Genomic DNA, 50,020 nt, shown 5'->3' on the forward strand with positions numbered 1-50,020 from the left:
CGCGGGCCCTGCCCGCCGCGGGGCGCGCCGCCGGGGACGGTGCTCGGGCCCCGCGGCGGGGCGCGCGCGCCGACCGGGGCGGCGGGGCGCACGGGCGCGTGTTCGGCGCCGGCCCCGGGGGGCGGGCGCGCGGGCGGCGGCCCCCGACAGCAACGGTAACGGGTGGGGCTCGAACCGGTGTCCGAACCGTGTCCGAGCCGGTCGGCGCCGGACCGACCCGACCCGAGGAGTGCTCGGGGCGGGCCGGTACCGGACCTGCCGGGCGATACCGGCACAGCCGGGCGGTGCCGGCGAGGCCGGACCTAGACGGTGACCGACTCCTTGACCGGCGCCGGTTCGGGGGCGGCGGTGTGCAGCTTGCTGCCCTCGACGTCGACGTCGGGTATCAGGCGGTCGAGCCAGCGAGGCAGCCACCAGGCGCGGCGGCCGAGCAGGGCGAGGACCGCCGGGACGATCGTCATCCGGACCACGAAGGCGTCGAAGGCGACGGCCGCGGCAAGGCCCAGGCCCATCATCTTGATCATCGGCTCGCTCATCCCGATGAAGCCCGCGAAGACGGCGATCATGATGAAGGCGGCCGCGGTGACCACCCGGGCGTTGTGCCGGAAGCCGGTGACGATGGCCTCGCCCGGCTCCTCGCCGTGGACGAAGGCCTCACGGATCCGGGTGACCAGGAACACCTCGTAGTCCATGGCGAGGCCGAAGACCACGCCGATCATGAAGATCGGCATCATGCTCATCACCGGACCGGTCTGCTCCACGCCGATCAGGTCGGCCAGCCAGCCCCACTGGAAGACCGCGACGACGGCGCCGAGCGCGGCGGCCACCGAGAGCAGGAAGCCGAGCGCCGCCTTGACCGGGACGAGGATCGAGCGGAAGACCACCAGCAGCAGCAGGACGGCGAGGCCGACGACCACCGCGAGGTAGGGCACCAGGGCGTCGCTGAGCTTCTGCGAGACGTCGATGTTCATCGCCGTCGTACCGCTGACCAGGACGGTCGCCCCGGTGGAGGCCTTGAGCCCGGCCGCCTGCCCGCGGATGGTGTGGACCAGGTCCTTGGTCGCGGCCTCGGCCGGCCCGGTCGCCGGGATGGCGTTGACCAGGGCGGTGTCCCCCGCCTTGTTGAACATCGGCGGCGTCACGGTGACCACGCCGGGCACACCGGAGACGGCCTTGGCGACCGAGTCGGCGGCGGCCTTCGGGTCCGCGGTGCCCTTGACGTCCACCAGGACGGTCAGCGGCCCGTTGAAGCCGGGGCCGAAGCCCTCGGACAGCAGGTCGTAGGCGCGTCGCTGGGTGGTGGAGGTGGGCTTGGCCTCGTCCCCGGGCAGGCCGAGGCGCAGGTCGAGCGCGGGCGCGGCGAGCACGCCGAGGCCGACCACGCCGAGCAGCAGCACCCCGAGCGGGCGGCGCACGATGAACCGGGCCCAGCGGGCGCCGCCGTTCTCCTTGGCGCCGACCGGCCGCGCCGCGCCGTCGCCGCCGCCCTGGGCCTTGCGGACCTTGCGGGGCAGGGCCCGGCGGCCGATGAAGCCGAGCAGCGCGGGCACCAGGGTGAGCGCGACCAGCACGGCGATGACGACCGTGCCGGCGGCCGCCATGCCCATCTTGGCGAGGATCGGGATGCCCACCACGGAGAGCCCGGCGAGGGCGATCACCACGGTCAGGCCGGCGAAGACCACCGCGGAGCCGGCCGTGCCGATGGCCCGGCCGGCCGCCTCCTGCGGGGTGCGGCCCTCGGCGAGCTCGGCCCGGTAGCGGGAGACGATGAACAGGGCGTAGTCGATGCCGACCGCGAGGCCGAGCATCATGGCGAGCGTGCCGGTGGTCGAGGAGAGGCCGAGCGCACTGCCGAACGCGGTGATCAGCGACATGCCGAGGCCGACGCCGATCACGGCGGTGAGCAGCGGCAGGCCGGCGGCAACCAGCGAGCCGAAGGTGATCACCAGGACGACGGCGGACAGCGCCATGCCGATCGCCTCGCTGCTGCCGCCCGCGTCGGGCTTGGCCATCAGGGCGTTGCCGCCGATCTCGACCTTGAGCCCGGCGTCCCGGCCGTGCTGGGCGGCCTGCTGGAGGGCGTCGGTGGCGCCCTTGGACACCTCGCCCGCCTTGGCGGAGTAGTTGACCGTCGCGTAGGCCGTCGAGCCGTCCTTGGAGACCGCGCCCGGCATCTTGAACGGGTCCACCGCGGCCGTGACCTGCTCGCCGTGGGCGAGCTCGGCGACCGTCTTCTCGACGGCCTGCTGGTTCGGCCCGGCGGTGATCTTCTGCCCGGAGGGCGCGACGAACACCAGGCGGGCCGAGGCGCCGTCGGCGTGGCCGCCGGGGAAGCGCTCGTTCATCAGGTCGAAGGCCTTCTGCGCCTCCGTGCCGGGCATCGAGAATCCGTCGTCGGGTGCGGCGGGCGCCTTGGCCGCCAGGACTCCGGCGAGCGCCAGCACGGCGACCCAGAGCAGGGTCACCAGCCGGCGCCGGACGAAGGCCCATCGGCCAAGGCGGTACAGGAACGTTGCCACGGGAGAACGGGCTCCTTCGGATTCGGAAGCAGGTGCGCGGACGGGGACGGGTGCGGGAGCGGGCGCCCGGAGGCGGTCCGCTCGCAGCATGACCAATCCTTGATCGCCGGCCCCTGCTCCGTCGTCGTCCCTGCGCAGGCCGTTTGCGTACTGCGGACGCAGTACAGCCCTCCCCCGTACGGAGGAGCGCACGCCCTCCACCGGGAGCAGCCGGGAGCACCCCGTTGGCCTGCGGCGGGAGCAGCCCGGGGTCACCCGGCCGGCCGGTGACGACGGGCCGCGGCCGCCCCGGCCCAGTAGCGTGATGGGCCACTGGCCCGACCGTTTTGCCCCGGTCCGGGCTGACCCGTCCCGATCGGTGCTGATCCCAGCCCGCCGCCGGAGGTGCCCCATGGGCGTGCCCGCCGCCCGCATCGTGTTCGACGAGAACGACCGCGCGGCCGTCGCCGACGCCGTGACCGAGATGCTCACCACCGGTGCCCTCACCCTCGGCCCGTGGAACGAGCGGTTCGAGCAGGCCTTCGCCGCCGAGCACGGCGCCTCGCACGCCGTCGCGGTGAGCAGCGGCACGGCGGCCCTGGAGATCGTCCTGCGCGGCGTCGACGTGCGCGGCCGCGACGTGGTCGTCCCCGCCGTCACCTTCTACGCCACGGCCGGCGCCGTGGTGCACGCGGGCGGCCGCCCGGTGTTCGCGGACGTCGACCCGGCCACCCTGGCGCTCTCCCCCGAGACCCTGGCCGCCGCCCTCACCCCGGATACCGCGGCCGTCGTACTCGTCCACATCGGCGGGCTCGTCACGCCCGACGTGGACGCCCTGCGCGAGCTCTGCGACCGGCGCGGCATCCCGCTGGTCGAGGACGCCGCGCACGCCCACGGCAGCAGCCTGGGCGGCCGCGCCGCCGGGACCTTCGGCCTGGCCGGGGCCTTCTCCTTCTACCCGACCAAGGTCACCACCAGCGGCGAGGGCGGCATGATCCTCACCGAGTCCGCCGAGCTGCGCGACGAGGCCCGGATCTACCGCGACCAGGGCAAGGGCTCCTTCGGCACCAACCACCACGTCCGGCTCGGGTACTCCTGGCGGATGAGCGAACTGCACGCGGCCGTCGGCGCGGTGCACCTGCGCCGGCTCAAGGAGTTCATCGAGACCCGCCGGGCCGTCGCCCGCCGCTACGACGCGGCGCTGGCCGGCGTCGACGGGCTGCGACCGGTGCTCGAACCGCCCGGCAGCCGCGGCAACTACTACAAGTACGTGGCGCTGCTGGCGCCCGGCGTCGACCGCGCCGCGTTCAAGCGGGCGGTCGCCGAGGAGTACGGGGTGCGGATGTCCGGTGAAGTATACGACCTGCCGCTGCACCTCCAGCCGGTCCTCGCCCCCTACCGGGGCGGTCCGCTGCCGGTGGCCGAGGACGTCTGCGCGCGGCAGGTCTGCCTGCCGGTGCACTCCGACATGACCGAGGACGAGACGGAGCTGGTCATCGAGGCCGTCTCCACCGTGCACCGGCGGATGGCCGGCTAGTCGGCCGGCCGAGCAGCCGGACCGAAAGGAGCAAGACCGTGCGGATAGCCGTCACCGGAGGCTGCGGGTTCATCGGCTCACACGTCGTGGACCACCTGATCGCGGCCGGCCACGAGGTCCTCGCCGTGGACACCACCGACAAGTACCTCAACCCCGACGCCGAACACGCCCGCCTCGACGTCCTCGACCTGCCCGCGCTGACCTCGGCGCTGGCCGGCAGCGAGGTCGTCTACCACCTGGCCGCGATGGCCGACGTCGAGCAGGTGTCCGCCGACCCCGTCCGGGCGGTGCGGACCAACATCGACGGCACCGAGGCCGTCCTGGAGGCCGCCCGGCGCAGCGGACTGAGCCGCACCGTCCTGGCGAGCACCGTCTGGGTCTACGGAGCCGCCCTCACCGACGATCAACTCGACGGCGGGGAACAGGAGTTGGACGAGCACGTGCCGATCGAGCTGGAACACAGCGGGCACCTGTACGTGGCCACCAAGCTCGCCGCCGAGATGCTGGTGCACAGCTACCGCGAGCTCTACGGGCAGCACTTCACCATCCTGCGCTACGGCATCCCGTACGGTCCGCGGATGCGCGACGAACTGGTCGTCGCCCGGTTCGTCCAGGCCGCGCTGGAGGGGCGGCCGATCACCATCGCCGGGGACGGCCGGCAGAGCCGCAACTTCGTCTACGTCGAGGACCTCGCCGACGCCCACGTCCGCGCCCTCTCCCCCGCCGCCGAGGACCAGACCTTCGCGTTGGAGGGCTCCACTGCCGTCTCGGTGCGCGACATCGCCGACACCGTCGACCGGCTGCTCGGGCCGGTCACCATCGAGCACATCGACGGGCGCAAGGCCGACTACACCGGGCGGCGGATCTCCTCCGCCCAGGCCAAACGGCTGCTCGGCTGGTCGCCGAGGACCAACTTCGCCGACGGCGTGCACCGCTACGCCGACTGGTACCGGGCCGGCACCACCGCACCCGCCGCCGGCTGACCGGGACCGCCCGATGCCGCACGCCCTGCTGGTCTCCGGCTCGCTCGGCCAGGGCCACGACGTGATGGCCCAGGCCTGCGCCGACACCCTGCGGGAGCGCGGCTGGAGCACCAGCACCGTGGACGCGATGGCGCTGCTCGGGCAGCGGTCGGGCGCCGCCGGGGAAGCCGTCTTCCGGCGGCTGCTCGAACTGCCCGGGGTCTACGACGCGTTCCACTTCTCGGCGCTGCGCCCGGGCGCCCGGCTCGCCCTGCTCGCCGACGCGGCCGCGCGTAGCCGGCTCGTCCCGGCGCTCGGTGCGCTCGTCGAGGCCCAGCGGCCGCAGCTGGTGGTCTCGGTGTTCGCCACCGCCACCTCGGCGGTCAACCGGCTGCCGGGGCGGGGGTTCCGGCACTTCGTGTTCTGCACCGACGTCACCCCGCACCGGCTCTGGGTGCAGGACGGTACCGACCTGTTCCTGGTCACCTCCGAGGTCGCCGCCTGCGCAGTGCGCCGCTACCGGCCCGACGCCGAGGTCGCCGTGCTGCCCGCGCCGCTGCGGCAGCCGTTCTACCGGCCGCCCGACCGGGCCGAGGCCCGGGCCGACCTCGGCGTGCCGGCGGACGCCGGGTGCGTGCTGCTGATGTCCGGCTCCTGGGGGCTCGGGCCGATCGCCCGCACCGCCGCCGAACTGGCCGCCGCCGGACCGCACGTGCTCGCCGTGGCCGGGCGCAACCAGGAGCTCGAACTGCGGCTGCGGGCGGCCGCCCGCCGGGAGCCGCGCCTGCACGCCTTCGGCTACACCGACCGGATCCCGGCCCTGATGGCCGCCGCTGACCTGGTCGTCACCAGCTCCGGCGACACCTGCAGCGAGGCCCGGGCCCTCGGGCGCCGGCTGCTGCTGCTCGACGTCGTCCAGGGCCACGGGCGGGACAACCTCCAGCACGAACTGGAGCTCGGCCACGCCGACGTGGCCACCGCGCGCCCGGCCGAGGTGGTCCGCAACGCGCTGGCCGCGCTGGGCCGGCCGGAGCCCGACCCCTCGCCCGGCGCCACCCCGGACGCCTGGCGCAAGGGCTTCGGGGCGGCCCTGGAACGGGTGGGGCTGGAGTGAGCGGCCCTCAACCGCCGTGGGCCTCGGGGTTCACCGTGCGGAAGAAGACCCGGCTGTGCTCCCGGTCGAAGGAGAACGCCCCCGTGTACCGGCCGTGGGTGACCGAGCGGTCATAGTCCTCGCTGTTCGGCGCCGCCGCGGCCCGGCCCTCCGGGCGAAGGACGGGAGTCTGAGACGGGCCTTAGCTCGGGAGATAGGTCGGGCCCTGGGTGTCCTGGGCGGCGATGACGGAGAGGTAGCTCGGGCTGGTGCCGAGGACCCCGCTCGGGGCGGTGGCGGTGGCGGTGTCGTAGCGGTCCGGACCGGCCTGGGCCCGGGCGGTGTCGTCCGGCGCGGCGGCTCCGGTCAGGGCCGCCGTGACGATGCCGGCTGCCGCGATCGCGTGGGCCAGTCCGCCTGTCCAGTCGGGCATGGGTGCCTCCCCCGTCGTCGGCGCGCCCGCCCCCGTGGTGGACGCGACCCGCCGATCGTCCCAACTACCGTGCGCCATGGGCAAGGGGTGGGACGGCGTGGTCCCGCAGCGGGCCGAGGATGAGGGCGCGGGCGCGGCAGTGGGCGGCGATCAGCGGGAGGGCGGCCAGGGTGGCGCGCCAGGAGTCCGGGGCGGAGGTGCAGTCGGAGTCGTGCAGCAGCAGGGTGGCGCCGGCGGTGAGGCCGGGGCGGGCGGTGGCATAGACGGACTCGCCGGTGGCCTCGGCCGTCCAGTCCCGGCCCCAGGCCGTCCACAGCACGGTGCGCAGGCCCAGCCGGCGGGCGGCCAGCGCCGGACCGGCCGTCAGCACGCCGTACGGCGGGCGGTACCAGGCCGGGCGGGCGCCGCACAGGTGCGTCACCGCCTCGGCGGCGCGGCGCAGTTCGCGCAGGTCGCGGGCCGGGGCCGGGTACCACTGCTGCCGGTGGTGCCAGCCGTGCACGGCCACCTCGTGGCCGCGCAGCACCAGTTCGCGGCCGAGGTCCGGGGCCCGTTCCAGCATCCCGCCGAGCAGGAAGAAGGTGGCGCGGGCGCCGAGTTCGTCGAGGGCGTCCAGGACGTACGGGGTGCTGCGCGGGTCGGGGCCGTCGTCGAAGGTGAGGGCGAGGTGGCCGGGGGCGGTGCCGTACCCGGCGGTGCGGCGGGCCAGGGTGCGGCGCAGCGGCGGGAGGCGGACCGTGGCCGGGGCGAGGTGCAGGAACTCCAGGCCGGCCGCGAGCGCGAGGGCCGTGCCCGCCCGGGAGGTCCGGGAGGCCCGGGAGGCCCGGGGGCTCACCCGAAGCGGGCGGCCATCCGGCGGAACACGCCGGGCGCGACCCCGTGGATCCGGGCCGGGAAGCCGAGCCAGTGCGGGACGTAGAGGCGGTCCCGCTCGGTGGTGATGGTCGCGACCACGGTGTCCGCGACCCGCTCCGCCGAGACCGGGCGCGGGCGTTCGCGCTGGTACGGGGTGCCGCGGCGGTCGAAGAACGGGGTGTCCACCGCGCCGGGCAGGACGAGGCGGACGCCGACCCCGGTGCCGCGCAGCTCGTACCAGAGGCTCTCGGCGAACATCGCCAGCCCGCCCTTGGTGGCCGAGTAACCGGACTCGTCGCGCACGCCGACCTGGCCCGCCATCGAGCCGAGCAGCACGATCCGGCCGTGCCGGCGCTCCAGCATCCCGGGCAGCAGCAGCCGGATCAGGCGCAGCGGGGCGGCCAGGTTGACCTCGATCATCCGGTCGAGGGTGTCGGACGGGGTGTCGGCGAACGGGCCGCGCCAGCCGAGGCCGGCGCTGGCGACCAGGACGTCGACCCGCCCGGTGGCGGCGAGTGCGGCCTCGGCGAGGCGGGCGGCGCCGTCCGGCTTGCTCAGGTCCTCGGGGAGGGCGATGCCGCCGGTGCGCTCGGCGAGGGCGTCGAGGCGGGTGCGGTCGGTGCCGGAGAGCAGGGTGCGCCAGCCGGCGTCGGCCAGTCGGGTGGCGGTGGCCAGGCCGATGCCGGAGGACGCGCCGGTGATCAGGGCGACTGGGCGGTCGGTCTGCTCCGAGCGCCGGGGCCGGGCCTGGGCGTCCTCCGACGTCACGGCTTCCTCCGTCATCGCGCACCTGCCGGGTCCGTGGGCGTTCTGCCGTCCTTTTTGTCCGGCAAGTCACCTTCGCACGGCGGAGTCGTCCGGGCTACCGGGGCGAACCGCGGGCTGGGCCTCGGCGTCCGGGTGCGGGGCCGACAGTTCGGCCGCACCGCCCTCCAGTTCGCCGAAGCGGGACAGCAGGAACGTGCCGCCCACCGCGACCGCGAAGCCCGTCAGCGCGCACCAGGCGAACCCGGGGCGCGCGGAGTCCCCCAGCGAGACCACCCCGACCAGGGCCGGGCCGAAGGTCTCGGCCACCGTCCCGGCCGCCGTCGCCGCCGTCACCGTGCCGCGCTGCAGCGCCAGCGCGTACGCCAGGTAGCCGCCCAGCCCGCCGACCGCCAGGGCGTACGCGGCCGGATCGGTGAGCACGGCGGTCAGCGTGGAGGCGTCCAGGACCCGCACCGCCAGGCTGGTGATCCCGAAGCCGACGCCCGCCAGCAGGCCGAGGCCGGCCGCGGCCGCGGTGCCCTTCCGGCGGACCAGGACCAGGGTGGCCAGCAGCATCACGGCGGTGGTCGCCAGCAGCGCCCAGTGGAAGGCCGCCGGGGCGTACTCCCGGCCCTCCTTGCCGGAACCCAGCGCCAGCAGGCTGAGGCCCACCACCACGGCGGCGATGCCCGCCGCGTCGCTGCGGCGCAGCCGCGCGCCCAGCAGCCAGACGGCGGCCAGAGCGGTGACGGCGAGGCTCGCGTTGGTGACGGCCTGCACCAGGAACAGCGGGAGGCTGCGCAGGGCGACGATGCTCAGCACGAAGCCGAGGATGTCCAGGAGCGTCCCGAGGATGAACTGCCAGGACCGCAGCAGCGCGGCCAGCAGCCCCGCCCGCACCCGGTCCGCGCGCGGGGCCGACCGCGCCCCGCGCGCCTGGAACACCGCCCCGAAGCCGAAGCAGACGGTGGCGACCAGCGCGGTGGTGAGTCCCAGCAGCATGCGTCTCCCTCGCGGGGCGGCAGCGGTTCACCACCCAGTCTGGGCCCGGGGCGGCGGGGGTGCACGGGTGGACGGCCGGGGCCGTCGGAGCGGGGCCTGCTCGCCCGCTCCGACGGCCGGCGTGCCGATCAGTACCACTCCGAGTACCCCCAGCTGTTGTTGTACTGGAAGTAGGCCCGGGACTGGATGTCCTTGTCGTCGACCATCCGGGTGTAGATCGTGCCGTTGCCGTTGTACACGGCGGAGTACGAAGCACCCTGGTTGTTCTCGACCCGGATCGTGATCTGGATGCCGCCGTAGTCGCCGCCGGTCGCGCGCGCCCATGCGGCACGGCAGGTCGGGCTGTAGCGCAGCTCCGCGTCACCGTTGGGCGCCGTGTAGGCGACGGTCCGCGCGTCGTTCTGGCAGATGGTGGTGGCCGGGTCGAGGCCGGTGCAGCTCCTGGCGTAGCAGGAGGTGGCGGCCGAGGCCGTGCCGGTGGCGACCAGGGTGCCGGACGCGGCCAGCGCCAGGGTGGCGGCGGCGGACGCGAGTGTGCGCAGGGAAGGCTTCAAGGGGTCCCCCCGAGTGGGTGAAGGGTGCGGCGGTACGCCCCGGTGGCGTCGCCCGTTCACACCCTGGCACCGCGAGGGGGCGTCCCCGTCGTCCCGGGCCGTCCCCGGGTCATCCCCGGCCATCCCGGGACGGCGACGGGATCGGGCCGCCACCCGTGGACGGCCCCGCGGGGCGGACCGGGCGCGTCACGGTCAGGGCCGCAGCGCCACGCCCGCGTAGGCGGAGGCGTCGGAGGCCGAGACGGCCGGTTCGTCGGGCACCGGCCGCCAGTGCGGGGTGGGGACGACACCGGGTTCGAGGAGCGTCCAGCCGTCGAAGAAGCGGACGAACTCCGCGCGGGTGCGGGCCTGGGCGGCGGTGCCGGCGGCCTGGTAGATGCCGGTGATCCGGCGGATCTCCTCGGGGGCGAAGTCGGGCGTGACGTGGGTCATCACCAGGGCGCTGCCGGGGGCGAGCACGGACTTGAGGCGCTCGACCAGCTCATGGGCGCCGCGGGCGTCGGGGACGAAGTGGAGCAGGGCGTTGAGGGAGAGCGCGACCGGGCGGGCGAGGTCGATGGTCTCGCGCAGGCCGGGTGCGGCGAGCAGGCCGTCCGGGTCGGTGACGTCGGCCTCGACGTAGGCGGTCCGGCCCTCGGGGGTGCCGGTGAGCAGGGCCTGGGCGTGGGTGAGGACGATGGGGTCGTTGTCGGCGTAGACGATCCGGGCCGTGGGCCGCACGCTCTGGGCGATCTCGTGGAGGTTGGGCGAGGTGGGGATGCCGGTGCCGATGTCGAGGAACTGGTCGATGCCCGCCCGGGCGAGGGCGCGGGTGGAGCGGTGCATGAAGGAGCGGTTGGCGCGGGCGGTCTCGCGCAGCCAGGGGGCGATGGCGAGGGCGTGCCCGGCGGCCTCGCGGTCGGCGGCGAAGTTGGTGAAGCCGCCCAGGTAGTAGTCGTACATCCGGGCCGAGTGCGGCACGTTCAACCGCAGGTCGACCCCGTCGTAGAGGCTCATGGCCCCTCCCCTCGGCTCCGTGGACACCGTCCGATTGCTGCCCACCGCTTCCGGGGGGCAATCGTCCTCCTACCAGCCCGTTTTCGCAGGGAATCTGTTGGGCTGATCAGATGGGATGACAATCTGTATTCGCTGTGCGGCCTGGAGTGACGGGCCTGAGGGAATGAGGATGGGCGCGGACAGCCCGACCCTCGGGTGGCCCGGTGCGCAGCCGACGGCCACGGAAAGCAGGCTCGATGACGATCGACAGGGGTGCCCCCGCGCGCGGGTACCGGGGAGGGGCGACGGTGGAGCACGCCGGTGCCGCAGGGGCGGAGCGGATGGCGGCCGTGGACCCGGGCCTGCGGCTGGACCTCACCTACGGCGCCTTCTGCGAGACCCACGAACCCGCCTGGCACGCCCTCGCGTTGACCAGGATAGGCAGCCAGGCCGACGCCGCACTGGTGGTCGAGGCGGTCAAGGCCGACCTGGCCCGCTGCTGGCCCCAGGTGCTGCGGTTCGAGGAACCGGCCGCGTACGCCTGGCGGTTGGCGAACCGGCACGTCGGGGACTGGGTGTCGGCCGAGGAACCGGTCGAGGTGGAGGCGGTCACCTTCGCGGCGGTGATCGGGGCGTTCAAGCAGGTCGCCGACGGACTGCTGCACAGCGAGGCGGACGAGGTCCGGCTGTACGCGGCGATCCTCGAACTGCCGGACCGGCAGCGGGACGTGGTGATCCTGCGCTACCTGCTCGGCCTGCACACCAAGGTGATCGCCGCGTACCTGGGACGGCCGGTGGCCACGGTGCACTCCAACCTCCGGCACGCCCGGGAGCGGTTGGCGCGTCGGCTCGGGGTGGGTGAACTGCCGGACCGTGGCGGTGAAGTATGACCGGTAACGGGGCGGAGCGGCCCTTCGATGGGGAGCGTGCGGCGGGCGGGGGGCGGGCGGTGTTCCAGGTACCCCGGTCCGAACGCGCCCACGCCGAGCGGATCGCGGCCCTGCGGCAGGCCCGGCTCACCGCCGCCCCGGCCCACCTGCCCACCGAGCACGAGCAGGCCGCCTTCGAGCTCGGCCTGGTGGTCGCCCTGGTGCTGGGCGCGCCGTGCGCCTCCCGCGGACTGGACCTGCTGGTCAACGCCCGCCGGATCCAGCCCGAGGGGGCCGAGGTGTTCGGCGCCCTGCTGTACGCGACCGGCAAGGAGGAGGGCGCCGAGTTCTGGTGGCGCTTCGCGGCCGGCTCGGGCAGCGGGACGGCCGCGTACTGCCTCCACCTGCACCACTTGAAGCTCGGCGAGACCGATGACGCCGACTACTGGCGGGCCTGGTCCGAGCAGCTGTCGACGGCCGAACGCCCGCCCGGGCCGCGGCCGTTGCTGATGAGCCGACCACTGCTGCCGGAGGACGTCCGGCGGGACATCCTCGCCCGGGTGCACCGGGGCCTGGCCCCGCAACTGCCGCCCGCGCTGGTCGCGGTGATCGACCGGCTGCCGTTGCAGGACGGGGACGAGGAGGAGGTGCCGAACCCGTGGGGACTCACCTCCGGAGCGACCTCGGCGTGCTCCTGGGACCTCTCCTGGGTGTTCGGCGAGGAGGAACCGGAGGACCGGCGGGACCCGTTGGGGTGACGACCCCCGCCGGCCCCGCCGTCCCCACGTTCAGGTGAGTGCCGCGAACCGGGCGACGACCTCCGGGTCACGGCCGCTGCCTGCGGCGAGCCGCTCGCCGTCCGGGCCGAGGTGGCGGATCCGGTACTGCTGCGGCGCCATCGCGGTGTCCCGGCCGGGGAGCGCGGCGACCACCGCTCGGTGCACGTCGGAGGGTGTCAGGTGGGGGTCGGCGGTGGCCAGGTCGACGGTCAACCTGCCGTCCTCGACGGTGACTCGGCAGTCGGGGCGGGAGTCCGGGCCGAGCGCGGGGCCGTCGCCGAGTGCGGGGCCGTCGCCGAGTGCGGGGCCGTCGCCGGGTCCGGTGTCCAGGCCGGTGTCCTGGGCGGTGTCGAGTGCGGCACCGACCAGGCTGCGGACGGCCGCCAGGTCGATTCGGGCCCCGTCGACGAGCTGCCAGTCGCCGCCGCTCGCGTCGCCGCCGGCAGCCGGCGGCCCGGGGGCCGCGTGCAGGTCGGGGGTCCCGTGCAGGTCCGCGAGCGGGACGGGACCCTCAGCGGCCTTCGCGAGCAGGGCGAGCAGGGCCCGGGCGAAGCGCTCGGTCTCCTCGGGGTCGAGCACCTGGGGGCAGGAGATCAGGGCGAAGTCGAGGCTGCCGCTGATCCGCAGGATGGTGAACATCAGCCGGACCGGCAACGGCGGGGCCGGCAGCGGGGTGAGTTCGGGGTCGGCGGTGGCCACCGGCTGGGCGTCGGCGACGGCGGCCGGGATGGTGAGGCTCAGGTCGTTGACGACCACCTGGCGGGCGAACCGGGAGCCGCGCACGTGCGCGGCGTCCTCCACCAGTTGCCAGACCTGCTCGGCGTCCAGCACGCTGTGCCAATAGGCGGTCAGCGAGGCGGACTTGGTGCGCCCGATCAGCTGGTCGAGGTCGGCGGTGCCGGTGTCGAGCAGGATCAGGGCGTCCTGGGCGAGGGTGCCGACGTGGTCCAGCAGGGCGGCGCGCTGGCGGTTGGCGGAGAGCGCCGAGAGGGCCAGCTCCGCGCGCCCGGCCCGGTGGGCGACCAGGGCGGAGAAGGCGGCGAGCAGGACGACGGAGGGGCTGGCGCCGGTGCGGCGGCAGACCGCGGCGAGGTCGGCGGCCGCGCTGCGGGAGCGCACCATCAGGGCGGCGGGGCCGCTCGGCGGGCCGGTGATCCGGGAGTCCGCGAACACCACCTGCGGGCCGCTGCCCAGCACCCTGGCCCAGTGCCGCAGCGCCCCGGCCGCCCGGCGGCGGCCCTGCGGGCTCTGCTCGGCGGCGGCGATCTGGATCGGCGTCGGGGCGGTGACGGGCGGGAGCTCCTTCCCGGCCGCAAGGGCGTACCAGTCCTGGATCAGCAGCGCGGTGGCGGCACCGTCGGCACCGGCGTGGCAGACCACGGCGATCAGCCTCAGCAGCCGCTGCTCGTCGGCGAGCAGGGTGAAGCGGATCCTCGGCACGATGTCCAGGGGGACCGGCACCGCGACGTCGGCCTGCCCCAACTCGGCTGCCAGCGCATCGAGTTCATGGTCCGACAGGCCGCCCACCTCGATCGCGGTGACGGCGAACCGGCCGTCCCCGTGCACCACCTGGCTCACCGGGAAGGCGTCCGGGCCGGGACCGGGCGGGAAGGAGGTGCGCAGTGACTCGTGCCGCTCGACCAGCAGCCGCAGCGCGTCCAGACCGGCGGCGAGCGAGGCGCCGGGCGGCACGGGCCAGACCGACTCCTTGTTGATCGCCTCGGGGGCCTCGCGCCGGATGCACCGGATCATGTTGTCCTGACCCCGGGTGAGCGGCCCCGAGCCGCCGCTCGTCGCGGCGAAGCGGACGGTGATCCGCCGGCCCGCCCGGGTCGGGTCGTGCGGTGCCGCATCGTGCGGCATCGCGTCGCCCGGTGCCGCGTCGTGCGGTTCGGCTTCGGGTGATCCTGCTCCGTGCGGTTCGGCAGCTCGCGGTGCAGCGTTGTGCGCAGTCACGTCGTACGTGCCCTTCGGCTCGCCGGGAAGGTCTCAGCGGGGAGTACGGGCGGACGCTACCAGCGGCCGCCGGTGATCGTCCAGGCGAGCTGATGATCAATCAATTCGCGAACCAGGCAAGGGAGTTGATCTGATCAGGACAGCCTCCCAGCAGAGCGACGGCAGCCCGGTACGGCTCCGGGACGGGCACGTCGCACAGCCCCACCGGACCGGCTCCGAGCGTCCCCGGATCGGCCACCGACAGAGGGGAGGGGCCCGCCACGGAAACCCCGAGCGCCTGGGCCAGCCGCCCGCCGTACGCCTTCACGCAGGCCTCTCGGCGACACCAGAGCACGGTGAACCGGGCCGCCCGCTCGGCGGGTTCGGCCGCCTCCGCGACGAAGCGCGCCTCCTCGAAGGGGAACCAGCGCGCCGCCATCCGCTCGGCGAGCCGGGCCTCACGCAGCGGCTCCACGTCGACGCCGACCGCCCGGCCCTCGGCCAGGGCCAACACCGCCAGCCCCTCCGCGGCCGACCAGTTCACCCGCAACCCGCCCGCGCCCACCGGCTCCGGCTTGCCGTACCGGCCCCGCCGCCAGACCACCTCGGCCGGACGGATGCCGAGCCGTGCGGCGACCAGCTCCCGGACGGCGCCGCGCACCACGGTGAACCGGTTCCGCCGCACGGCGTCCGCCCGCTCCGCGCGGGACCGCTCCTCCGCGTCCAGCGTGCGCCACAGCCGGGCGACCACCTCGGGCGGCTGATCGGCGTCGATCAGCCGCAGTTCGAGGCCGGTCACGGCTGGGCCAGGGTGCTCAGCACCCCGAGCCTGCGGTCCAGCCCGGCGACCAGCAGCGGCCGCCGCTGCGCCCGCCACTCGGGCAGCCGCTCGGCGAGCTCCGCCCACGGGCCGGTGAACGGCTGCGCGGCTGGTCCGTCGTCGCCGCCGGTCGCGTCCAGCACCGCAGCCCCTGGGCCCAGCTCCGCCGTCCGCGCCCGGACGACGGACTCCGGCCGGACGGCGGACTCCGCCCGGTCGGCTGGATGGCGTTGCTGCCGCACGGCCAGCCCGGTGCCCGGCTCCTCCTCGCAGACCAGCACCACCGCGGCGTGCCGCCGGGGCAGCGCCACCGGCTCGGCCGGCTCGTAGTGCAGCGCGGTCTGTTCGGCGAGCACCACCACCGCGCGGCGGCAGGCTCCGGTGCGGTGGTACTCGGCGGCCAGCCGCAGTGCGGTGAAGGCCGCGGCGCTGCCCTGGTCGCAGACCGCGAAGGCCAGCGGCCCGCCGGGGACGGACCGGCTGAGCGCGAGCGAGGAGGGTGCGCCGGGGCGCACGTCCGGGGTGTCGAAGGCGAGGATCAGCAGGTCCACCGGCTCGTCCTCGCCCACCGCCTCGCGCAGCAGGTCGGCGGCCAGTTCCTCGTAGGAGTGACCGACGCCCTCGCGCAGCAGGTCCTCGCGCAGCGGCAGGCCGTACGGGCGGACCAGGTCGGAGACGAAGACCCGCAGGTCGGGGTCGAGCGAGGCCTCCGAGCGGCCGTCGGAGCACCGGGCGAGGGCCCGGGTGATCCGCAGTCCGGCCGCGGTCGGGGTACTGACCGGGGAACCGGGGGGACCGGCGGGCACCCGGTCAGTCCTCGGCGATGAGGTGCCCGGCGACGTAGTCGGCCAGCTTGGTGACCGACCGCAGGTCGTCCTCGGTGATCTGCTCCACGTCCACCTGGATGTCGAGCGACTCCTCCAGCTCCAGGATGAGCTCGATGGTGCCGGCCGAGGTGAGGCCGAGGTCGTCGAACAGGCAGGCGTCCGCGGGGATCTCGGGCAGCTCGCGCTTGAGGACGCGTGGCAGTAGTTCGCCGATGCCGTGCAGGATGCGCTCGCGCAGCTCGGGGTCAGTGGTCTGGACCAGTGGTTCTGACATGGGTGTCCCGTCCCGTCGTGCGTGGGAAGTGTGCTCTGGTTTGACAACGTGGGAAACGCGCCCGGTGGTTCGGGCGGCGAACTGACGGAGCGTCAGTACTGCATCACCATCGCGGAGAAGGTGGCCCCGATGCCGGCGGCGGCGATCAGGTAGTGGTCGCCGCGGCGGATCAGCCCCCGCGTGGTGGCGGTGTGAAGATTGATGAGGCTGTCCGCAGCGAAACTGTGCCCGACCGACAGCACGTTGTCCAGCACCACCCGGTCGAGCGGATAGCCGATCCGGCGCGCGATCATCCGCCACGACGCCTGGTTGACGTTGTGCGGAAGCACCGCGGCCAGCTCGGAGAGGTCCAGACCGGCCTGCTGGAGGGCGGCCTCGATCGCCTCCACCATGACGTTCGGGTACTCCCGCTGGTAGCGCGCGAGCAGCTCCGCGTCCTCGGCCAGCCGGCCGTCGAACTCCGGGCGCTGGCGCACCGCGAAGGAGCGCACCCGGTGCTGCGGCCCGTCCGCGCTGACCAGGCAGGCGGCCGCGCCCTCGGCGAAGATGCCGGTCTCCGGCACCACCTGGGCGTCCCTGGTGAAGGTCTTCTCCCCCGCCAGCACCAGGGCGAGGGCCTGCGGGTCGGGATCGCCGGCCAGCAGCCGCCCCGCCAGGTCGATGGCCAACAGGCCCACCGCACAGGCGTGGTGGGTCACGGTGAAGGCGCTCGCGTGCGCCAGCCCACGGCCGGCGAGCACCTCGTGCAGGGGGTTGAGCGGGTAGGGCACGGCCACCGGCATGCTGCGGGCGTGGATCACGAAGCGGACGTGCCGCTCGCGTCCGCGCAGCTCCGGCAGGGCGTCGAGGGTTGCGTCGAGCAGGTCGGGCAGCGTCCCGCCCGGATCCAGTCGCAGCTGGTCCAGGCCGTGGAAGCGGCGGAAGAGACGGAGTTGACGTGGGGTCAGGCCGATGCGCTCGCCCACCGCCTCGATGGGCACGGCGTGTGGGGGGAGGTGAACGGCCACTGCCTCCAGTGCGGTCACCCGGGCTAGTATTCCGACGCCCGCCTGGTCGCACAAGTGATCTCGGGCCCTTCTCCTGCGCGACCGCCCCCTCGGGCTCCCTCGGAACCGCCCCGGCCGCCGGCACCCTTTGTCGACACCCTTCGCCGGGCCGCACCGCCGGGGACCGCCGCGCAACCCCACTCCGCCCCACTCCGCACCGTCGACCGGACGGGAGAACCTCCCATGTCAGACCGTGAACCAGCCCTCCCCGCCCAGCCGTTGAACCGGATGTTGGCCGCCCTGCTGGCCGAGGTGGCCGACGCGCCGCCCGCCTGGGCGGACCGGCTGGCCCCGGACGCCCGCCTGGACGGCGACCTGCTGCTGGACGAGTGCGAACTCGCCGAGCTGGCCGCCCGGCTGCCCGAACGCTTCGGCCCCGCCGCGGACCTGGCCGCCCTGCGGGCCGGACTGGACCTGGCCGCCCTGGAGGCGCTGACCGTCGCCGACCTCCAGGCCCTGCTCCCCGAGGAGGACCGCCGATGACCCGGTTCCTGCTGGTGATGCCGCCGCTCACCGGGCACGTCAACCCGGCCGCGGGCATCGCCGCCGAACTGACCGCACGCGGTCACGAAGTCGCCTGGACCGGCACGGAGTCGGTGCTGCGCCCGCTGCTCGGCCCGGACGCGCGGGTGCTCGGCACCGGCACCCGGGCCTTCCGGGCCCAGGGCGGGCACGGCCTGGCGGCGCTGCGCTCGCTCTGGGAGGGCTTCATCGTCCCGTACGCCCGGTTCACCGCGAAGCCGCTGGACACCATCGTGCGGGAGTACCGGCCGGACGTCCTGCTGGTCGACCAGCACACCCCGGCGGGCGCGCTGGTCGCGCACCGGCACGGCCTGCCGTGGGCGTCCTTCGCGCCCGGGGCGATGGAACTGGGCCGCCCGTACCGGGCGTTGCCGCAGGTCGAGGCCTGGATGACCGGGCTGCTGCGCGGCCTCTGGGAGCGGGCGAAGCTGCCCGCCGAGGAGTACCTGGACCCGCGCTTCTCCCCCGCCCTGGTGCTGGCCACCACCGGGCCCGCCCTGACCGGGCGCGCCGCGCCGCCGCACCACGCGCTGGTCGGGCCGGTGCTCGCGCCGCGCCCGCACGACCCGGACTTCCCCTGGCAGCGTCTGCTGCCCGGGCGGCGGCGGGTGCTGGTCACCGTGGGCACGCTGGCGGGCGGACTGGGCGCCGACTTCCACGCCCGGGCCGTCCGGGCGCTGGAGCTGTGCGGCCCACAGGTGCAGCCGGTGTTCGCGGCTTCGCGCGAGCTGCTACCCCCGCCCGCCGAACTCCCGCCGCACACCGTGGCGGTGGACCGGGCGCCGGTGCTGGAGCTGCTGGCGCGCGGCGAGCTGGACGCGGTGCTCTGCCACGGCGGGATGAACACCGTGGGCGAGGCGCTGGCGCACGGGGTGCCGCTGGTGACCGCGCCGATCCGGCACGACCAGCCCTTCGTCGCCGCGCAGGTGGCGGCGGCCGGGGCGGGCCTGCGGGTGCCGTTCGCCCGGGTCACGCCCGAGCGGTTGGCGGCGGCGCTCACCGCCGTACTCGATTCGACGGAGCACCGGGACCGGGCGGTTCAGGTCGGCCGGGACCTGCTGGCGGGCGGCGGCGCGGCGGCCGCCGCGGACCGGCTGGAGGCGCTGAGCCCTGGACAACAGCCCCCGGACAACAGCCCCCGGTGACCACAACGGCGACCACCCCGGCCACCACCCGGCGACCACCACTGCGACCGCCCCTTAGCAGAACAGGTGATCACACGTCCATTGGTCTAGGCCATTGTCTCCGAACCCGGTCCGCCCCTAGGGTGTCGCAGCAACACCGCCTTTCCCAGGCGCCGTGCCCGCCCTTTCCCGGGTGCCCTGGCAGCCCATCCCCGTACGGGAGTTCCGGTTGATCGAGACCGCGGGACTGCGCAAGTCCTACCGCAAGAAGACCTCCCGCCGGAGCGGCGAGGACTCCACCGTCGACGCCGTGCGCGGCATCGACCTCTCCGTCGCCCCCGGCGAGATCTTCGGCTTCCTCGGCCCCAACGGCGCCGGGAAGACCACCACCCTGCGCATGCTGGCCACCCTGATCCGCCCCGACGGCGGACGGGCCGACATCGCCGGGGCCGACCTGTTCACCGACCCGGCCGGGGTCCGCCGCCGGATCGGCTACGTCGCCCAGGGCGGCGGCACCACCGACACCGTCAGCGCCCGCGAGGAACTGGTGCTCCAGTCCCGGCTGTACGGCGCGGGCAAGGCCCAGGCCGCCCGGGCCGCCGAGGACGCCCTCAAGGCCTTCGACCTGGGCGACTTCGGCGACCGGCCGTGCGCCACCTACTCCGGCGGCCAGCGCCGCCGGGTGGACATCGCCCTGGGGGTCATCCACCAGCCGCGGGTGCTGTTCCTGGACGAGCCGACGGTCGGGCTGGACCCGGCCAGCCGGGCGTACGTCTGGGAGGAGATCCGCCGGCTGCGCACCGAGGGCATGACCGTGGTCGTCACCACCCACTACCTTGACGAGGCCGACGCGCTCTGCGACCGGGTCGCCATCGTCGACCACGGGCAGGTGGTGGCCGAGGGCACGCCCGAGGCGCTCAAGCGGGAGATCTCCGGCGACGTCGTGCTGCTCGGACTCGTCCCGGGCGAGGACGTCGCCGAGCGTGCCGCCGCGGTGCTCCGCCCGCAGCCGTACCTGCATCGGCTGGAGGCCGACGGCGACGACGGGCTGCGGCTCTACCTGGAGGACGGCGCTGCGGCCATCCCGCGGCTGCTGCGCGCCCTGGAGGCGGCGGGCGTCACCCCCGGCACCGTGCAGCTCCAACGGCCCAGCCTGGACGACGTGTTCCTGGCCCGCACCGGCCGCTCGCTGCAGCAGTCCTGACCCAGCCCCACCGCCCTGCCTGCCCGACCCCCTGGGGAGACCGTGAAGCTCGCCCGCGACACCTGGCTGATCCTCCAGCGCCAGCTGCTGCTCATGATCCGCACCCCGATCTGGATCGCCGTCGGCATCATCCAGCCGCTGTTCTACCTGCTGCTGTTCGCCCCGCTGTTGAAGAAGGTGCTCGCCCCGGACGGCGCCGGCAGCTACGCCGACGCCTACCAGGTCTACGTGCCGGGCCTGTTGGCCGTGCTGTGCATCTTCGGCGGGCTGTTCACCGGTTTCAGCCTGCTGGGCGAGCTGCGGGCCGGGATCATCGAGCGCGCCCGGGTCACCCCGGTCAGCCGGCTGGCGCTGCTGCTCGGCCGGGCTCTGCGCGAGATGGTGGCGCTGCTGGTGCAGGCCGTGCTGATCACCCTGATCGCGCTGCCGTTCGGCCTGCGGGTCAGCCCGCTGAACCTGCTGCTCGCCTACGTCCTGCTGGCCCTGCTGGCGCTGATGACCTCCGCGATCTCCTTCGGGATCGCGCTGATGGTGCCCACCGACGCCGCCATGTCGCCGGTGGTGAACACCATCGCCCAGCCGATCGCGCTGCTCTCCGGGGTGCTGCTGCCGCTCACCCTGGCGCCGGACTGGCTCCAGCAGCTCGCCCGGTGGAACCCCTTCTACTGGGCGGTGGAGGGCATGCGCGCGCTGTTCTCCGGGCACGCCGGGGACGCCGCGGTCTGGCAGGGGCTGCTGGTGGTCGTGCTGATGACCGTCCTGGCGGTGTACTGGTCGGCCCGGCTGTTCTCCACCCGGGTGCGGTGACGAGGTACGGAAGAGGTACGGAAGAGGTACGGAAGGGGCCCGGCTCGCACCTCGCGAGCCGGGCCCCGCAGCTTCCCCCGTACCGCTCAGGAGCGGATGAACTCCGCCAACTTGGCGACGCCGTCGATAATCTGAGCTTGCGTCAGCGAGCTGATCGAGAGCCGGAGGCGGTGCTCGCCGCCGCCCGCCGGGTAGAACGGAGTCATCGGCGTCCAGAGCACGCCGAACTCCCGGGCACAGCGCTCCATGGCCGCGTCGTCGGCCCGGAAGGGCACCGTGAGCACGGCGAAGAAGCCGCCCTCGGGCCGGTTCCAGTCCACCCCCAGCCGGCGCCGCTCGGAGGCCGGGAAGTGCCGGTCCAGCTCCCGCAGCAGGGTGTCCATCCCCGCCGCGTAGTGGGCCGTCGCGCGGGCGTTGGCGGCCCGCAGGCTGCAGTCGTGGGCCAGCAGCATGCCGCCGATGACGGCCTGGCTGAGCGCGGGGGTGTTGACCGTCGTCATGCTCTTCAACTTGGCCAGTTCGTCGGCCAGCAGGCCGCGGCGCCCGCCCGGGCCGGCCACCCGCTGGTCCGCGACCACGTAGCCGACCCGGGCGCCGGGGAAGCAGGTCTTGGCGAAGGAGCCCAGGTAGACGACCTGGCGGCGGCGGTCCAGCGCCTTGAGGGTGGGCCGCGGGCCCGGGGTTCGGGCGAAGAAGCCGTACGGGTTGTCCTCGACGACCAGCAGGCCCTCCTCGGCGGCGGCGTCCAGCAGTCGGGTGCGGGCGGCGACCGGCATGCTGGTGCCCGAGGGGTTGGCGAAGTCCGGGACGACGTACAGGGCGCGCGGGCGGCGGCCCTCGGCCCGTACCGCCCGGGCGGCGGCACGGACGGCCTCCGGGTCGGGGCCGCCGTCGGGGCCCTCGGGGACCGGCAGGGTGGTCAGGTCGAGCAGCCGGGCGGCGCCGGTCACGCCGACGTAGCAGGGCGAGCTGACGAGCAGTACGTCCTGCGGGCCGGCGCACAGGGCGCGCAGGGCCAGCAGCATGCCCTCCTGGGCGCCGACGGTGAGCACCACGGCCGCGGGGTCGACGGTGAGGCCCTCGTCGTTGGCGAGGGTGCGGGCGACCAGGTCGGCGATGATGCCCTTGGTGGGGCCGTACTGGAACAGCGCGGTGCGCACGGCGTCGCGGTCGAGACCACGGTCGGCCAGGTGGTCGAGGTAGCCGTCCAGGTAGGCGGGGACGTCCTCGGGCTCGAAGAAGCCCTCGTAGGGGCGGCCCGGGGCGAAGGAGACGGCGCCGGGGTAGCGGGTGGTGACTTCGTTGAGGAAGGTCATCGCGTCCAGCAGCGGGTCGGCGAGCGAGCCGTGCAGGTCGGTCAGGTCGAGGTCGGTCGGGTCGTGGTCGGTCACCGCAGGGCCTCCCGGAGTCGGGCGGCGGCGTGCGCCTGGGCCTCGGCGGCGGCGTCCAGGGTGCCGGTCATGGCGAAGAAGCCGTGCGGCATGCCCTGGTAGCGGCGCAGGTCCACCGGCACCCCGGCCGCGCGGAGCGCCTCGGCGTACTGCTCGCCCTCGTCGCGCAGCGGGTCGTACTCGGCGGTGAGGACGGTCGCGGGCGGCAGGCCGGAGAGGTCGGCGGCCCGCAGCGGGGAGGCGTACGGGCTGGCGCCGTCGGCCGGGTCGGCCAGGTAGTGGCCCCAGTACCAGGCGGCCGAGCGGCGGTTGAACAGCAGCGGGTCGTCGTGCTCGCGCAGCGAGGGGGTGTCGGCGGCGTGGTCGGTGTTGGGGTAGACCAGCAGCTGGTGGCGCAGCGCCGGGCCGCCCTCGTCGCGCAGCAGCAGGGTCAGGGCGGCGGCGAGGTTGCCGCCGGCGCTGTCGCCGCCGACCGCGAGGCGGTCCGGGTCGATGCCGAACCCCGCTGCCCCGGCGACCAGTTGGTCCAGGGTGGCCCGGCAGTCGTGCAGGGCGGCGGGGAAGGGGTGTTCGGGGGCCGGCCGGTAGCCGACGGAGGCGGTGACGCAGCCCACGGCGTTGGTGAGGCGGCGGCAGATCGCGTCGCTGGTGTCGACCGAGCCGAGCGTCCAGCCGCCGCCGAACAGGTAGAGCAGGGCGGGCAGCGGGCGGCCGGGCGGTTCGGGCCGGTAGAGCCGGAGGGCGAGTTCGCCGCCGGGGCCGGGGATGCGGTGCTCCTCGACGGCGGCCACCGGCTCGGGGGTGCCGGACGCGGCGCGGATGTCGGCGAGGTCGGCGGCGCGGGCCTCGGCGAGGGTGAGGGTGTAGAGCGGCGGTGCGCCGCTGCGCGCACGGTGGGCGCGGTAGGCCTCGGCCTGGGGGTGCAGGGGCATGGGTGGCGGTCCGTTCGGTGGCCCGGCCGGGGCCGGGCGGCGGCTCGGCGGGGGGTCAGCGGGGGTTCGGCGGGGGTTCGGCGGGGGCGGGATCCAGCGGGCAGGTGTCCGGCGGCGGCTCAGCGGTCGGCCTCAACGTAGACGGTCTCGTCGGTGCGGAAGGCCGTGTCGAGGTCGGCGACGTCCGAACGGAGGCCCTGGCGGTAGGCGCAGTGCCGGATCCGGTCGGGGGCGAACCCGGCCAGGGTCAGGACGTGCCGCAGTTCGTCCAGGTCGTAGATCCACTGGTGGCCGTAGTACCGGAAGATCTGGTTGACCAGGAAGGCCGGCCGGGCGGGCATCGGCGGGCCGAAGCCCAGCGTGCCGAGCCGGCGGCGGTGCCTGCCGAGGAAGCCGTCGCCGGTGGCGTAGCCGACCAGGTAGCGGGCGAGGTCGGGGGTGGTGAGGCGCAGGACGCCGCCGGGGCGCAGGATCCGGCGGACCTCGCGCAGCCAGCCGACCGCGACGGGCAGGGTGACGTGCTCGATCAGGTGCTCGGCGTAGACCCAGTCGACGCTGGCGTCGGCAAAGGGCAGCGGGCGGGAGACGTCCAGCTGGGTGAACCAGCGGTCGCCGTCGACCCGGTAGAGGGTGCCGGGCTCGGTGGCGAGGCCGGGCCCGCTCTCGGTCTCGGTCTCGGCCGCGGTGCTGCGCAGGGTGGCCAGGTCGGTGCCGAGGCCTTCCGGGTGGGCGGTCCGAAAGGCGGCGAACTCGATTCCGGTGAGGCCGAGTTCGCGGAAGTCGTGGTGGTCGTATGGCAGGCCGCCGGGGCGGGCTTCGAGCGTCCTGCAGGTGGCGACCTGGGCGCTGAAGGCGTCCAGGCGGGTCTCCAGCCCCTCCGGGTCGTCCCAGTCCCAGCCGGGGAAGCGGTCGTTCGGGCTGCTCGTCGGTTCGGTCATCGGTCTCCTCCTGGAGGAACGTGCTGCGGGTGCGGCGCGGTTCAGCCGACCGGGCCGGGCCAGCGCGCGAGGGCGTCGGGGCCCAGGTCGGCGAGCCGGGGGCGGCCCAACAGGGCCAGGGTGTGGTCGAGTTCCTCGTGCAGCAGGCGGAGCACCCGGTGCACCCCGGCCTCGCCGTCGACGGCGAGGCCCCAGAGCGCGGGGCGGCCGATCAGCACGGCCCGGGCGCCGAGGGCGAGGGCGACGGCGATGTCGGTGCCGGTGCGCACGCCGCCGTCCAGCAGCACCGGGAGTTCGGCGGGCACCGCGTCGACCACCTCGGGGAGCGCGGCCAGGGCGGGCAGCGCGCCGTCGAGCTGGCGGCCGCCGTGGTTGGAGACCAGGAGGGCGTCCACGCCGTGCTCGACGGCCAGCCGGGCGTCCTCGGCGGTCAGCACCCCCTTGAGGACCAGTGGCAGCCGGGTGCGCTCGCGCAGCCAGGCCAGGTCGGACCAGCTCAGGGTGGGGTCGAACTGCTCGCGGGCGTGCTCGGCGATGCCGGAACTGCCGTCCGCGGCGCGGTGGCTGGCGGACATCAGGGACTCGTCCAGGTTGACCGCGCGGACGGTGGGCGGGACGGCGAAGCCGTTGCGCAGGTCGCGCAGCCGGCGGCCGATCCTGGGCGCGTCCACGGTCAGCACCAGGGCCCGGTAGCCGGCCGCCTCGGCGCGTTCCACCAGGGCGGTCAGGGCGGCACGGCGGCGCAGCCAGTAGAGCTGGAGCCAGAGCGGGCCGGTGGCGGCCGCGGCGATCTCCTCCAGGGTGCGGCTGGCGAACATCCCGGCGACCAGCAGGGCGCCGGCCGCCCCGGCGGCGCGCGCGGTGGCGGTCTCGCCCTCCGGGTCGACCAGCCGGTGGTAGGCCATCGGGGCGATGCCCAGCGGGATCCGCAGCGGAGCGCCGAGCAGGGTCAGCGCGGGGTCGCAGACCGAGACGTCGACCAGGGTGCGCGGGCGCAGTGCATAGTGCCCGAACACCTCCCGGTTCGCCGTCAGGGTGCGTTCCGCTCCGCTGCCGCCTTCGATGAAGTCCCAGATTTCCGGGGGGAGTCGGTCGCGTGCGGCGTGCTCGATCCCGGCCAGCGTGAGTGCTCCCACGGGCATCCTCGTTTCCCGGACGGCCACGCGCGGGCCGGTCCCGGTTCGGCAGCGTAGGAGCAACGAGCACATTGGTATAGACCTTGATTTGACCAAACGTCTGTGCCAAGGTCTGGCAACGGAATTGACCGTATTGGTTGAGAACGACGCCCATTGCGTCCATGTCAAATCCCCTCACTTGTTGTGGAGCCGCGTTGACCGGCTTTTCCTCCTTTTCACTTCCGCTTTCCGCACCGCCGCACGCCGACGCCCCGCCGGACTGGGTCGAACGGTCGCTGCTGGCGGGACCGGGCGGCGAGGAGTGCCTGCGCCTCGGCGCACCCCTCGACCGGGACGCCCTGCGCGCCCTGGTCGAGGACCAGTGCGACCGACTGACCGCCGCCGGGCTCGGCCCGGGCGGCACCGCGGCGCTGCGGCTGCCGCCCTCGGTGGCCTTCGTCGCCGTCCTGCTGGCCTGCTGGCGGCTCGGCGCCCAAGTCGCGCTGCTCGACCACCGGTTGACCGACCACGAAGTGGACGCGGCGGTGGCCCGGCTGGCCCCGCAGGTGCTGGTAGGCTCCGCCCACCGGCCGGCCGCGGCGCTGCGCGGCTTCTCCGAGGTCGAACCGGTCGCCGTCCCGTTGCCGGACGGGCTCCCCGCCCGTACCGGACACGCCCTGATCCAACTCAGCTCCGGGTCCACCGGCCCGGCCAAGGTCATCGCCCGCACCGCCGCCGACCTGCTGCGCGAACTCGACTGCTACCGCAGGCTGGTGGAGTTCCCCGGCGAGGGCGACCGGGTCGTGCTGCTGTCCTCGGTGGTGCACGTGCTCGGGCTGGTCGGCGGGCTGCTCAACGCCCTGCACGCCCGGGCCGCGCTCACCGTCCCGGAGCGGATGACGGCCGCCGGCATCCTCGCCGCGGTCGCCGCCGACCGACGGCCGACCACCGTCATCGGAGTGCCCTTCCACGCCGAACTGCTGGCGGGGACGGCCACTCCCCCGGCACTGCCGCAGCTGCGCCGGATGGTCGTCGCGGGCGAACTGGTCCGCCCCGGCCTACCCGCACTGTTCACCGAACGGTACGGCGTGCCGCTCGGCACCATGTACGGCATGACCGAGACCGGGGTCATCGCCACCGACCTCGACGGGACGCTGCACCCCGCCAAGCGCCCCGTCCACGGCATGCGGATGCGGCTCGTCGCCGGCGAGCTGCAGCTCGGCGCCGCGGCCTCCCCGTACCCGGGGCTGGACGACCCGAGTCGCTGGTCGGACGGCTGGCTGCACACCCGCGACGCCGCCGCCCTGGACGAGGCGACCGGCCTGGTCACCGTGCACGGCCGGCTCGACTCCCAGGTCTCGATCGGCGGGTTGAAGGTCGACCTCACCGAGGTCGAGCAGACCCTCACCGCGCTGCCCGAGGTCCGCGAGGCGGTCGTCGTCTTCGACGGCGAGGCGATCGAGGCGTACCTGTCCGTCGAGGCCGGGGCCGAACCCGCCCTCGTCCAGGACGGGCTGGCCCGCCGGCTCGCCGCCTACAAGCGGCCGCGCCGCCTGGTCCTGCTGCCCGCACTCCCCCGCACCGCCACCGGAAAGCTGCTGCGCGACCCGGCCGCCCTGCGCGACACCGCCGCGGCCGCCGTGCGCTGACCGGACGCACCACCTACCGGACACCCGCCCCGACATCCGCCGGACACCAGCCCGGACAACCCCGACAAGGAGCCCACCATCATGCAGGACCGCATCCGCGCGTTCGTTCTGGCCGCCCTCACCGAGATGCAGTACGACGTCTCCGAGGTCACCGGGGACACCGACCTCGGACCGGCCGGGCTGGACCTCGAATCGCTCGCGCTGGCCGAACTCTCGGTGCAGGTCGAGGACGAGTTCGGGATCAAGTTCGACCTGGACGAGATGGAGACCACCGCGATGATGACGCTGGACGAGTTCACCGCCGACGTGGTCAAGCGGATCGACGCCCTCCCCGCCGCCACCGGCAGCGCGGCGTGAGCGACTCCGCCCGCCCCGCGGGCTCCGCCCCCGGTGCGCTCCCCGACCGGGCCGAGGTCCTGACGATGCTGGCGGCGTTCGGGCAGCGCGCCGCCGACACCGTGCCCGAGGAACTCGGCTCGCTCGAACTGACCTGGCTGATAGCCGAGTTCGAGCAGCGTTACGGAATCCAGCTGGACCTGGACGACGAGCACTTCGGCGCCGTGCGGACGGTCGAGGACGCCACCGAGCTGCTGCGCGAGACGGTGTTGGCCGCCCGCGCCGGAGCGCGGCCGTGACCGCCACCGGCACGTCCGCCCCGACGCACCGGCCCGCCACGCACCGGCCCGCCGCACCCCGTCCCGCCGCACCCCGGCCTGTGGCGCCCGCCGCCCGCCCGGTCATCACCGGCGTCGGGGTGCTCAGCGCCGCCGGGCGCGGGCTCGCCGCGCTGACCGAGGCCGCCGCCCACGGCAAGGCCGCCTTCACCGAGGTGGCCCGCTTCGACGTGAGCGGGCGCCGCACCACCCAGGCCGCCCTGCTGCCCGGGACGGTGCCGCTGGCCAGCACCTTCCCGCTGGCCAGGGCCGTGCTGGAGGCGATCGGACAGGCCGGCCGGCAGGCCGGGCTGACCGCCGCCGAGGGCGCCGGGATGCCCGTCCTGCTCGCCCTGCACAGCGACGAACGCACCCGCGCCACCGCCGACGCCGTGGCCGCCGGGGTCCGGGCGCACTGGGGCGCGCCGGGCGTCACCCGGGTGTACACCGGGGCCTGCGTGGCGGCCGCCACCGCGGTCGCCGACGCCGCCGCCCTGGTCGCCGCCGGCCGGCACGAACGGGTCCTGGTCGCGGCCGGGCACCTGGTCGAACCCGGGGTGTTCGCCGTCTTCGACGCCGGACGCGCCCTGGCCCGGGACGGCGAACTGCGCCCGTTCAGCACCGGCCGCACCGGCACCCTGCTCGGCGACGCGGCCGTCGCCGTCCTGGTCGAGTCCGCCCCGGCCGCCGAACGGCGCTCGGCTCCCGCACTCGCCCGGCTGGCCGGCTGGGGGCGGGCCGGGGACGCCCACCACGTCTGCCGCCCGGAGCCGGACGGCGCCGGGGTCGCCCGGGCGATCGAGGCCGCGCTGGGCCGCGCGGGCATCGCCCCGGAGCAGGTCGGCTACGTCAACGCCAACGGCACCGGCTCCGACCTCGCCGACCGGGCCGAGGCCACCGCCCTGCGCACGGTGTTCGGCCCGCACACCGAACAACTGCCGGTCAGCTCCAGCAAGTCCGTGCACGGCCACGCCCTGGAGGCCTCCGCCCTGCTCGAACTCGCCGTCACCGTCGGCGCGTTGGAAAGCGGACTGACCCCGGTCAACGCCGGCTGGCTGGGCCCCGACCCCGACGTCCGGCTGGACCTCGTGCTGGACGGCCCGCACACCGCCCGCCCCGACTACGCGCTGACCCTCAACTCCGCCTTCGGCGGGGCCAACACCGCCCTGCTGCTGGCCGCCGCCTGATCCCGGACACCCACAGATGACCACCCCCGCCACCGCCGCCCCGCGCGTCCTCGCCGAGGCCCGCCGCCCCGGCCCGGACCTCCCCGGGCCCCCGCCACCGCTGCCCGGCTTCACCCCTGCCGGCCTCGCCCCGCTGATCGCCGACACCGCCGACCGCTGCCTGCGGGCCCACCACGGCCCGCCGCCCGCCCCCGGGCGCACCGCCCTGCTGCTCGCCAGCGCGAGCGGCGACCTCGCCACCGCGCGCGCCATCGACCGGAGCGCGGAGCCCGGACACCGCCCGGCCCCGCTGCTGTTCTTCCAGTCCAACCCCAACGCCGTCCTCGGGCACATCGCCGCCCGCTGGGGCCTGACCGGCCCCGTCGCGGCGATCAGCCCGGCCGAGGCCGTACCCGGCACCGTCCCCGTGGACGCGTACGAGCTGGCCGCACTGCTGCTGGCCGACGGGGACGCCGACCACGTCCTGGTGATCGCCGCCGAGCAGGGCCCCGACGGTGACCACGCCGTGGCCGCACTGCTCACCGGGCCCGTCGGCTGAACCCGCGGGCCGGCGGCGCCCGTAGCCATCGATGAGGCCCGCCGCCTGACGCAGCCGCACCCGGCACACCAGCGACCCGCCCGGCCCACCCTCGCACCGCCGACGCCCCGCCACGGCCGACGCCCCACCACCGCCCGGCCGCCGTCCGCGCCGGCCGCACCCCGCCACCCGATCAGCCGCCCGGGCCGCCCCGGCCCCGAGGGAGGGATCCACCCCCGTGACCATCCGCAGTCTCCGCACCCAGCTCGCGGACGACCCCGACGTGGGCGCCGGCAACGTGCTGACCGCCCGGATCGCCCTCGGCCAGGGGCTCGACGAGCCGCTGCTCACCTTCGACACCCCGGTGGACGGCCACCCCGCCTGGCAGCCGCTCACCCTGCGCGAGCTCGACCGGGCCGTCCGGGCCCGCGCCGCCGCCCTGCACGGCCTCGGCATCACCCCGCGTGACCCGGTGGTGGTCCACGCGAGCAGCGCCGCCGACCACGTGCTCGCCTTCCTCGCCCTGGCCCGCCTCGGCGCCGTCCCCGCCCTGCTCAACCCCAACCTGGACGCGGAGCGCGCCGCCCGCTACATCGCCCGGCTCGGCGCCGCCGGGGTACTCGCCGACCAGGCCCACCTGGCCGCCCTGGCCGAGCACGACCCGGGCGCACCGCTGCTCCCGGAGATCTCCACCCTCGGCGCGGGCGACCCGGACGCCGCCCCGGAGCCCTACCGGCACTGGTCCGGCGACCCGGTGGCGATCACCCACTCCTCCGGCACCACCGGCATGCCGAAGGCCGTGGTGCACTCGCACGCCAGTCTGTACGCGGCGATCCGCCACCGGCTGCGGCTGCCCCGCCCGCAGGGCCAGGACCGGATGCTCAGCGCCCTGCCCGCCCCGCACGCCGCGACCCTGATCGCGCTCAACCTCGCGCTCAGCTCGCACACCGAGCTGGCCTGCCTCTCCGGCCAGTCCGGCGCCGGTGTGCTGGACGCGATCGAGCAGTGGCACCCCACCGGGGTGATCGGCTTCGCCGCCACCTGGGCCGACCTCGCCCACCACGACCTGGCCGCACGGGACTTGGCGTCCGTGGCGCTCTGGTGGAACACCGGCGACTGCGCCCACGAGGTGCACATCCGCCGGCTGATCGCCACCGGCAGCCGGGAGACCGTCACCCGCCAGGGCCGCACCAGGCTGCCCGGCTCGCTGTTCGTGGACGGCCTCGGCTCCACCGAGATGGGCCACTCGCACTTCTTCATCACCCACGGCCCCGGCACCGACCGCTACGGCCGCTGCGTCGGCCGCCCGCACGCCTTCGTCGACTGCGAGGTGGTCGGCCCGGACGGCGAACCGCTCGGCCCCGGCGAGGTCGGCGAACTCGCCACCGCCTCACCGACCCTGGCGCTCGGCTACTGGAACGACTCGGCCACCACCTTCCGTACCCGGCTGCGCGGCCGCTTCCTCACCGGGGACCTGATGTACCGGGACGAGGAGGGCTACTGGTACCACGTCGACCGGGCCGTGGACTCGCTCGAACTCGCCGACGGCAAGCGGCTGTTCACCGCGATGTCGGAGGAGCGCGTGCTGGCCGCCCGCCCGGACGTGCTGGACTGCACGGTGGTCGCCGTCCGGGACGGCGAGCAGGTGGTCACCGACGTGCTGCTGCTCCTGGCCCAGGACGCCCGGCGCGGCACCGGCCCGGACGCCGAGCGCGCCGAGGCCGTGGTCGCCGCCCTGGACGAGGCCACCGCCGGGACCGTCCGCCAGGTCCTGGTGGTCACCGGGGACGACATCCCGCTCGGCCCGACCGGCAAGGTCCGCAAGGTGCTGCTGCGTGAGCGCCACCTGGCGGCGGTGAGCGCCCGATGACCGGACGCGAAGCCGCCGTCATCACCGGCATCGGCCTGGTCTCCCCGCTCGGCCGGGGGCCCGCCGAGGTGTTCGAGGCCCTGGCCGCCGGCCGCTCCGGCCTGCGGGCCGTCCCCGAGGACCACCCCGCGCACGGCTGGCTGCCCGCCGCCGGGATCGCCCCCGCCGTGGACGGCCGCGAGGTGCTGCCGCCCACCGAGACCCGCTGCGTGGACCGCTTCGTACTGCTCGCCCTGGCCGCCGCCGAGGACGCACTCGCCGACGCCGCCCTGGTGGTCGGCCGGGACGCCGACCCGCACCGCACCGCCGTGGTGCTGGCCACCGGGGGCGGCGGCCTGGAGACCTTCGAGCAGCAGTCGCACCGCCGGCTGGAGCGCGGCCGCCCCGGCGTCAGCCCGTACCTGCTGCCCGGCATGCTCTCCAACATGGCCGCCGCCCGGATCGCCATCAAGTACGGTATCCGGGGCTACAGTTCGGCCGTGGTGACGGCCTGCGCGGCCGGCGCCCAGGCGATCGCCGAGGGGCTGCGGCTGATCCGCGCGGGCGACGCCGAGGTGGTGGTGTGCGGCGGCACCGAGTCCTCGCTGCACCCGACCATCGCCGCCGCCTTCACCAACGCCCGGGCCCTGGCGCAGGGTTGGGAGGATCCGGAGCAGTCCAGCCGGCCCTTCGACAGCCGGCGGAACGGCTTCGTGCTGGGCGAGGGCAGCGCCGTCCTCGTCCTGGAGAGCGCGAGCCACGCCGCCGCGCGCGGCGCCACCGGCTACGCGGACGTGCTCGGCTGGGGCGCCTCCACCGACGCCCACCACCCGACCATGCCCCGCCCGGACGGCGCCGGCGCCGCCGACGCGATGCGCGCCGCGCTCGCCAACGCGGGCCTGGCCCCGGAGGACATCGACTACGTGAACGCCCACGGCACCGGCACCAAGCTCGGTGACGTGGCGGAGACCGCCGCCCTGCACGCCGTCTTCGGCGCGCACCGGCCGGCGGTCAGCTCCACCAAGGGCGCCACCGGCCATCTCCTGGGCGCCGCAGGCGCGTTGGAGGCGGCGGTGACGGCCCTGGCGGTGGCGAGGGAGACGCTGCCGCCGACGCTCAACCTGGTCGACCCGGACCCGGCCTGCGAGCTGGACCACGTCCGGGGCGCCGCCCGGTCCACCCCGGTGCGCGCCGCACTGAGCAACGCCTTCGCCTTCGGCGGCCACAACCTCAGCCTGATCCTCGGCCCGGCCTCCGTCCGTACGCGCTAGGCCGAGACACGGCCCAGCTCCTGCGGGTCCTTGCCGGGCAGCGCCGCCCGGCAGCGCGCCGATCCTCGAACCACCATCCCTCCGGGGGGAGATCCCGTTGTCCATCCAGACCATCGCCCGCGTCGAGTTCCACTGCGCGGACGCCGACAAGACCGCCGCCGAACTGCACGCCGACTACGACTTCACCGCCGCACCCCCGACCACCTCGGCGGACGGCACCCGCTCCATCGACCTCGCCCAGGGCTCGATCCGGCTGCGCCTGACCTCCGCCGCCGACCCCGGCCACCCGGTGTCCGCCTACGTCGCCCGGCACGGCGACGGCGTCGCCGCGCTCGCCCTCGGCTGCGCCGACCCGAAGGCCGCCCTGGAGCGGGCCGAACGGCACGGCGCCCGAGTACTGGACCGGGAGGCCGGGCTGATCGCCGGATTCGGCGACACCGCCCTGCGGTTCACCTCGATGCACACCCCCGGGCCCGACGAGGCCGCCGGGCCCGACGAGGCCGCCGGGTCCGGACTGCTGGACGCCCTCGACCACGTCGCGATCTGCCTGCCCGGCGGCGAACTCGCCGACGCCGTACGGTTCTGCGAGGCCGTGCTCGGCTTCCACGCGATCTTCGAGGAGTACATCGAGGTCGGCGAGCAGGCCATGGACTCCACCGTGGTGCAGAGCGCCTCCGGCCTGGTCACCTTCACCCTGATCGAGCCCGACACCGCCCGCCGCCCGGGCCAGATCGACGAGTTCCTCTCCGCCCACGGCGGCGCCGGGGTGCAGCACCTGGCGTTCAGCACCCACGACATCGCCACCGCCGTACGCACCGCCCGCTCCCGCGGCGTGGAGTTCCTGACCACCCCGGGCGCCTACTTCGACGCGCTCACCGAGCGGCTCGGCCGGACGGCCATCCCCGTGGAGACCCTGCGCGACCTGCACGTCCTGGTGGACCAGGACCACGGCGGCCAGCTGTTCCAGATCTTCGCCCGCTCGACCCACCCCCGGCGCACCTCCTTCCTGGAACTGATCGAGCGCCAGGGCGCGGGCACGTTCGGCACCGCGAACATCAAGGCGCTCTACGAGGCGGTCGAGCGACAGACCGCCGCCGCCCGCTGACCGCCCCCAGAAGGGAAGCACCACCGATGACCACCGTCACCGAGTTCCGCCTCACCGCCGCCGAACACGCCCTGCTGCCCACCCCCGAGGAGGTGGCGCACTACCGCGAGCACGGCTGGTACCTCTCCCGCCGGCTGTTCACCGACGAGGAGCTGGACACCCTCCAGGCCGCCACCGAGCTCTACTACGCGGGCCACCGGGACCGCGAACTCCCCGTCCGCCCACCCAGGTTGGCCGCCTGGGAGCCCTCGCACGGGCCGGTCCAGCGGCACAACGACTACGTCCACCACCAGAGCGACGCGATCGGCGCGATCCTGCGCAAGCCGGTGGTCGGCGCGGTCGCCGCGCTGCTCGCCGGGGCCGAGGAGATCCGGATCTTCCAGGCCACCCTGATCTACAAGCCGCCGGTGCCCGGGGAGCCCAGCAACCACGTGCCCTGGCACTTCGACAAGCACTACTGGCAGACCTCGACCTCCCAGAACATGCTCACCGCCTTCATCCCGTTCCACGACTGCCGGGAGGAGAACGGCACCATCACCATGGTCGACGGCAGCCACCGCTGGCGGGAGATGCCCTCCGACGAGGACTCCACCCGGCACTTCGCCGACCGCGACAAGTCCGAGCTGGACGCCATCCTGGACGCCAACGCCGCGTTCAACGGGCAGCAGGTGCGGAAGGTCCCGATGCTGATCCCGCGCGGCCACCTGTCCTTCCACCACTGCCGCACCTACCACGGCAGCGGCCCCAACCTGGCCTCCTTCCCCCGCCGGGCCGTCTCGCTGCACCTCCAGGACGGCGCCAACGAGTACCGGCACCGCGTTCGGCCGGACGGCGGCCCGGTGGTGTACAACCACGACGTGCTGGTGCGCCGCACCGCCGACGGCCGACCGGACTACGCCGACCCGGCGTTCTGCCCGACGGTCTGGCGGGGCACCCTGTGACCGCACCGACCGCCGCCGTGACCGCACCGCTGGCCACCCCGGCCGAGCGCTACCGGATGCTGCGGCTGATCCGCGGCTTCGAGGAGTTGGCGCTCGGCCTGGTGAAGTCCGGCGCGATCCCCGGCGGCATCCACCCGTACATCGGGCAGGAGGCCGTCGCGGTCGGTGTCTGCTCGGCGCTCGGCCCGGCCGACCGGCTGACCAGCACCCACCGCGGCCACGGCCACGTGCTCGCCCGGGGCGCCGCACCGGACCGGCTGCTCGCCGAACTCGCTGGCCGGGTCGACGGGTTGAACGGCGGCCGGGGCGGCTCGATGCACGCCGCCGACCTCTCGCTGGGCATCCTCGGCGCCAACGGCATCGTCGGCGCCGGGGCGCCGATCGCGGTCGGCGCCGCCTGGGCCGCCAAGCACGCCGCGGCCGGTGCCGGCGGCGGCACCGGCACCGGAGCCGGCGTCGCGGGCAGCCCGGTCGCGGTCTCCTTCTTCGGCGACGGCGCGCTCAACCAGGGCGTGCTGCTGGAGTCGCTCAACCTCGCGGCGATGTGGCGGCTGCCGGTGCTCTTCGTCTGTGAGAACAACGGCTACGCCACCACCCTGCCCGCCGCGACCGCCGTCGCGGGCACCGCCACCGGCCGGGCCGCCGCCTTCGGCATCCCCGCCGAGCAGGTGGACGGCATGGACACCGAGGCCGTCCGGGCCGCCGCCCTGCGCGCCGTCGAGCGGGCCCGCGTCGGCGGCGGCCCCGGCTTCCTGGAGTGCCGCACCTACCGCTACGAGGGCCACCACACCATGGAACGCCGGATGAAACTGCGCTACCGCGCCCCCGAGGAGGTCGCGGCCTGGCGCGAGCGCGACCCGCTGGCCCGGGCCGCCGCCCCGCTGGACCGGGCCACCGTCGCCGAACTGGACCGCTCGGTGAACGAACAGCTCGCCGCCGCCGAGGAGTTCGCTCTGGCCTCGGCCCACCCGGACCCGGCCGGCGCACTGGACCACCTGTACGCCGACGGCCTGCGACCCCGGGCGGGGGTGTCGGCGTGACCAGGCTCTCGTACACCAAGGCGCTCAACCGGGCACTGGCCGACGAACTCGCCGCGGACCCGGCGGTCTGCGTGTTCGGCGAGGACATCGGCGCCGGTCTGGCCGGCCCCACCCTGGGCCTGCTGGACCGCTTCGGCCCGGAGCGGATCGTCGACACCCCGCTCTCCGAACAGGCCTTCACCGCGATGGCGATGGGCGCCGCACTGGCCGGGCGGCGGCCGGTGCTGGAGTTCCAGATCCCCTCGCTGCTCTTCCTGGTCTTCGAGCAACTCGTCAACCAGGCGCACAAGTTCTCGCTGATGACCGGTGGCCAGGCGGCCGTCCCGCTGACCTGCCTGGTGCCCGGCTCGGGCTCCCGGGACGGCTGGGCCGGGCAGCACTCCGACCACCCGTACAGCCTGTTCGCGCACGCCGGGGTGAAGACCGTGGTGCCCGCCACCCCGACCGACGCCTACGGGCTGCTGCGCTCGGCGATCCGCGACCCGGACCCGGTGGTGGTGTTCGCCCCGGCGGCCGCCCTGCCGGTGCGCGAGACGGTGACCTGGGAGCTCTCCCCCGTGCCGCTCGGCCGGGCCCGGGTCCACCGGCCCGGCACGGACGTCACCCTGGTCGCGCTCGGGCACCTGGTGCACGACGCCCTGGCCGTCGCCGAGGAGCTGGCACCGGAGCTCTCGGTCGAGGTGCTCGACCCGCGCACCGTCCACCCCTTCGACTGGCCGGCGCTCGCCGAGTCGCTGGAGCGCACCGGCCGGCTGGTCGTGGTGGACGACTCCAACCGCAGCTGCGGCTTCGGCGCCGAGGTGCTCGCCACCGCCGCGGAGGAGCTGCGGCTGATCGCCCCGCCGCGCCGGATCACCCGCCCGGACGGCGCGGTGCTGCCCTTCGCGCCGGCCCTCGACCGAGCCGTCCAGCCCGGCCGCGAGCAGCTGCGGCACGCTCTGCGGTCCGTCATGAAGGCCCGCTGACCGCCGCCACCCACCCCCGACCCCCGTCACGACACCCCCCGGCCACCACCGTGGCGGCGATCCCCCCGCCCCGAGAACAGGAGCACCGATGTCGACCAACCGCTACCACTGGGACCGTTCCCACCCCGGCCTCACCAGCCTCCAGCAGGCCATCGACCCGCTGCGCCGCGAGGTCGTCGAGCACTCCGTCTACCGCTCGCTGACCAGCATCGCGCGCGTCCGCACCTTCCTGAACAGCCACGTCTTCGCGGTCTGGGACTTCATGTCGCTGCTCAAGAGCCTCCAGCGCGACCTCACCTGCGTGGACGTGCCGTGGGTGCCGAGCGGCCCGACCGCCAGCCGCCGGCTGATCAACGAGATCGTCCTGGTGGAGGAGAGCGACGAGCTGGGCGAGGGCTACACCAGCCACTTCGAGCTGTACGTCGAGGGCATGCGCCAGGCCGGCGCCGACCCCCGCCCGGTGGCGGACTTCCTGGCGCTGCTGGGCTCCGGTACGGCCGTGCCGGAGGCCCTCAAGGGCGCCGGGGTGCCGGCCCCGGCGGTGGACTTCACCTCCGTCACCTGGTCGATCGTGGAGAACGCGCCGGTGCACGCCCGGGCCGCCGCCTTCGCGTTCGGCCGCGAGGACCTGATCCCGGACATGTTCACCCAGGTGGTCGGCATCGACGACCCCGACGGCGTGCTCACCGTCTTCAAGGACTACCTGGCCCGCCACATCGAGGTGGACGGCGAGCAGCACACCCCGATGGCGATGCAGATGCTGATCGACCTGTGCGGCGACGACCAGACCCTGTGGGACTCCTGCGCCGAGACCGTCCGGACGGCGCTGGAAGCCCGACTGCGGCTGTGGACCGCGATCGAGCAGTCCTTCTAGACCATCCCAGGGCCTTCCGGACCCACCCGGCGCCCGCCGTCACAGCACCTTCGGCAGCACCGCCGCCGAGGCGGGCGGCGCGTCGCCCGCCGCCCGGAACCGGTGCAGCGCCGCCCGGCCGTCCGCCCCGCGCACCCGGGCGGCGAGCCGGGCGGGCAGCACCACCGTGCTGAGCCACCCCTCGCCGCGATACCCCTCGATCGTCCAACTCACCCAGGGGAGCGGATAGTTGGCGGCCGGACTGACGAGCACCGGGAAGCAGCCCTGGAAGCTCACCCGATAGGCGCCGAAGCGGCTCCAGTTGGAGAAGCTGAACCGGCGCTGCTGCGGGTCGAAGCCCAGCGGCACGCACTCCCCCAGTCGTGAACGGCCCAGCCCCGCCAGGAAGTCCAGGTTGGAGCGCAGGTTGAGGTGGGCGGTCGGGAACTCCTCGACCGCCGTCCGCAGCGCGGCCGCCAGTACCGCCGGGCCGTCCTTCGGCCGGTGCGGCACGTGCACCTCGCTCAGCAGGTTGCCCACCAGGGCGGGCGAAAGGCCCAGCCAGCGGCGGGCGTTGACCGGGACGGTCAGCATCCGCTCGGCCAGGTCGCCGTCCAACTCCCGCAGGGTGGCGAGCACATGGGCGCAGAGCACGTCCCCGGCGGAGAGCCGTCGCCCGGCGGCCGCCCCGAACTCCTCGCGCATCCGGTCGACCTCGGCCTCGGTGAAGGCGATCTGGACGGTCCGGTTGGCGCGCGGTCCGGCCGCGATCTCGCGGGCCAGCTGCACCGCCTCCGCCGGTCCCGGCAGCCGGAAGCCGGGGCGTCCGCAGTCCTCGGTCGGCAGCACGGCGTCCAGCAACGCGTCCTGGTCGTCGACGAGTTCGGCCTCCGGCAGCGGCTCGCCCGCGACCGCCGCGGACCAGATCCGCAGCAGCAGCACGAAGCTGTGCAGGTCCCCGATCGCGTGGTGCCAGGAGCAGCCGAGCACCGTCCCGCCGTCGGCGGTCCGGGTGAGCCGGACGGTGAACAGCGGGGCGCCACCGGTGCGCGCGGCGACGGCGTCCACCGGGTCGACCAGTCCGGAGCCGGCGATGACCACCCGGCCCATCGCCTCGGCGAGCGTGCCGTCCACGGTGCAGACCGCCAGCGGCACCCCGGAGTCGTCGCAGACCGCCCGGAGCGCTCCGTCCTCGGTGCGCAGCCGTCCGGCGAACACCGGCACCCGCTCCAGGGCGAGGGCGAGTCCGGCGGCGAGCCGGTCCTCGTCCAGCGGCCGGTCGAAGCAGAGCACGACGGAGACGGCGAGGTCGGCGAGCATGGTGTCCATCAGGCCCAGGCGCAGCACCCGGCCGTCGGCCCGGCCGGCGCGGACGGTCCGGGAGCTGCGCGGCTGCGGCCAGATCGTCATGGGTTCCCATCCGGTGGTTCGGCCTGCGGGCACGGCGAACGATAGCGCCGCGCCGAGACAGTGGTCCAGTCCAATGTCAGGATCCGGAAAGGCCGTTCGGGCCCGCCGACGATAGAATGCCGAGCATGGGACAGCGCCCCGGCGCACCCACCGCGCCGCCCCTCGTCCTGGTCACCGACCGCGAATCCCGGCTGATCGACCCCACCCGGGCCTACCACCTGGGCCGGGACCCGACCAGCGAGATCGTGCTGGACGACCCCCGGGTCTCCTGGCACCACGCGGTGCTGCGCGCCACCGACGACCACTGGCTGCTGGAGGACGTCGGCAGCACCAACGGCACCTACGACCAGGGCCAACGGATCGACCACGAGGACGTCGGCCCGGGCACCAGGCTGCGCTTCGGCGATCCGGCCACCGGCCCGTCCGCGACCTTCGCCGGCCTGCCCGACCCCGCCCCCGGCGAACGCACGGTACTGCTCGCCCCGCAGAGCTCCGGCACCTTCCGCAGCCCGAGCGCGGTACTGGAACTGCCCGGCCACACCCTGCGGATCGGCCGCGCCCCCGACAACGACCTGGTCCTGGACGACCTGGTGGTCTCCCGGCACCACGCCGAGCTGCGCGAACTGCCGGACGGCGGGCACGAGATCGTCGACCTGGACAGCCACAACGGCACCTACCTCAACGGCCGCCCGGTGCGCCGCGCCCCGGTCGGCCCGGCCGACCTGGTCGGCATCGGCCACTCCTCGCTCTGCCTGGCCGACGGCCGGCTGGTCGAGTACACCGACACCGGCGAGGTCTCGCTGGACGTCCAGCACCTGGTCGTCCGGGTCGGCCCGGACCAGCGGGTGCTGCTGGACGACGTGAGCTTCCCGCTCGCCGAGAAGGCCCTGCTCGCGGTGGCCGGACCGAGCGGCGCCGGCAAGTCCACCCTGCTCAACGCCCTCACCGGGCTGCGCCCCGCCGACGAGGGCACCGTGCTGTACGACGGGCGCGACCTCTACCGCGACTACGCGGAGCTGCGCCGCCGGATCGGCCTCGTCCCCCAGGACGACATCCTGCACACCCAGCTGACCGTCCGCCGCGCCCTGTCGTACGCCGCCGAGCTGCGCTTCCCCGGGGACACCGCGAAGGAGGAGCGGGAGCACCGGGTCTCCGAGGTGATCGGCGAACTGGGCCTGGAGGCGCGGGAGCAGCAGGTGATCGCCAGCCTCTCCGGCGGCCAGCGCAAGCGGGTCAGCATCGCGCTGGAGCTGCTCACCAAGCCCTCCCTGCTCTTCCTGGACGAGCCGACCTCCGGCCTGGACCCGGGCATGGAGCGCTCGGTGATGCACCTGCTGCGCGGCCTGGCCGACGACAGCCGCACGGTGGTCGTGGTGACGCACAGCGTGCTGAGCCTCAACGTGTGCGACCGCCTGCTGGTGCTCGCCCCCGGCGGCCGGACCGCCTACTACGGGCCGCCGACCGAGGCACTGGCGTACTTCGGCGAGGCGGAGTGGCCGGAGGCCTTCGAGGCCTTCGAGAACGACTCCGAGGGGCTCTGCCGGGAGCGCTTCCGCGCCTCGCCGCAGTACCAGCGGTACGTGACGGCCGAGGCGGCGCACCCGGTGAGCCCGGCGCGCCCACCGGAGCCGGCCGGGCGGGCCGGGCCGCCCGTCGGCCGGGAGAAGCCGCAGGGCTGGTTCTCCCAGCTGGGCACTCTGGTGCGCCGGTACGCCGCGGTGCTCGCCGCCGACCGGCTGTTCCTGACCGTGATGATCGTGCTGCCGTTCATCATCGGCCTGATGTGCCGGGCGATGGCCGGCAGCCGGCTCACCTTCGAGAACGCCATCAACTGCCTGCTCACGCTCTGTCTCGGCGGGGTGCTCACCGGCTCGGCCAACGCGGTGCGCGAGGTGGTCAAGGAGCGCCCGATCTACCGGCGGGAGCGGGTGGTCGGCCTGTCCAGGTCGGCGTACCTGGTGTCGAAGGTGGTGGTGCTCGGCGCGGTCACCGTGGCGCAGGCCGCGGTGCTGACGGTGGTCGGCCTGGCCGGGGTCACACTCACCGCGCGGCCCGGCCCGAACGCCCCGCCGCCGGTGACCAGCGGCGTGCTGATGCCCCAGCTGCCGGAGCTGATCGTCGCGATCGCGCTGCTGGCGTTCACCTCGATGATGCTGGGACTGGTGGTTTCCGCGCTGGTCGCCAAGGAGGAGGCCACCATGCCGCTGCTGGTGCTCCTCGCGATCGTCCAGGTCGTGTTCAGCGGCCTGATGCTCCGGCTGCACGGCGTGCCCGGCCTGGAGCAGTTCGCCTGGCTGGTGCCGTCCCGGTGGGGCCTGTCGGCGATGGCCCGCACCGTCGACCTGAGCCGGCTCACCGTGCCGAGCTCGATCACCGCGGACCCGATGTTCCGCCCGGAGCGCACCGGGTGGCTGGTCTCGATGGGCGCGCTGGCCGCCCTCGCGGCGGCGTACGGGCTCGCGGTGCTCGCCCTGCTGCGGCGGCACGAGCCGACCGTCATGCGCAAGTAGCCGCCCCCGCCCCCGCCGGTAGAGTGGGAGACGAACTGCGGTGCGAATGCCGCTCGCGACCCCTGCCCCCCGGCACCGGTCGGCGCGGCGGAGGGAATGTAGCCGCCCATGGACGAGTTCGCGTTCCGCCCCACCCACGTCGCCCCGCCGGACGGCCTGGCGACCTGGACGGCGCCGGACCCGGCACGGCCCTCCGCCCGGCTCGACCCGCTGCTCCCGGTCCGGCTGATCGCCCGGCAGGGCGACTGGGGCCAGGTGCTCTGCTCCAACGGCTGGACCGCCTGGGTGGACGCCCGGCTGCTGGTCGTGCTGCCCCAGCCGCCCCCCGCCGCGGACGGACCGCCCGCCCGCACCGCCGACCCCCGGCCCGCGCTCGCCGAGGCCGGGGCCGCACTGGCCCGGCACCGCACCCTGCTGGAGGACCTCGCCACGGGCGCCCTGGACCTGGAGTCCTTCCGGGAGCGCACCCGCGGCCTGCGGATCGGCCTGGTGGCGGACGGCGAGGAGCTCTGGGTGTTCGATCCGGTGCACGACCGCTGGTGCTACTGCGACGGGCTCCAGTTGCAGACCTACGCAGCCACCGACCGCCGGCCGGCCGTCGACCGGCAACCAGCTGTCGACCGGCAGGCGGCCACCGACCGGCAGGCTGCCACCGATCGGCAGGCGGCCGTCGGGCCCGCGGCCGCGCCGGGAGCCGCACCGGTGCCCGACCCGCAGGCGCAGGGCCCGTACGCGCCCACCCGGACGGTTGAGCCGTGACCCCCGCCGAACGGCCCCCGGCCACGGCCTCCGCCCAGGCCCCGCCCTCGCCCTCGCCCTCGCCCTCGGCCCCGGCCTCGGAAAGCGGGCTGCCCGCCGGCCTGGTCGGGCGGAAGGTGGCGGGCTACCGGCTGGAGCAGGAGATCGGGCGCGGCGGGATGGCGGTGGTCTACCGGGCCAAGGACCTGCGGCTCGGCCGAACCGTCGCGGTCAAGCTGCTGGCCCCCGAGCTGGCCCGCAACGAGGTTTTCCGGCAGCGCTTCATGCACGAGTCCGAGGCCGCCGCCGGGATCGACCACCCGCACATCGTCCCGGTGTTCGAGGCCGGGGAGCACGACGGCATCCTCTACCTGGCGATGCGCTACGTCGAGGGCGGCGACCTGCGCGCGCTGATCAACCGGGACGCCCCGCTCCCGATCGAGCGCGCCACCCGGCTGGCCCTGCAGATCGCCTCCGCCCTGGACGCCGCGCACGATCACCAACTGGTGCACCGGGACGTCAAGCCCGGCAATGTCCTGGTCGCCGCCGGCACCGACAGCGAGCACCCCGAGCACCTCTACCTGGCGGACTTCGGGCTCACCAAGAAGTCCCTCTCGCTCAGCGGGCTGACCAGCGTCGGCCAGATCGTCGGCACCCTCGACTACGCCGCGCCCGAGCAGATCTCCGGCCGGCCGCTGGACGGGCGCTGCGACCAGTACGCGCTCGGCTGCGTGGTCTTCGAGATGCTCGCGGGCACCCCGCCGTTCCGCCGGGAGAGCGACCTCGCACTGCTCTGGGCCCACCTCAACGACCCGCCGCCCGAACTGCACCGGCACCGCCCGGACCTCCCCGAGGCGGTCGACGCCGCGGTGGCCCGCTCGCTCGCCAAGACACCCGGGGAGCGGTACGACAGCTGCCTGCAGTTCGTCGCCGAGCTGCGCGCGGCCAACGGCCCCGTGCCCTGGACGGCGGACGGCCCGCCCACCCGGGTCGTCCCTGCGGTCGCCCGGGCCCCCGGCCCCACCCCGGTGCCGGACCCGCCCGCCTGGGCCGGCCCGGTCGTCCACCCGCCGTACCGGGACCGTCAGGGCCTGTCCTAGGGAGCCGTCGACCATGAACGCCGTGAGCCAGGTCTTCGCCATGCTCGCCGCCGCGATCCACCTCGTGGTGTGGCCGCTGGAGAGCTACCTGTACGGGCACCCGAGGGTGCGCTACCTGCTCACCGGCAGCACGGCGGACGCCCCGGAGGTCCGGCTGTGGCGGTTCAACGTCGGCTTCTACAACCTGTTCCTGGCCCTCGGGCTGGTCACCGGGCTGGTCCTGCTGCACACCGGGCATTCCGGGGCGGGGCGGCCGGTGATCCTCTACATCGCGGCCTTCATGGTGGCCGGCGGGGCCACCCTGTTCGTCTCGGAGCCGAAGCTGTGGCGCGGCGCGCTCGGCCAGGCGGTCCCGGCGGCGGCCGTCCTGCTCGCCGAACTGCTCTGAGGCCGGGGCGGCTGTCGGGGCGGAGCGGGCACCGGGGCGGGTGTCGGGGCGGGCTCAGCCGCCGGGGCCCGCTCCGCTGCCCGCCGCTCCGCCGCTCGCTGCGGCGCCCTTCCCGGCGCCCTCGCCGGTGACCTCCCCGGGGTGCCGCACCCGGGCCGCCAGCAGCGCCCCGAGCAGTCCGGTCAGCAGCCCCCAGCCGGCCGCCAGCGGCACCGCCGTCCACAGCTCCGGGCGCAGCGTCAGGCTGCCGCTGCCCAGCGCCGACACCGGGTTGTCCCCGCCGAGCACCGCGCCGAGCAGGTCCCCCAGTCCGCCCTGGCCGAGGCCGACGCCCAGCACGGACAGCCCGTAGTCGGCGTCCATCCGGGTCCACAGGCCGACCAGCAGCACGGTGACGGCGGTGGCCAGCGCGAAGCGGACGGAGTGCTGCCAGAGCCGAACGCTCCGCGGCGAGCGGCGGGCGGCCAGGAAGGCGGCGCCGGTCAGCAGCACGGCGGCCACCGGCAGCAGCCACCAGCTGCGCGCGTCGTGGTCGGCCAGGGTGCCGAGGTCGATGGTCGCCTCCTTCCCGCCGGGGGCGCGCAGCACCGCGCTGAGCGGTTGGGGGACGGGCAGGCCGAGCGCGCCGACCAGCCGGCCGTGCCAGACGGCACCGAGGCCGAGACCGAAGGCCAGCCAGACCAGGTCGGGCAGGGCGAGCAGCAGCACGGCCATGGTCGAGCGGGCGTTGCCGTGCACGAGCGCGGTGACGACCCCGGCCACCGCGCCGATCGCGACGTACCCGAGCAGGACCGCCCAGAGCGCGAACGCGGCCGGGCGGACGGCGAGTTGGTAGCGCAGCAGGCCGCGCGGCAGCGGCGCCCGGCGGGAGACCGCGAAGACCGCGGCGAACACCAGCAGCAGCCAGGCCAGCCCGATGCCGATGGTGGTGGCGCCGTCCGCGTGGAAGCCGACCTCCGGGGTGAGCCCGAGCGCGCCGCCGATGGTCTCCACCAGACTGCCGCCGAGCTGGATCACGAAGGTGTGCTTGGCGGTGACGGTGATCACCACCAGGGCGATCAGCCAGAGCACCACCGTCCGGGCGATCCGGCCCAGCAGTTCACCGCCGCCCGCGACCGCGCGGAACCGCAGTTGACGCAGGAACACCTCGGAGATCACCACCGCACCGACCAGCGAGACGCTCAGCGGCATCGCACTGACCCCGGCGTCCACCGCCGCGAAGCTGCCCGCGCCGCCGTCGAGTTGGACCGAACCGCCGACGGCCAGCGCCAGCGTCGCGGCGAGCACCGGCGGGAAGCCGCCCGCCGGGAGGTCGCTCGCGCCGGCCAGCCAGAGGCCCAGCGCGGCCACCGCCGCCATCGCGACGAGACCGGCCAGCACCACGGCGAGCGCGTCCAGCCAGCCGCGGACGACTCCGGGCGGGCCGGCGGCCCCGGTGGTGGGCTGCTGCATGCCGCCTCCCTCTGCTCGAACGGGCCTGGTCCGTTCCCAGGGTGACCGACTGCCGCGGGGCACGCTCGGCGACGGCGGGGCCACCTGCTGTTGCGGCGAACGGGGCGCCGGGGGAGAAATGGAACCCAGTGGCAGGAGCTTCCCGTGCCGACCGTACGTGTCGGCCGCCTGCGAAACGGAGCCTCGATGAGTTCCCAACCGCCCCCGTCCGGCCCGCCGAGCGAGCCGCCCTACGGCCCGCCCTCCGGTCCCCCGTCCGGCCCGCTGGCCGGTCCCCCCTCGGGTGGCGGCACGGGCGGACCACCGTCCGTACCGCCGCCGCCCTCCGGCCCGTCGGGGCCGTCCGGGGGCGGTGGGGGTGGCTCCAGCGCGGGCAGCGGGCGCGGTCCGCGCACGCCGTGGTGGCGCTCAAGGAAGGGGCTGTCGGTCGCGGCGGGCGTGCTGGTGGCGGCCGTGGTGGCGACGGTGCTGATCGTCAACAACCAGGGCGGCAAGAACGAGGCCGTCCCGACCGCCAACGAGGTCGCCCTCCAGACCCCGGCCGACCCCGGACCGGCGCCGTTCACCCCATCGGTGGAAACCCAGGGCGTGAGTGCCCCGGCCCCCGCTCCCACCAGCACGGCGCCGCAACCGGGCGGCACCTCCAAGGCCGGCTCCCCCGCCGTCCTGCACAGCGTGCAGGGCAGCTCGGCCGGGCTGTACGGCGGGACGATGAACCGGCCCAGCTGTGACACCGAACGGCTGATCGGCATGGTCTCCAGCGGTGACGCCGGACGGGCCTGGGCCTCGGCGGCGGGCATCGAGCAGTCCGCGATCCCGTCCTACCTGCGCTCGCTGACCTCGGCGTACCTGCGGGTGGACACCCGGGTGACCAACCACAGCTACAAGAGCGGCGCCGTGGTCGAGTACCAGTCCGTGCTGCAGGCGGGCACCGCCGTCCTGGTGGACGCCCAGGGCGTGCCCCGGGTGCGCTGTGCCTGCGGCAACCCGTTGAAGCCGGCGGTGCTGGTGAGCAACGCCAAGTACACCGGGAAGGCCTGGACGGGCTTCGAGCCGACCACGCTGATCGTGGTGGTGCCGGCCCCGCAGCCGGTGACCGAGATCATCCTGGTGAACATCGAGACGGGCGGCTGGTTCTCCCGGCTGACCGGTCGGATCGAGGTGGTGGACAAGCGCACCGAGCCGCCGAAGCAACTGGTGCCGGGCGTTCCGCCGCCCATGCCGTGGAAGCCCACGTCGCCGACGGCGACGGCCTCGACCTCGGGCGCGACCACATCGGGGGCGAGCTCCTCGGGCGCGACGTCCTCCGGCGCCACCTCCTCGGGCGCGACCTCCTCGACCTCGGGAGCGACCTCCAGCGGCGCCACCTCCTCCGGAGCGACCTCCTCCGGCGCCACCTCCAGCGGTGCGACGTCCAGCGGCGCGACGTCCTCCGGTGCCTCCACCGGGACGGGCTCGGCCTCGGCCACCTCGTCGACCACCTCGGGCAAGCCCTCCGAGAGCACCGCGACAACGCACTCCTCGTCCGCGTCGACGCTCAGCGAGGCACCGACCAGTAAGACCACCACGACCGGGACCGGCACGACCTCGTCCGGCACCACGACCTCGACCGGCACGACGACCTCGACCGGCACCGCGCCGAGGACACCGACCGCGACCTGTGCGAGCACGGCGCCGTCGACCCTGCCGCCCTGTCCGACCACGCCCTGACGCAGTCCCGAGCCGGAGCCCCGCCGCCACCGTCCGTCCGTCGGCCGGTGGCGGCGGCACGTCTCAGGGCAGCAGCACCTTCGCGTCGTCCGGGCCGAGCAGCCGCCCGTCCGCCGAGCGCACCTCCACCGGGGCGACCGGGGCGCCCGAGGCGCGGTCGACCAGCCGGGCCCGGGGCTCGCCCTCGGCGAAGAACCACTCGTCACCCCACTGGCGCAGCGCGGTGATCACCGGGAACAGCGCGCGGCCCTTCTCGGTGAGCAGGTACTCCTGGTAGGGGCTGCCGTCGGCGGCCGGGGCGAGTTCGAAGACCCCGGTGGCGACCAGGTTGGTGAGCCGCGCCGACAGGATGTTCCTGGCCAGCCCCAGGTTCTTCTGGAACTGCCCGAAGCGGCGCAGCCCGTCGAAGGCGTCCCGGACGATCAGCAGCGTCCAGCCGTCGCCGACCACGTCGAGCGGGCGGGCGACCGGGCAGGTCGACTCCTCGTGCGTGGTGCGTTTCGGCACTTCGTCCCACCTCTCGACCGGTCGGCGGCCAGCGTACCGCCGAACCAGTGGTTGCTTATTGAAACCAGGATATGCCAGGGTGGCGCAGTAGCACTTTGAAACCACTGCTGCCCGTCGAGGGGTACCCGCTCATGACCTCCCCTGCTCCCACCGGCCCGCCCACCACCGACGTGACGCACGCGACGCACGCGGCCACCCCGCCGCGCGGCCTGTCACCGGCCGCGGCCTGGCTGCTCTCCGTCACGTGCGGCCTGGCCGTCGCCAACGTCTACTACTCCCAGCCCCTGCTGGACCTGATCGCCCGGGACTACGGCATCGACCCGGCCACCGTCGGCCTGGTCGGCACCCTCACCCAGGTCGGTTACGGGCTCGGCCTGCTCCTGCTCGTCCCGCCCGGTGACCACGTCGACCGCCGTGCCCTGACCACCGCCCAACTCGGGCTGTCCGTCCTCGCCCTGCTCGCCGTCGCCGTCGCACCCTCCGCTCCGCTGCTGCTGGCCGCGATGGCGGCCGTCGGGGTGCTGGCCGTCGTCGCCCAGGTCGTCGTCGCCCACTCCGCCTCGCTCGCCGCGCCCGGCGACCAGGGCCGGGTGGTCGGCACCGTCACCAGCGGCATCGTGGTCGGCATCCTGCTCGCCCGCACCGTCGCCGGGACGATCGGCGACCTGGCCGGCTGGCGCGCCGTCTACCTCGCCTCCGCCGTCGCGACCGGCGCCATGGCCTTCGCCGTCGCGGCCGTCCTACCGCCCGAACGCCGCGGCCCGGCGGCCCGGCGGATCCGCTATCTGCGCCTGGTCGGCTCGGTGTTCACGCTCTTCGCCGAGGAGCGCGTACTGCGCGTGCGCGCCGTGCTCGCCCTGCTCACCTTCACCTCCGTCACCGTGCTGCTCACCCCGATGGTCCTCCCGCTCGCCGCACCGCCCTTCGAGCTCAGCCACACCCAGATCGGCCTGTTCGGGATGGCCGGCGCCGCCGGGGCACTCGGCGCCGGGCACGCGGGACGCCAGGCCGACCGCGGCCGCGCCCACGCCGAACGCACCGCCGGCCTCGGCCTGGTGGCCATGCTCGCCGCCTGGCTCCCGGCCGCACTGCTGCCCCACTCGGTCTGGTGGCTGGTGCTCGCCGTGGTCGTCATCGACTACGGCCTCCAGTCCGTGCACGTGGTCAACCAGCACCTCCTCTACCAAGTCCGTCCCGAGGCCCGGAGCCGCCTGACCGCGGGCTACATGCTGCTGTACTCCGTCGGCTGCGGAGCGGGCGCCATCGCCTCCACCCTGGTGTACGACCAGGGCGGTTGGCACGCTGTCTGCGCGCTCGGGGCCGCCACCAGCCTCGCCGCGCTCGCGTACTGGCGCACCGCCAAGGACGGTTGACGCCCGCTCACCGCCCCGGCAGCGGAGCGCCTGCGGTCGGCGGCACCGGTTCCAGCACCTCGCGCAGGGCGCGGATCCCCCGCCGCCACACCCGGTCGGACCCCGACTCGCCCCACAGCTCGGCCAGTTCGGACCCCTCCGCCACCACCCGGTCCAGCGCCGCCACCGCCGGCGCGCGCAGGTCGCCGGGCAGCCCGGGTATCGGCTCGGCCGGGCCGTAGGCGGTCGTCACCGCCGTACCGCCGGGGCACTGGGCGGCGACCAGCGCCGCCGCCGCGACGGCCTCCGCGCCCTCGTCGTCGTCCAGGTACTCCGACCCGCGGGCGGCGCGCTCCAGCGCCGCCCGGACGAGCGCCGCCCGCTCGCCCGGCGCGGCGTCGTCCAGGCCACCGGCGAAATCCGCCGCGGTGTCGTTGTCGAAGTAGCCGGTGCCCCAGGTCCCCATCGTGATTCCCCTCGTGTTCGTCTGCAGATGGATGCTTGCACGCACCACTGACAATTCGGGCGGTGCACGGAAATCCGCTGGTCGACGACGTGACGATGGGGCAGGGTTCAGCCATGGACACTCAGGGGCTGGACGAGGACGGGTACATCGCGCGGGAGGGCTCGCTGGAGCGCGTCCGGCCGGAGTTCACGCCGGTGGTCGACGCCGCCCGGGCGCGGATCGCCGCCGCCTTCGGCCCGAACCGGCTGCACGGCGCCTACCTGTACGGCAGCATCCCGCGCGGCACCGCGGTCCCCGGCGTCTCCGACCTCGACCTGCTGCTGGCCCTGCACCGGGAGCCCACCCCCGACGACCGGCGCGCGGCCGACGCCCTCGGAGCCGGCCTCGACGCGGACTTCCCGCAGGTCGACGGCGTCGGCGTGCTCCTGTTCGGCACCGGCACGCTGCTCAGCGAGCTGGAACGGCACGACCTGGGCTGGTTCGTCGCCTGCCTGTGCACCCCGCTGCTCGGCGAGGACCTCGCCGAGCGGCTCCCCCGCTACCGCCCGGACTCGCTGCTCGCCCGCGAGACCAACGGCGACCTCGCGCTCGCCCTCCCCCGCTGGCGCGAGCGACTGGCCGCCGCCGACACGGACGCCCAGCTCACCGCGCTCAGCCGCGCGGTCTCCCGCCGACTCGTCCGCACCGGCTTCACCCTGGTCATGCCCCGCTGGGGCGGCTGGACCAGCGACCTCACCGTCTCCGCCGAGGCCTTCGCCGCCCACTACCCCGACCACGCCGACCGGATGCGCCTGGCCGCCGCCGTCGCCCGCACCTCCACCACCGACCGCGCGGTCCTGGCCGCCCTCATCGACGGACTGGCCCCCTGGCTGGCCGCCGAGTACTCCGCCGTCCACGGCGAGAAGGCCCCGCGCCCCTGACCGGCGGGAGGGGAGCCCGGCCGGTCCGCCGTGCACCGAGCGCGGCCGCCCGCCCGGTGCGGCGCTCGGCCGGCCGCCGTACCCCAGTGACGCACCCCGGTAGCGCTCCCCGGAGGCACTCCCCCGGCGAGGCGCGGTCACCGGCCGGGCGGGTGACCGCGCGTAGCCCCGCTCAGTCCACGCTGGGGATCCCGCCGG

The 50,020-nt window shown here is 75.1% G+C and carries 48 protein-coding genes; 28 read left to right on the forward strand and 20 right to left on the reverse strand.

What is annotated here, in order from left to right; translation table 11 throughout:
* Positions 1-302 precede the first annotated feature (302 nt).
* Positions 303-2,519: an MMPL family transporter gene (locus AB0F71_RS34170; RefSeq protein WP_360243074.1), complete on the reverse strand. Its 2,217-nt coding sequence runs from the start codon at positions 2,517-2,519 to the stop codon at positions 303-305.
* A 391-nt stretch (positions 2,520-2,910) separates the two neighbouring features.
* Between AB0F71_RS34170 and AB0F71_RS34175 the strand changes: the two genes are divergently transcribed.
* The 3 genes from AB0F71_RS34175 to AB0F71_RS34185 are packed head-to-tail and all read left to right on the forward strand — an operon-like array spanning position 2,911 to position 6,111.
* Entirely contained in the window at positions 2,911-4,035 is a 1,125-nt protein-coding gene (locus AB0F71_RS34175) for a DegT/DnrJ/EryC1/StrS family aminotransferase (RefSeq protein WP_360243077.1), read from the forward strand.
* A 38-nt stretch (positions 4,036-4,073) separates the two neighbouring features.
* A complete protein-coding gene (locus AB0F71_RS34180; RefSeq protein ID WP_360243079.1) occupies positions 4,074-5,018 on the forward strand; it encodes an NAD-dependent epimerase/dehydratase family protein in 945 nt (314 codons plus the stop codon).
* Positions 5,019-5,031: 13 nt separating this feature from the next.
* Positions 5,032-6,111: a hypothetical protein gene (locus AB0F71_RS34185; protein ID WP_360243082.1), complete on the forward strand. Its 1,080-nt coding sequence runs from the start codon at positions 5,032-5,034 to the stop codon at positions 6,109-6,111.
* Between the two features lie 181 nt (positions 6,112-6,292).
* Here AB0F71_RS34185 and AB0F71_RS34190 read toward each other — a convergent pair whose 3' ends face one another.
* From AB0F71_RS34190 to AB0F71_RS34215, 6 genes are all read right to left on the reverse strand, one after another.
* The gene (locus tag AB0F71_RS34190; protein WP_360243085.1) at positions 6,293-6,523 is read right to left on the reverse strand and encodes a hypothetical protein; all 231 of its coding nucleotides are present in this window, start codon (positions 6,521-6,523) and stop codon (positions 6,293-6,295) included.
* 64 nt (positions 6,524-6,587) lie between these two features.
* On the reverse strand, positions 6,588-7,358 hold the full coding sequence (locus AB0F71_RS34195; RefSeq protein WP_360243088.1) for a polysaccharide deacetylase family protein: 771 nt from the start codon (positions 7,356-7,358) through the stop codon (positions 6,588-6,590).
* Positions 7,355-8,161, reverse strand: a complete 807-nt coding sequence (locus AB0F71_RS34200; protein WP_360243090.1) for an SDR family NAD(P)-dependent oxidoreductase — start codon at positions 8,159-8,161, stop codon at positions 7,355-7,357. The genes AB0F71_RS34195 and AB0F71_RS34200 overlap by 4 nt, the downstream gene beginning before the upstream one ends.
* Before the next feature lie 51 nt (positions 8,162-8,212).
* Complete coding sequence (locus tag AB0F71_RS34205; RefSeq protein WP_360243093.1) at positions 8,213-9,127, reverse strand: hypothetical protein; 915 nt, start codon at positions 9,125-9,127, stop codon at positions 8,213-8,215.
* A gap of 128 nt (positions 9,128-9,255) precedes the next feature.
* The gene (locus AB0F71_RS34210) at positions 9,256-9,681 is read right to left on the reverse strand and encodes a DUF2690 domain-containing protein (RefSeq protein ID WP_360243096.1); all 426 of its coding nucleotides are present in this window, start codon (positions 9,679-9,681) and stop codon (positions 9,256-9,258) included.
* A 192-nt stretch (positions 9,682-9,873) separates the two neighbouring features.
* Positions 9,874-10,677, reverse strand: a complete 804-nt coding sequence (locus AB0F71_RS34215; protein WP_360243099.1) for an SAM-dependent methyltransferase — start codon at positions 10,675-10,677, stop codon at positions 9,874-9,876.
* Positions 10,678-10,913: 236 nt separating this feature from the next.
* Between AB0F71_RS34215 and AB0F71_RS34220 the strand changes: the two genes are divergently transcribed.
* Together AB0F71_RS34220 and AB0F71_RS34225 are read left to right on the forward strand one after the other, a co-directional pair.
* Complete coding sequence (locus AB0F71_RS34220; protein WP_360243102.1) at positions 10,914-11,546, forward strand: sigma-70 family RNA polymerase sigma factor; 633 nt, start codon at positions 10,914-10,916, stop codon at positions 11,544-11,546.
* A 59-nt stretch (positions 11,547-11,605) separates the two neighbouring features.
* On the forward strand, positions 11,606-12,283 hold the full coding sequence (locus AB0F71_RS34225) for a hypothetical protein (protein ID WP_360243105.1): 678 nt from the start codon (positions 11,606-11,608) through the stop codon (positions 12,281-12,283).
* Positions 12,284-12,313: 30 nt separating this feature from the next.
* Here the strand turns inward: AB0F71_RS34225 and AB0F71_RS34230 are convergent, their stop codons facing one another.
* The 5 genes from AB0F71_RS34230 to AB0F71_RS34250 all read right to left on the reverse strand — a co-directional run bounded on the left by AB0F71_RS34230 (position 12,314) and on the right by AB0F71_RS34250 (position 17,185).
* Entirely contained in the window at positions 12,314-14,167 is a 1,854-nt protein-coding gene (locus tag AB0F71_RS34230) for a condensation domain-containing protein (RefSeq protein ID WP_360243108.1), read from the reverse strand.
* 193 nt (positions 14,168-14,360) lie between these two features.
* Positions 14,361-15,038: a 4'-phosphopantetheinyl transferase superfamily protein gene (locus tag AB0F71_RS34235; protein ID WP_360243111.1), complete on the reverse strand. Its 678-nt coding sequence runs from the start codon at positions 15,036-15,038 to the stop codon at positions 14,361-14,363.
* Positions 15,035-15,865 carry a hypothetical protein gene (locus AB0F71_RS34240; protein WP_360243114.1) on the reverse strand — a complete coding sequence of 277 codons (831 nt, stop codon included), beginning with the start codon at positions 15,863-15,865 and terminating at the stop codon, positions 15,035-15,037. The genes AB0F71_RS34235 and AB0F71_RS34240 overlap by 4 nt, the downstream gene beginning before the upstream one ends.
* Before the next feature lie 4 nt (positions 15,866-15,869).
* The gene (locus tag AB0F71_RS34245) at positions 15,870-16,160 is read right to left on the reverse strand and encodes a phosphopantetheine-binding protein (RefSeq protein WP_360243117.1); all 291 of its coding nucleotides are present in this window, start codon (positions 16,158-16,160) and stop codon (positions 15,870-15,872) included.
* A 92-nt stretch (positions 16,161-16,252) separates the two neighbouring features.
* Positions 16,253-17,185 (reverse strand): 3-oxoacyl-[acyl-carrier-protein] synthase III C-terminal domain-containing protein, encoded by a 933-nt coding sequence (locus tag AB0F71_RS34250; RefSeq protein ID WP_360243120.1) that lies wholly within the window; start codon positions 17,183-17,185, stop codon positions 16,253-16,255.
* 204 nt (positions 17,186-17,389) lie between these two features.
* Here AB0F71_RS34250 and AB0F71_RS34255 point away from each other — a divergent pair, with 204 nt between their 5' ends.
* From AB0F71_RS34255 to AB0F71_RS34270, 4 genes are all read left to right on the forward strand, one after another.
* Positions 17,390-17,689, forward strand: coding sequence for a hypothetical protein (locus AB0F71_RS34255; RefSeq protein WP_360243123.1), 300 nt, complete (start codon positions 17,390-17,392; stop codon positions 17,687-17,689).
* Positions 17,686-18,873: a glycosyltransferase gene (locus AB0F71_RS34260; protein WP_360243126.1), complete on the forward strand. Its 1,188-nt coding sequence runs from the start codon at positions 17,686-17,688 to the stop codon at positions 18,871-18,873. Before AB0F71_RS34255 ends, AB0F71_RS34260 begins: the two co-directional genes overlap by 4 nt.
* Positions 18,874-19,027: 154 nt before the next feature.
* Positions 19,028-20,056, forward strand: a complete 1,029-nt coding sequence (locus AB0F71_RS34265; RefSeq protein WP_360243129.1) for an ATP-binding cassette domain-containing protein — start codon at positions 19,028-19,030, stop codon at positions 20,054-20,056.
* Between the two features lie 42 nt (positions 20,057-20,098).
* The gene (locus tag AB0F71_RS34270; protein WP_360243132.1) at positions 20,099-20,863 is read left to right on the forward strand and encodes an ABC transporter permease; all 765 of its coding nucleotides are present in this window, start codon (positions 20,099-20,101) and stop codon (positions 20,861-20,863) included.
* An 86-nt stretch (positions 20,864-20,949) separates the two neighbouring features.
* Here AB0F71_RS34270 and AB0F71_RS34275 read toward each other — a convergent pair whose 3' ends face one another.
* From AB0F71_RS34275 to AB0F71_RS34290, 4 genes are all read right to left on the reverse strand, one after another.
* Entirely contained in the window at positions 20,950-22,254 is a 1,305-nt protein-coding gene (locus AB0F71_RS34275; RefSeq protein ID WP_360243135.1) for a PLP-dependent aminotransferase family protein, read from the reverse strand.
* Positions 22,251-23,186, reverse strand: coding sequence for an alpha/beta hydrolase (locus tag AB0F71_RS34280; RefSeq protein WP_360243138.1), 936 nt, complete (start codon positions 23,184-23,186; stop codon positions 22,251-22,253). Before AB0F71_RS34280 ends, AB0F71_RS34275 begins: the two co-directional genes overlap by 4 nt.
* 119 nt (positions 23,187-23,305) lie before the next feature.
* Positions 23,306-24,124: a methyltransferase domain-containing protein gene (locus tag AB0F71_RS34285; RefSeq protein WP_360243141.1), complete on the reverse strand. Its 819-nt coding sequence runs from the start codon at positions 24,122-24,124 to the stop codon at positions 23,306-23,308.
* A 41-nt stretch (positions 24,125-24,165) separates the two neighbouring features.
* Positions 24,166-25,260 (reverse strand): alpha-hydroxy acid oxidase, encoded by a 1,095-nt coding sequence (locus tag AB0F71_RS34290; protein ID WP_360243144.1) that lies wholly within the window; start codon positions 25,258-25,260, stop codon positions 24,166-24,168.
* A 194-nt stretch (positions 25,261-25,454) separates the two neighbouring features.
* On the opposite strand from AB0F71_RS34290, the gene AB0F71_RS34295 reads away from it, so the two are divergent.
* From AB0F71_RS34295 to AB0F71_RS34350, 12 genes are all read left to right on the forward strand, one after another.
* Entirely contained in the window at positions 25,455-26,888 is a 1,434-nt protein-coding gene (locus tag AB0F71_RS34295; RefSeq protein WP_360243147.1) for a fatty acid--CoA ligase family protein, read from the forward strand.
* Positions 26,889-26,969: 81 nt separating this feature from the next.
* Positions 26,970-27,245: an acyl carrier protein gene (locus AB0F71_RS34300; protein ID WP_360243150.1), complete on the forward strand. Its 276-nt coding sequence runs from the start codon at positions 26,970-26,972 to the stop codon at positions 27,243-27,245.
* Complete coding sequence (locus tag AB0F71_RS34305) at positions 27,242-27,523, forward strand: acyl carrier protein (protein ID WP_360243153.1); 282 nt, start codon at positions 27,242-27,244, stop codon at positions 27,521-27,523. The genes AB0F71_RS34300 and AB0F71_RS34305 overlap by 4 nt, the downstream gene beginning before the upstream one ends.
* The gene (locus tag AB0F71_RS34310; protein ID WP_360243156.1) at positions 27,520-28,728 is read left to right on the forward strand and encodes a beta-ketoacyl synthase N-terminal-like domain-containing protein; all 1,209 of its coding nucleotides are present in this window, start codon (positions 27,520-27,522) and stop codon (positions 28,726-28,728) included. The genes AB0F71_RS34305 and AB0F71_RS34310 overlap by 4 nt, the downstream gene beginning before the upstream one ends.
* Positions 28,729-28,744: 16 nt before the next feature.
* A complete protein-coding gene (locus AB0F71_RS34315) occupies positions 28,745-29,266 on the forward strand; it encodes a hypothetical protein (RefSeq protein ID WP_360243159.1) in 522 nt (173 codons plus the stop codon).
* A gap of 217 nt (positions 29,267-29,483) precedes the next feature.
* Complete coding sequence (locus AB0F71_RS34320; RefSeq protein WP_360243162.1) at positions 29,484-31,115, forward strand: class I adenylate-forming enzyme family protein; 1,632 nt, start codon at positions 29,484-29,486, stop codon at positions 31,113-31,115.
* Positions 31,112-32,365: a beta-ketoacyl-[acyl-carrier-protein] synthase family protein gene (locus AB0F71_RS34325; protein WP_360243165.1), complete on the forward strand. Its 1,254-nt coding sequence runs from the start codon at positions 31,112-31,114 to the stop codon at positions 32,363-32,365. Before AB0F71_RS34320 ends, AB0F71_RS34325 begins: the two co-directional genes overlap by 4 nt.
* A gap of 97 nt (positions 32,366-32,462) precedes the next feature.
* Positions 32,463-33,470, forward strand: a complete 1,008-nt coding sequence (gene hppD, locus AB0F71_RS34330) for a 4-hydroxyphenylpyruvate dioxygenase (protein WP_360243168.1) — start codon at positions 32,463-32,465, stop codon at positions 33,468-33,470.
* Positions 33,471-33,496: 26 nt separating this feature from the next.
* On the forward strand, positions 33,497-34,411 hold the full coding sequence (locus tag AB0F71_RS34335; RefSeq protein WP_360243171.1) for a phytanoyl-CoA dioxygenase family protein: 915 nt from the start codon (positions 33,497-33,499) through the stop codon (positions 34,409-34,411).
* The gene (locus AB0F71_RS34340; protein WP_360243174.1) at positions 34,408-35,451 is read left to right on the forward strand and encodes a thiamine pyrophosphate-dependent dehydrogenase E1 component subunit alpha; all 1,044 of its coding nucleotides are present in this window, start codon (positions 34,408-34,410) and stop codon (positions 35,449-35,451) included. Before AB0F71_RS34335 ends, AB0F71_RS34340 begins: the two co-directional genes overlap by 4 nt.
* Positions 35,448-36,416 carry a transketolase C-terminal domain-containing protein gene (locus AB0F71_RS34345; RefSeq protein ID WP_360243177.1) on the forward strand — a complete coding sequence of 323 codons (969 nt, stop codon included), beginning with the start codon at positions 35,448-35,450 and terminating at the stop codon, positions 36,414-36,416. Before AB0F71_RS34340 ends, AB0F71_RS34345 begins: the two co-directional genes overlap by 4 nt.
* 88 nt (positions 36,417-36,504) lie before the next feature.
* Positions 36,505-37,290 carry a DUF3050 domain-containing protein gene (locus AB0F71_RS34350; RefSeq protein ID WP_360243180.1) on the forward strand — a complete coding sequence of 262 codons (786 nt, stop codon included), beginning with the start codon at positions 36,505-36,507 and terminating at the stop codon, positions 37,288-37,290.
* A 39-nt stretch (positions 37,291-37,329) separates the two neighbouring features.
* Here the strand turns inward: AB0F71_RS34350 and AB0F71_RS34355 are convergent, their stop codons facing one another.
* Positions 37,330-38,679 (reverse strand): acyltransferase, encoded by a 1,350-nt coding sequence (locus AB0F71_RS34355; protein ID WP_360243183.1) that lies wholly within the window; start codon positions 38,677-38,679, stop codon positions 37,330-37,332.
* A 125-nt stretch (positions 38,680-38,804) separates the two neighbouring features.
* Between AB0F71_RS34355 and AB0F71_RS34360 the strand changes: the two genes are divergently transcribed.
* From AB0F71_RS34360 to AB0F71_RS34375, 4 genes are all read left to right on the forward strand, one after another.
* Positions 38,805-41,189 (forward strand): FHA domain-containing protein, encoded by a 2,385-nt coding sequence (locus AB0F71_RS34360; protein WP_360243186.1) that lies wholly within the window; start codon positions 38,805-38,807, stop codon positions 41,187-41,189.
* A gap of 108 nt (positions 41,190-41,297) precedes the next feature.
* Complete coding sequence (locus AB0F71_RS34365) at positions 41,298-41,948, forward strand: hypothetical protein (protein ID WP_360243189.1); 651 nt, start codon at positions 41,298-41,300, stop codon at positions 41,946-41,948.
* An 89-nt stretch (positions 41,949-42,037) separates the two neighbouring features.
* On the forward strand, positions 42,038-43,027 hold the full coding sequence (locus AB0F71_RS34370) for a serine/threonine-protein kinase (RefSeq protein ID WP_360243211.1): 990 nt from the start codon (positions 42,038-42,040) through the stop codon (positions 43,025-43,027).
* A gap of 13 nt (positions 43,028-43,040) precedes the next feature.
* A complete protein-coding gene (locus tag AB0F71_RS34375) occupies positions 43,041-43,415 on the forward strand; it encodes a DUF1304 family protein (RefSeq protein ID WP_360243191.1) in 375 nt (124 codons plus the stop codon).
* A 54-nt stretch (positions 43,416-43,469) separates the two neighbouring features.
* On the opposite strand, the gene AB0F71_RS34380 is transcribed toward AB0F71_RS34375, so the two are convergent.
* Positions 43,470-44,867, reverse strand: coding sequence for a streptophobe family protein (locus AB0F71_RS34380; RefSeq protein WP_360243194.1), 1,398 nt, complete (start codon positions 44,865-44,867; stop codon positions 43,470-43,472).
* Between the two features lie 438 nt (positions 44,868-45,305).
* Between AB0F71_RS34380 and AB0F71_RS34385 the strand changes: the two genes are divergently transcribed.
* Positions 45,306-46,577, forward strand: coding sequence for a DUF6777 domain-containing protein (locus AB0F71_RS34385; protein WP_360243197.1), 1,272 nt, complete (start codon positions 45,306-45,308; stop codon positions 46,575-46,577).
* A gap of 63 nt (positions 46,578-46,640) precedes the next feature.
* Here the strand turns inward: AB0F71_RS34385 and AB0F71_RS34390 are convergent, their stop codons facing one another.
* Complete coding sequence (locus tag AB0F71_RS34390; protein ID WP_360243200.1) at positions 46,641-47,084, reverse strand: helix-turn-helix domain-containing protein; 444 nt, start codon at positions 47,082-47,084, stop codon at positions 46,641-46,643.
* A 131-nt stretch (positions 47,085-47,215) separates the two neighbouring features.
* On the opposite strand from AB0F71_RS34390, the gene AB0F71_RS34395 reads away from it, so the two are divergent.
* Positions 47,216-48,457, forward strand: coding sequence for an MFS transporter (locus AB0F71_RS34395; RefSeq protein WP_360243203.1), 1,242 nt, complete (start codon positions 47,216-47,218; stop codon positions 48,455-48,457).
* A 7-nt stretch (positions 48,458-48,464) separates the two neighbouring features.
* On the opposite strand, the gene AB0F71_RS34400 is transcribed toward AB0F71_RS34395, so the two are convergent.
* Positions 48,465-48,902 carry a DUF4259 domain-containing protein gene (locus AB0F71_RS34400; protein WP_360243206.1) on the reverse strand — a complete coding sequence of 146 codons (438 nt, stop codon included), beginning with the start codon at positions 48,900-48,902 and terminating at the stop codon, positions 48,465-48,467.
* A gap of 113 nt (positions 48,903-49,015) precedes the next feature.
* Between AB0F71_RS34400 and AB0F71_RS34405 the strand changes: the two genes are divergently transcribed.
* Positions 49,016-49,822 carry a nucleotidyltransferase domain-containing protein gene (locus AB0F71_RS34405; RefSeq protein WP_360243209.1) on the forward strand — a complete coding sequence of 269 codons (807 nt, stop codon included), beginning with the start codon at positions 49,016-49,018 and terminating at the stop codon, positions 49,820-49,822.
* Positions 49,823-50,020 lie beyond the last annotated feature (198 nt).

The sequence above is a fragment of the Kitasatospora sp. NPDC028055 genome, assembly GCF_040637885.1.
Classification (GTDB): Bacteria; Actinomycetota; Actinomycetes; order Streptomycetales; family Streptomycetaceae; genus Kitasatospora.

Excerpts from the sequence above, each read along its gene's own strand:
- AB0F71_RS34175 (WP_360243077.1), top strand. The coding sequence starts at position 2,911 with ATGGGCGTGCCCGCCGCCCGCATCGTGTTCGACGAGAACGACCGCGCG.
- AB0F71_RS34185 (WP_360243082.1), top strand. The coding sequence starts at position 5,032 with ATGCCGCACGCCCTGCTGGTCTCCGGCTCGCTCGGCCAGGGCCACGAC.
- AB0F71_RS34190 (WP_360243085.1), bottom strand. The coding sequence starts at position 6,523 with ATGCCCGACTGGACAGGCGGACTGGCCCACGCGATCGCGGCAGCCGGC.
- AB0F71_RS34200 (WP_360243090.1), bottom strand. The coding sequence starts at position 8,161 with ATGACGGAGGAAGCCGTGACGTCGGAGGACGCCCAGGCCCGGCCCCGG.
- AB0F71_RS34205 (WP_360243093.1), bottom strand. The coding sequence starts at position 9,127 with ATGCTGCTGGGACTCACCACCGCGCTGGTCGCCACCGTCTGCTTCGGC.
- AB0F71_RS34215 (WP_360243099.1), bottom strand. The coding sequence starts at position 10,677 with ATGAGCCTCTACGACGGGGTCGACCTGCGGTTGAACGTGCCGCACTCG.
- AB0F71_RS34220 (WP_360243102.1), top strand. The coding sequence starts at position 10,914 with ATGACGATCGACAGGGGTGCCCCCGCGCGCGGGTACCGGGGAGGGGCG.
- AB0F71_RS34230 (WP_360243108.1), bottom strand. The coding sequence starts at position 14,167 with ATGCCGCACGATGCGGCACCGCACGACCCGACCCGGGCGGGCCGGCGG.
- AB0F71_RS34245 (WP_360243117.1), bottom strand. The coding sequence starts at position 16,160 with ATGTCAGAACCACTGGTCCAGACCACTGACCCCGAGCTGCGCGAGCGC.
- AB0F71_RS34255 (WP_360243123.1), top strand. The coding sequence starts at position 17,390 with ATGTCAGACCGTGAACCAGCCCTCCCCGCCCAGCCGTTGAACCGGATG.
- AB0F71_RS34260 (WP_360243126.1), top strand. The coding sequence starts at position 17,686 with ATGACCCGGTTCCTGCTGGTGATGCCGCCGCTCACCGGGCACGTCAAC.
- AB0F71_RS34280 (WP_360243138.1), bottom strand. The coding sequence starts at position 23,186 with ATGCCCCTGCACCCCCAGGCCGAGGCCTACCGCGCCCACCGTGCGCGC.
- AB0F71_RS34285 (WP_360243141.1), bottom strand. The coding sequence starts at position 24,124 with ATGACCGAACCGACGAGCAGCCCGAACGACCGCTTCCCCGGCTGGGAC.
- AB0F71_RS34300 (WP_360243150.1), top strand. The coding sequence starts at position 26,970 with ATGCAGGACCGCATCCGCGCGTTCGTTCTGGCCGCCCTCACCGAGATG.
- AB0F71_RS34315 (WP_360243159.1), top strand. The coding sequence starts at position 28,745 with ATGACCACCCCCGCCACCGCCGCCCCGCGCGTCCTCGCCGAGGCCCGC.
- AB0F71_RS34325 (WP_360243165.1), top strand. The coding sequence starts at position 31,112 with ATGACCGGACGCGAAGCCGCCGTCATCACCGGCATCGGCCTGGTCTCC.
- AB0F71_RS34335 (WP_360243171.1), top strand. The coding sequence starts at position 33,497 with ATGACCACCGTCACCGAGTTCCGCCTCACCGCCGCCGAACACGCCCTG.
- AB0F71_RS34350 (WP_360243180.1), top strand. The coding sequence starts at position 36,505 with ATGTCGACCAACCGCTACCACTGGGACCGTTCCCACCCCGGCCTCACC.
- AB0F71_RS34355 (WP_360243183.1), bottom strand. The coding sequence starts at position 38,679 with ATGACGATCTGGCCGCAGCCGCGCAGCTCCCGGACCGTCCGCGCCGGC.
- AB0F71_RS34360 (WP_360243186.1), top strand. The coding sequence starts at position 38,805 with ATGGGACAGCGCCCCGGCGCACCCACCGCGCCGCCCCTCGTCCTGGTC.
- AB0F71_RS34365 (WP_360243189.1), top strand. The coding sequence starts at position 41,298 with ATGGACGAGTTCGCGTTCCGCCCCACCCACGTCGCCCCGCCGGACGGC.
- AB0F71_RS34375 (WP_360243191.1), top strand. The coding sequence starts at position 43,041 with ATGAACGCCGTGAGCCAGGTCTTCGCCATGCTCGCCGCCGCGATCCAC.
- AB0F71_RS34380 (WP_360243194.1), bottom strand. The coding sequence starts at position 44,867 with ATGCAGCAGCCCACCACCGGGGCCGCCGGCCCGCCCGGAGTCGTCCGC.
- AB0F71_RS34395 (WP_360243203.1), top strand. The coding sequence starts at position 47,216 with ATGACCTCCCCTGCTCCCACCGGCCCGCCCACCACCGACGTGACGCAC.
- AB0F71_RS34400 (WP_360243206.1), bottom strand. The coding sequence starts at position 48,902 with ATGGGGACCTGGGGCACCGGCTACTTCGACAACGACACCGCGGCGGAT.
- AB0F71_RS34405 (WP_360243209.1), top strand. The coding sequence starts at position 49,016 with ATGGACACTCAGGGGCTGGACGAGGACGGGTACATCGCGCGGGAGGGC.